The 55,385-nt window shown below is 64.5% G+C and carries 57 protein-coding genes and 2 riboswitches (1 of these 59 running past the window's edge); of the genes, 30 read left to right on the top strand and 27 right to left on the bottom strand.

Annotation, left to right across the window (positions count from 1 at the left end):
* The 3 genes from allB to bcp form a co-directional block, all read left to right on the top strand.
* On the top strand, positions 1-1,070 hold the 3' portion of the coding sequence (gene allB / locus QRN51_RS22310; RefSeq protein ID WP_284991927.1) for an allantoinase AllB. 292 nt of this gene lie to the left of the window's left edge; 1,070 of the gene's 1,362 nt are visible here — the last part of the coding sequence; its start codon lies beyond the left edge, outside the window; its stop codon occupies positions 1,068-1,070.
* A gap of 9 nt (positions 1,071-1,079) precedes the next feature.
* Complete coding sequence (locus QRN51_RS22305; protein WP_284991926.1) at positions 1,080-1,796, top strand: winged helix-turn-helix domain-containing protein; 717 nt, start codon at positions 1,080-1,082, stop codon at positions 1,794-1,796.
* A gap of 67 nt (positions 1,797-1,863) precedes the next feature.
* Positions 1,864-2,331 carry a thioredoxin-dependent thiol peroxidase gene (gene bcp, locus QRN51_RS22300; protein ID WP_284991925.1) on the top strand — a complete coding sequence of 156 codons (468 nt, stop codon included), beginning with the start codon at positions 1,864-1,866 and terminating at the stop codon, positions 2,329-2,331.
* Positions 2,332-2,615: 284 nt separating this feature from the next.
* Here bcp and QRN51_RS22295 read toward each other — a convergent pair whose 3' ends face one another.
* Positions 2,616-3,710, bottom strand: coding sequence for a pyridoxal-phosphate-dependent aminotransferase family protein (locus QRN51_RS22295; RefSeq protein WP_284991924.1), 1,095 nt, complete (start codon positions 3,708-3,710; stop codon positions 2,616-2,618).
* A 375-nt stretch (positions 3,711-4,085) separates the two neighbouring features.
* Between QRN51_RS22295 and uraD the strand changes: the two genes are divergently transcribed.
* Together uraD and uraH are read left to right on the top strand one after the other, a co-directional pair.
* Positions 4,086-4,616, top strand: coding sequence for a 2-oxo-4-hydroxy-4-carboxy-5-ureidoimidazoline decarboxylase (gene uraD / locus QRN51_RS22290; protein WP_284991923.1), 531 nt, complete (start codon positions 4,086-4,088; stop codon positions 4,614-4,616).
* Positions 4,613-4,954 (top strand): hydroxyisourate hydrolase, encoded by a 342-nt coding sequence (uraH, locus tag QRN51_RS22285; protein ID WP_265979873.1) that lies wholly within the window; start codon positions 4,613-4,615, stop codon positions 4,952-4,954. Before uraD ends, uraH begins: the two co-directional genes overlap by 4 nt.
* 53 nt (positions 4,955-5,007) lie before the next feature.
* Here the strand turns inward: uraH and QRN51_RS22280 are convergent, their stop codons facing one another.
* From QRN51_RS22280 to QRN51_RS22255, 6 genes are read right to left on the bottom strand one after another with little or no spacing between them, the layout of a single operon-like run.
* Positions 5,008-5,790 (bottom strand): 3-oxoacyl-ACP reductase, encoded by a 783-nt coding sequence (locus tag QRN51_RS22280; protein WP_171983479.1) that lies wholly within the window; start codon positions 5,788-5,790, stop codon positions 5,008-5,010.
* Positions 5,791-5,833: 43 nt separating this feature from the next.
* Positions 5,834-7,198, bottom strand: coding sequence for an aldehyde dehydrogenase family protein (locus QRN51_RS22275; protein ID WP_284991922.1), 1,365 nt, complete (start codon positions 7,196-7,198; stop codon positions 5,834-5,836).
* On the bottom strand, positions 7,195-7,995 hold the full coding sequence (locus QRN51_RS22270; RefSeq protein ID WP_284991921.1) for a gamma-glutamyl-gamma-aminobutyrate hydrolase family protein: 801 nt from the start codon (positions 7,993-7,995) through the stop codon (positions 7,195-7,197). The genes QRN51_RS22275 and QRN51_RS22270 overlap by 4 nt, the downstream gene beginning before the upstream one ends.
* 3 nt (positions 7,996-7,998) lie before the next feature.
* Positions 7,999-9,411 carry a glutamine synthetase family protein gene (locus tag QRN51_RS22265; protein WP_284991920.1) on the bottom strand — a complete coding sequence of 471 codons (1,413 nt, stop codon included), beginning with the start codon at positions 9,409-9,411 and terminating at the stop codon, positions 7,999-8,001.
* Complete coding sequence (locus QRN51_RS22260) at positions 9,408-10,142, bottom strand: FadR/GntR family transcriptional regulator (protein WP_284752949.1); 735 nt, start codon at positions 10,140-10,142, stop codon at positions 9,408-9,410. The genes QRN51_RS22265 and QRN51_RS22260 overlap by 4 nt, the downstream gene beginning before the upstream one ends.
* Positions 10,143-10,200: 58 nt before the next feature.
* Positions 10,201-11,745, bottom strand: a complete 1,545-nt coding sequence (locus tag QRN51_RS22255) for an amino acid permease (protein ID WP_284991919.1) — start codon at positions 11,743-11,745, stop codon at positions 10,201-10,203.
* 136 nt (positions 11,746-11,881) lie between these two features.
* Here QRN51_RS22255 and QRN51_RS22250 point away from each other — a divergent pair, with 136 nt between their 5' ends.
* The 3 genes from QRN51_RS22250 to purM all read left to right on the top strand — a co-directional run bounded on the left by QRN51_RS22250 (position 11,882) and on the right by purM (position 15,104).
* Positions 11,882-12,265, top strand: a complete 384-nt coding sequence (locus QRN51_RS22250) for a hypothetical protein (protein ID WP_284991918.1) — start codon at positions 11,882-11,884, stop codon at positions 12,263-12,265.
* A 62-nt stretch (positions 12,266-12,327) separates the two neighbouring features.
* Entirely contained in the window at positions 12,328-13,947 is a 1,620-nt protein-coding gene (gene purF, locus QRN51_RS22245; protein WP_284991916.1) for an amidophosphoribosyltransferase, read from the top strand.
* Entirely contained in the window at positions 13,944-15,104 is a 1,161-nt protein-coding gene (purM, locus tag QRN51_RS22240) for a phosphoribosylformylglycinamidine cyclo-ligase (protein WP_284991915.1), read from the top strand. The genes purF and purM overlap by 4 nt, the downstream gene beginning before the upstream one ends.
* A gap of 70 nt (positions 15,105-15,174) precedes the next feature.
* Here the strand turns inward: purM and QRN51_RS22235 are convergent, their stop codons facing one another.
* From QRN51_RS22235 to QRN51_RS22205, 7 genes are all read right to left on the bottom strand, one after another.
* A complete protein-coding gene (locus QRN51_RS22235) occupies positions 15,175-15,960 on the bottom strand; it encodes a VOC family protein (RefSeq protein ID WP_284991914.1) in 786 nt (261 codons plus the stop codon).
* Between the two features lie 29 nt (positions 15,961-15,989).
* Positions 15,990-16,970, bottom strand: coding sequence for a TIGR03086 family metal-binding protein (locus QRN51_RS22230; RefSeq protein WP_284991912.1), 981 nt, complete (start codon positions 16,968-16,970; stop codon positions 15,990-15,992).
* The gene (locus QRN51_RS22225; RefSeq protein ID WP_059389930.1) at positions 16,967-17,296 is read right to left on the bottom strand and encodes an ArsR/SmtB family transcription factor; all 330 of its coding nucleotides are present in this window, start codon (positions 17,294-17,296) and stop codon (positions 16,967-16,969) included. Before QRN51_RS22225 ends, QRN51_RS22230 begins: the two co-directional genes overlap by 4 nt.
* A 64-nt stretch (positions 17,297-17,360) precedes the next feature.
* On the bottom strand, positions 17,361-18,161 hold the full coding sequence (locus QRN51_RS22220; protein ID WP_284991911.1) for an amino acid ABC transporter ATP-binding protein: 801 nt from the start codon (positions 18,159-18,161) through the stop codon (positions 17,361-17,363).
* On the bottom strand, positions 18,158-19,114 hold the full coding sequence (locus QRN51_RS22215; RefSeq protein WP_284991910.1) for an amino acid ABC transporter permease: 957 nt from the start codon (positions 19,112-19,114) through the stop codon (positions 18,158-18,160). The genes QRN51_RS22220 and QRN51_RS22215 overlap by 4 nt, the downstream gene beginning before the upstream one ends.
* The gene (locus tag QRN51_RS22210; RefSeq protein ID WP_284991909.1) at positions 19,111-20,055 is read right to left on the bottom strand and encodes an ABC transporter substrate-binding protein; all 945 of its coding nucleotides are present in this window, start codon (positions 20,053-20,055) and stop codon (positions 19,111-19,113) included. The genes QRN51_RS22215 and QRN51_RS22210 overlap by 4 nt, the downstream gene beginning before the upstream one ends.
* Positions 20,042-21,076, bottom strand: a complete 1,035-nt coding sequence (locus tag QRN51_RS22205) for a succinylglutamate desuccinylase/aspartoacylase family protein (protein ID WP_284991908.1) — start codon at positions 21,074-21,076, stop codon at positions 20,042-20,044. Before QRN51_RS22205 ends, QRN51_RS22210 begins: the two co-directional genes overlap by 14 nt.
* Positions 21,077-21,188: 112 nt before the next feature.
* Between QRN51_RS22205 and QRN51_RS22200 the strand changes: the two genes are divergently transcribed.
* Positions 21,189-21,815 carry a GntR family transcriptional regulator gene (locus QRN51_RS22200; protein ID WP_284991907.1) on the top strand — a complete coding sequence of 209 codons (627 nt, stop codon included), beginning with the start codon at positions 21,189-21,191 and terminating at the stop codon, positions 21,813-21,815.
* 156 nt (positions 21,816-21,971) lie between these two features.
* Here the strand turns inward: QRN51_RS22200 and QRN51_RS22195 are convergent, their stop codons facing one another.
* On the bottom strand, positions 21,972-22,205 hold the full coding sequence (locus QRN51_RS22195; protein ID WP_028265518.1) for a DUF3073 domain-containing protein: 234 nt from the start codon (positions 22,203-22,205) through the stop codon (positions 21,972-21,974).
* Positions 22,206-22,426: 221 nt separating this feature from the next.
* Between QRN51_RS22195 and QRN51_RS22190 the strand changes: the two genes are divergently transcribed.
* Entirely contained in the window at positions 22,427-23,143 is a 717-nt protein-coding gene (locus tag QRN51_RS22190; protein ID WP_284991906.1) for a septum formation family protein, read from the top strand.
* Here the strand turns inward: QRN51_RS22190 and clpB are convergent, their stop codons facing one another.
* Positions 23,144-25,813 carry an ATP-dependent chaperone ClpB gene (gene clpB / locus QRN51_RS22185; protein ID WP_284991905.1) on the bottom strand — a complete coding sequence of 890 codons (2,670 nt, stop codon included), beginning with the start codon at positions 25,811-25,813 and terminating at the stop codon, positions 23,144-23,146.
* Positions 25,814-26,040: 227 nt separating this feature from the next.
* Between clpB and QRN51_RS22180 the strand changes: the two genes are divergently transcribed.
* The 9 genes from QRN51_RS22180 to QRN51_RS22140 all read left to right on the top strand — a co-directional run bounded on the left by QRN51_RS22180 (position 26,041) and on the right by QRN51_RS22140 (position 32,767).
* Complete coding sequence (locus QRN51_RS22180; RefSeq protein ID WP_284991904.1) at positions 26,041-26,379, top strand: YciI family protein; 339 nt, start codon at positions 26,041-26,043, stop codon at positions 26,377-26,379.
* A 106-nt stretch (positions 26,380-26,485) separates the two neighbouring features.
* Complete coding sequence (locus QRN51_RS22175) at positions 26,486-26,953, top strand: SRPBCC family protein (protein WP_284991903.1); 468 nt, start codon at positions 26,486-26,488, stop codon at positions 26,951-26,953.
* A 16-nt stretch (positions 26,954-26,969) separates the two neighbouring features.
* Positions 26,970-27,839, top strand: a complete 870-nt coding sequence (locus QRN51_RS22170) for a DUF4031 domain-containing protein (protein ID WP_284991902.1) — start codon at positions 26,970-26,972, stop codon at positions 27,837-27,839.
* Positions 27,836-28,615 (top strand): 2-phosphosulfolactate phosphatase, encoded by a 780-nt coding sequence (locus QRN51_RS22165; RefSeq protein WP_284991901.1) that lies wholly within the window; start codon positions 27,836-27,838, stop codon positions 28,613-28,615. Before QRN51_RS22170 ends, QRN51_RS22165 begins: the two co-directional genes overlap by 4 nt.
* A gap of 100 nt (positions 28,616-28,715) precedes the next feature.
* Positions 28,716-29,045: a PadR family transcriptional regulator gene (locus QRN51_RS22160; RefSeq protein ID WP_059389920.1), complete on the top strand. Its 330-nt coding sequence runs from the start codon at positions 28,716-28,718 to the stop codon at positions 29,043-29,045.
* 2 nt (positions 29,046-29,047) lie between these two features.
* Positions 29,048-29,428 (top strand): DUF1048 domain-containing protein, encoded by a 381-nt coding sequence (locus QRN51_RS22155; protein WP_284991900.1) that lies wholly within the window; start codon positions 29,048-29,050, stop codon positions 29,426-29,428.
* Positions 29,429-29,472: 44 nt separating this feature from the next.
* Positions 29,473-30,225, top strand: coding sequence for an ABC transporter ATP-binding protein (locus QRN51_RS22150; RefSeq protein WP_284991943.1), 753 nt, complete (start codon positions 29,473-29,475; stop codon positions 30,223-30,225).
* Positions 30,222-30,983, top strand: coding sequence for an ABC transporter permease (locus QRN51_RS22145; RefSeq protein ID WP_284991899.1), 762 nt, complete (start codon positions 30,222-30,224; stop codon positions 30,981-30,983). Before QRN51_RS22150 ends, QRN51_RS22145 begins: the two co-directional genes overlap by 4 nt.
* Before the next feature lie 41 nt (positions 30,984-31,024).
* Positions 31,025-32,767, top strand: a complete 1,743-nt coding sequence (locus tag QRN51_RS22140; protein ID WP_284991898.1) for a sialidase family protein — start codon at positions 31,025-31,027, stop codon at positions 32,765-32,767.
* 9 nt (positions 32,768-32,776) lie between these two features.
* On the opposite strand, the gene poxB is transcribed toward QRN51_RS22140, so the two are convergent.
* From poxB to QRN51_RS22105, 7 genes are all read right to left on the bottom strand, one after another.
* Complete coding sequence (gene poxB, locus QRN51_RS22135) at positions 32,777-34,513, bottom strand: ubiquinone-dependent pyruvate dehydrogenase (RefSeq protein WP_284991897.1); 1,737 nt, start codon at positions 34,511-34,513, stop codon at positions 32,777-32,779.
* Positions 34,514-34,622: 109 nt separating this feature from the next.
* Positions 34,623-35,024: a YccF domain-containing protein gene (locus QRN51_RS22130; RefSeq protein WP_059389916.1), complete on the bottom strand. Its 402-nt coding sequence runs from the start codon at positions 35,022-35,024 to the stop codon at positions 34,623-34,625.
* Positions 35,025-35,088: 64 nt separating this feature from the next.
* Positions 35,089-36,165: an ATP-dependent DNA ligase gene (locus QRN51_RS22125; RefSeq protein ID WP_284991896.1), complete on the bottom strand. Its 1,077-nt coding sequence runs from the start codon at positions 36,163-36,165 to the stop codon at positions 35,089-35,091.
* A 65-nt stretch (positions 36,166-36,230) separates the two neighbouring features.
* A complete protein-coding gene (locus QRN51_RS22120) occupies positions 36,231-36,707 on the bottom strand; it encodes a hypothetical protein (RefSeq protein ID WP_284991895.1) in 477 nt (158 codons plus the stop codon).
* A gap of 138 nt (positions 36,708-36,845) precedes the next feature.
* Positions 36,846-37,307: an SRPBCC family protein gene (locus tag QRN51_RS22115; protein ID WP_059389913.1), complete on the bottom strand. Its 462-nt coding sequence runs from the start codon at positions 37,305-37,307 to the stop codon at positions 36,846-36,848.
* Positions 37,304-37,654: an ArsR/SmtB family transcription factor gene (locus QRN51_RS22110; protein WP_059389912.1), complete on the bottom strand. Its 351-nt coding sequence runs from the start codon at positions 37,652-37,654 to the stop codon at positions 37,304-37,306. The genes QRN51_RS22115 and QRN51_RS22110 overlap by 4 nt, the downstream gene beginning before the upstream one ends.
* Before the next feature lie 288 nt (positions 37,655-37,942).
* Positions 37,943-38,539 (bottom strand): phosphoribosylanthranilate isomerase, encoded by a 597-nt coding sequence (locus tag QRN51_RS22105; protein ID WP_284991894.1) that lies wholly within the window; start codon positions 38,537-38,539, stop codon positions 37,943-37,945.
* A 133-nt stretch (positions 38,540-38,672) separates the two neighbouring features.
* Between QRN51_RS22105 and QRN51_RS22100 the strand changes: the two genes are divergently transcribed.
* From QRN51_RS22100 to QRN51_RS22080, 5 genes are all read left to right on the top strand, one after another.
* On the top strand, positions 38,673-39,323 hold the full coding sequence (locus QRN51_RS22100) for a HutD/Ves family protein (RefSeq protein ID WP_284991893.1): 651 nt from the start codon (positions 38,673-38,675) through the stop codon (positions 39,321-39,323).
* A 76-nt stretch (positions 39,324-39,399) separates the two neighbouring features.
* Positions 39,400-39,465, top strand: a riboswitch (guanidine-III (ykkC-III) riboswitch).
* Between the two features lie 9 nt (positions 39,466-39,474).
* Positions 39,475-39,789 carry a DMT family transporter gene (locus tag QRN51_RS22095; RefSeq protein ID WP_059389910.1) on the top strand — a complete coding sequence of 105 codons (315 nt, stop codon included), beginning with the start codon at positions 39,475-39,477 and terminating at the stop codon, positions 39,787-39,789.
* A 2-nt stretch (positions 39,790-39,791) separates the two neighbouring features.
* Positions 39,792-40,157, top strand: a complete 366-nt coding sequence (locus QRN51_RS22090) for a DMT family transporter (protein ID WP_059389909.1) — start codon at positions 39,792-39,794, stop codon at positions 40,155-40,157.
* Positions 40,158-40,226: 69 nt separating this feature from the next.
* Complete coding sequence (locus QRN51_RS22085) at positions 40,227-41,246, top strand: aldo/keto reductase (protein WP_284991892.1); 1,020 nt, start codon at positions 40,227-40,229, stop codon at positions 41,244-41,246.
* 36 nt (positions 41,247-41,282) lie between these two features.
* The gene (locus QRN51_RS22080) at positions 41,283-41,933 is read left to right on the top strand and encodes an MBL fold metallo-hydrolase (RefSeq protein ID WP_284991891.1); all 651 of its coding nucleotides are present in this window, start codon (positions 41,283-41,285) and stop codon (positions 41,931-41,933) included.
* A gap of 37 nt (positions 41,934-41,970) precedes the next feature.
* Here the strand turns inward: QRN51_RS22080 and QRN51_RS22075 are convergent, their stop codons facing one another.
* On the bottom strand, positions 41,971-43,704 hold the full coding sequence (locus tag QRN51_RS22075; RefSeq protein ID WP_284991890.1) for a DEAD/DEAH box helicase: 1,734 nt from the start codon (positions 43,702-43,704) through the stop codon (positions 41,971-41,973).
* A gap of 415 nt (positions 43,705-44,119) precedes the next feature.
* Between QRN51_RS22075 and QRN51_RS22070 the strand changes: the two genes are divergently transcribed.
* Positions 44,120-44,842 (top strand): SAM-dependent methyltransferase, encoded by a 723-nt coding sequence (locus QRN51_RS22070; RefSeq protein ID WP_284991889.1) that lies wholly within the window; start codon positions 44,120-44,122, stop codon positions 44,840-44,842.
* Here QRN51_RS22070 and QRN51_RS22065 read toward each other — a convergent pair.
* On the bottom strand, positions 44,839-46,323 hold the full coding sequence (locus tag QRN51_RS22065; RefSeq protein ID WP_284991888.1) for an MFS transporter: 1,485 nt from the start codon (positions 46,321-46,323) through the stop codon (positions 44,839-44,841). The genes QRN51_RS22070 and QRN51_RS22065 overlap by 4 nt on opposite strands.
* Positions 46,324-46,475: 152 nt before the next feature.
* Between QRN51_RS22065 and QRN51_RS22060 the strand changes: the two genes are divergently transcribed.
* Together QRN51_RS22060 and QRN51_RS22055 are read left to right on the top strand one after the other, a co-directional pair.
* Positions 46,476-47,741 carry an alkaline phosphatase family protein gene (locus tag QRN51_RS22060; RefSeq protein WP_284991887.1) on the top strand — a complete coding sequence of 422 codons (1,266 nt, stop codon included), beginning with the start codon at positions 46,476-46,478 and terminating at the stop codon, positions 47,739-47,741.
* Complete coding sequence (locus QRN51_RS22055) at positions 47,738-48,889, top strand: alkaline phosphatase family protein (protein ID WP_284991886.1); 1,152 nt, start codon at positions 47,738-47,740, stop codon at positions 48,887-48,889. The genes QRN51_RS22060 and QRN51_RS22055 overlap by 4 nt, the downstream gene beginning before the upstream one ends.
* On the opposite strand, the gene QRN51_RS22050 is transcribed toward QRN51_RS22055, so the two are convergent.
* Positions 48,886-49,914 (bottom strand): Lrp/AsnC family transcriptional regulator, encoded by a 1,029-nt coding sequence (locus tag QRN51_RS22050; RefSeq protein WP_284991885.1) that lies wholly within the window; start codon positions 49,912-49,914, stop codon positions 48,886-48,888. The genes QRN51_RS22055 and QRN51_RS22050 overlap by 4 nt on opposite strands.
* Positions 49,915-50,057: 143 nt before the next feature.
* Between QRN51_RS22050 and QRN51_RS22045 the strand changes: the two genes are divergently transcribed.
* Both QRN51_RS22045 and QRN51_RS22040 read left to right on the top strand, forming a co-directional pair.
* Entirely contained in the window at positions 50,058-51,278 is a 1,221-nt protein-coding gene (locus tag QRN51_RS22045; protein WP_284991884.1) for a M20 metallopeptidase family protein, read from the top strand.
* Between the two features lie 25 nt (positions 51,279-51,303).
* Entirely contained in the window at positions 51,304-52,596 is a 1,293-nt protein-coding gene (locus QRN51_RS22040) for an MFS transporter (protein ID WP_284991882.1), read from the top strand.
* A gap of 81 nt (positions 52,597-52,677) precedes the next feature.
* Here QRN51_RS22040 and QRN51_RS22035 read toward each other — a convergent pair whose 3' ends face one another.
* Positions 52,678-53,964, bottom strand: coding sequence for an MFS transporter (locus tag QRN51_RS22035; RefSeq protein WP_370872233.1), 1,287 nt, complete (start codon positions 53,962-53,964; stop codon positions 52,678-52,680).
* Positions 53,965-54,066: 102 nt separating this feature from the next.
* On the opposite strand from QRN51_RS22035, the gene trmB reads away from it, so the two are divergent.
* Positions 54,067-54,990, top strand: a complete 924-nt coding sequence (gene trmB, locus QRN51_RS22030; RefSeq protein ID WP_284991880.1) for a tRNA (guanosine(46)-N7)-methyltransferase TrmB — start codon at positions 54,067-54,069, stop codon at positions 54,988-54,990.
* Positions 54,991-55,076: 86 nt separating this feature from the next.
* Positions 55,077-55,175, top strand: a riboswitch (glycine riboswitch).
* Positions 55,176-55,385 lie beyond the last annotated feature (210 nt).

Raw genomic sequence — 55,385 nt, 5'->3', positions numbered from 1 at the left:
CCACCATCATCGACATGCCGCTGAACTCCATCCCGCCCACCACCAACGTGGAAGGCCTGAAGCTCAAGCGCGAAGTTGCCGAGGACCAGGCGTTCGTGGACGTCGGATTCTGGGGCGGCGCCATCCCGGGCAACAAGAAGGACCTCCGCCCGCTGCATGACGAGGGCATCTTCGGCTTCAAGTGCTTCCTGCTCCACTCCGGTGTGGACGAGTTCCCGCACCTGGACGCGGACGAGATGGAAGAGGACATGGCGGAGCTCAAGTCCTTCGACTCCCTCATGATCGTCCACGCCGAGGACTCCCACGCGATCGACCACGCACCCCACCCCGGCGGCGCACACTACTCCACATTCCTTGCCTCCCGCCCCCGCGGCGCCGAGAACAAGGCCATCGCCGAGGTGATCGAACGCGCCCGCTGGACCGGCGCGCGCGCCCACATCCTGCACCTCTCGTCGTCTGACGCGCTGCCCATGATCGCTTCGGCAAAGCGCGACGGCGTGCACCTCACCGTTGAGACCTGCCCGCACTACCTCACCCTCATGGCCGAGGAGATCCCCGACGGCGCCACCGCGTACAAGTGCTGCCCGCCCATCCGCGAGGCCTCCAACCGCGAGCTGCTCTGGCAGGGCCTACAGGACGGCACCATCGACTGCATCGTCTCGGACCACTCGCCCTCGACGCTTGACCTGAAGGACCTGGAAAACGGCGACTTCGCCGTGGCCTGGGGCGGGGTCTCCTCGTTGCAGCTGGGGCTCTCTCTGATCTGGACCGAAGCCCGGCACCGCGGCATCACCCTGGAGCAGGTGGTTTCCTGGATGTCCGAGAAGCCTGCCGCCTTGGCCCGCCTGCACAATAAAGGCCAGCTGGCGCTCGGGTACGACGCTGATTTCTCCATCTTCGCGCCCGACGACGCGTTCGTCGTCGACGTCAAGAAGCTCAAGCACAAGAACCCGATCACGCCGTACGACGGCAAGGCGCTCTCCGGCGTCGTACGCAAAACGTACCTGCGCGGCAGCGAGATCGACGGCCGGACGCCCAGCGGCAAGCTGATTCGCCGCGGCGGCGTGTAAGGCCAAGCCATGGCCGTCAACGTCCATGCCCCGTACGGGCAACTGCCCGCACGGCTCAACGCCTCGCGGCACCAGCCCGCCCCCCGGCCTTCCGCGCTTCGGCCCGGTCTGGTTCGGCCCGGGATGCACCCGCGCGGACTCGCCGTGTGGGTACAGCCCGGCGAAGGCCGCGAGATCGATCCCGAGGTTTGGGCCCGGGCCGCTGAAGCGGTCCTGGCCCGGGCCCGCAAACTTGCTCCGGGGGCGGAAGTCCTCCTTTGGCCCGCCGCCGGAGCTGCAACGTCCGGTGATTCTTCCGGCTCGTCCGACGGTGCGGCAGCGTCCGACGGCGGTTCGGCGTCGGAAGTGCCCGACGCCGAAAACCGCGCAACCGCTCCGTCGCCGGTCTCCCTGGCCGGACGACGCAGCACCGTGGCAGTAGACCTGGCCGCGAATACCATCCTCCTCGACGGTGTGCCTGTCAGCTTCACCGCGATGGAACACAGCCTCCTCCGCTACCTCGTGGAAAACCTGTCCCGCCCCATCCCACGTGAAGAATTGCAACGCTTTTTGGAGTCACTTGACTGTCCCGGCGCGGCATTTCGGTCGATCGACGTGTATGTTGGACGCGTCCGGCGCAAGCTGGGCTCAGCCCGCCATGTCATCGCCACGGTGCGTGGAGGCGGCTACCAGTTCGTGCCCGGACCAGGCTCCACCGTCCGCGGACCTGCGGAATACTGCATCTAGGCAGCCCGTTACACCATTAGATTGATCGCCGGCCACGGCGGTTGCCCGACAAGTCAAGGATCGCAACATGACCCAGAAACTCCTCGCCGGAACCCAGGCCCCCGATTTCGCGCTGCTTAACTCCGAAGGCCAGAAAGTTTCTCTGTCCGATTACCGCGGACGCAACGTCATCGTGTACTTCTACCCGGAAGCCGCCACCCCCGGCTGCACCACCGAAGCCTGCGACTTCCGCGACAGCCTTTCCAGCCTGCAGTCCTCCGGCTACGAAGTCCTGGGCATCTCCCCCGACGCCCCGGAAAAGATCGCACACTTCGCTGGCGACTTCTCCCTGACCTTCCCGCTCCTCTCCGACGAAGACCACGCAGTAGCGCTGGCCTACGGCGCCTGGGGCGAGAAGCTCGTGAACGGCGAAGTGGTAGACGGACTGGTCCGCTCCACCGTAGTGCTCGACGGCGAAGGCAAGGTCAAGCTCACCCAGTACCAAGTCAAGGCCCAGGGCCACGTAGCAGCCCTGAAGGCCGAACTCGGCCTGTAACGCCCGCTCACATATCGGGCTGTCCGGCGTGACGCCCGCTCACAAACAAGGCCGTCCGGGTCGACGCTCGCTCACCTATGACGACTCCCGGGTCGACGCTCGCTCACCTATGACGACTCCCGGGTCGACGCTCGCTCACCTATGAGGCCAAATAGAGAGTCCTCCTGCAGATCATGATCTGCAGGAGGACTCTCTATTTTCGGCCAGGAGTGAGCGGGCATTTCGGAATTGGCCTTCATATGTGAGCGGGCGTCACGGCATGAGCGTCGATATGTGAGCGAGGGTCAGGCCTTCGCGATCGCTTCTTCAAGCGCGCCAAGCACGAGCTTCACCGACGCCCTGTTGGCATTCGGACCCATCATGCCGATCCGCCAAACGGTCGACGTAAACGCACCCGCACCGGAGCCGATTTCCATACTGAAGTTCTCCAAAAGGTAGGCGCGGACGGCGGCCGAGTCCACGCCGTCGGGCACTTTGACCGTGGTGAGGCTCGGCAATCGCGAGCCCTCCGCGGCAAACAGCTCGAGCCCCATCGCTTCGAGGCCGTCGCGCAACTCGGCCCCGGCGGCACGGTGCCGCGCTTGAACAGCCGCGAGCCCCTCGGCCAAGATGCGGTCAAGTCCCGCCTCTAGCCCCGCGATCATGGTCACTGGCGCCGTGTGGTGATACGTTCGGCTGCCACTCGCCGCGCCAACATACCCACCCAGAAGGCCGATATCCAGGTACCACGAACGCGGCTCCCTGACGCGTCGCTCGAAAGCGCGCTCGGACACTGTGAACGGGGACAAGCCAGGGGGCGCTCCCAAACACTTCTGCGTCCCGGCATACCCGACGTCGATCCCCCAGTCGTCGGCCAGGAGTTCCAGTCCGCCGATGGACGTCACCGCGTCCACGATCAATAGCGCGTCACCTTTGCCGGCGCCAAGGGGCGCGACGTCGGACAGGACACCCGTGGAGGTTTCGGCATGGACAGCGGCAATCACCTTGGGATGGGGGTGCGCGGCGAGGACCCGCTCCGCATCCACCGGTTGGCCCCATTCATGGTCGACGCGGACCACCGTGGCACCGCACCGCCGGGCGACCTCACACATGCGCTCCCCGAAAAGCCCGTTGACGGCAATTACTGCCACGTCGCCGTCGGACACTGTATTAACAAAGGCAGCCTCCATGCCGCCGGAACCAGTGGCACTCAACGGCAGGGTGCGGGCATTCCGGGTCCCCCACACCGTCCGAAGCCCCGCGCATGTCCGGTCCAGTCGCTCGATGAACACGGGATCCAGGTGCCCGATCACCGGATACGCCAATGCGGCCGTCACTTCCGGATAGCAATTGCTGGGACCCGGCCCGAACAGATACCGGGAAGTCAGGACCTCTGGCATGACGGAACTCCTTTGGCTCGTTGCTGACATTGTCCACCAGGCGACGAAGGTGAGCGAGCGTTTCGGTAGAACCCACCGAAGGTGAGCGAGCGTTTCGGTAGAACCCACCGAAGGTGAGCGAGCGTTTCGGGAAACGGCGGCATAAGTGAGCGAGCGTCGCAGAGAGGCCAAAGCGGGAAGGAGGGAGGACCGGGGTGCGGTATTCTCTTGACACCACGGCTGTCATTGGATTCACTATTACGTATGCTGAAATAACAGTTCCATGATGTGGAAGGCCTGGAGTGCGGAGGCGCGCAGGTCCATCCGGCAGGAATCGCCGGAGTTCCGCATAGCCAACACCATGGATGCCAGCACTCGCACGAGGAATGAACAAGCATGCAGCTTGAAGTATTCAACAGTGTGGACCGTGCGGACGCCATCGACGTCCTCCGCCCATGCCTCGACATCCAGCGTTGGGTGGAGCACGTCGCAGATGCGCGTCCGTTCAGCGGCTTGGACTCCTTGCTCGATTTCGCCCGGGAAACCGCCGAGCCGTTCACGTCGGACGAAGTGGCGGCCGCGATGGCCCATCACCCGCGGATCGGCGAACGACCCAAGGCGCAGACCACCGAAGCCGCGATGTCCCGCTCCGAACAGGCGGGCGTCGACCCCGGCGATGACGGAGTCGTCACCGCTTTGGCCGAAGGCAACCGAGAGTACGAGGCCAAGTTCGGCCGCGTCTTCCTCATCCGGGCAGCAGGACGGACAGCCAACGACATCCTGGCCTCCCTCCACGAGCGCCTGACCCATACCGCGGAAGAAGAAGACCTGATCGTGGCCGGACAATTGCGCGAAATCGCCCTGCTGCGTCTTGCCGGCGTGATCAGCGAAGACAGCGGGAGCAGCGAAGGAGAGCCCAGCAAATGAGTGTTTCCCAGATCACCACCCACATCCTGGACACCGGTTCCGGGCGCCCGGCGGCCGGCGTCGCCGTCGTTCTCTCCGTGCGGGACGGCGACAACTGGCGCCACGTAGCTAGCGGCACCACGGACGCGGACGGCCGGATCAAGGACCTTGGCCCTGAGAGGGTCGACGGCGGCAGTTACCGCTTGAACTTCGCGACCGGTCCGTATTACAAGGCACAAGGCGTTGACACCTTTTTCCCGGAGGTGGACTTGAGCTTCACGGTGTCCGACGCCGGTGAGCACTACCACGTGCCGCTCCTGCTCAGCCCCTTCGCGTTCTCCACGTACCGGGGCAGCTAACCCATCGGTTCCCCACCCACCACTGGAGTGGGGAACCGACCTGGAAGCTTCCGCTAGTCGATCGGCGTGACGTAGGCTCCGGAGATTCCGCCGTCAACCATGAAGGTCGAAGCGGTAATGAACGAGGCGTCGTCGCTCGCCAGGAAGGCGACCGCAGCGGCCAGTTCCTCGGGCTCGGCGAAGCGGCCCAAGGGCACGTGGACCAAGCGCCGCGCGGCCCGCTCCGGATCGGAGGCGAAGAGTTCCTTCAGCAGCGGAGTGTTGACCGGTCCCGGGCACAGCGCGTTGATTCGCACCCCCTTGCGCGCGAATTCGACGCCGAGCTCACGGGTCATGGCCAGCACGCCGCCTTTGGACGCGCTGTAGGAGATCTGCGAGGTCGCCGCACCCATCACGGCCACGAAGGACGCGGTGTTGATGATCGAGCCCTTGCCCTGCTCCAACATGTAAGGCAGCGCGTATTTGCAGCAGTAGTAGACGCTCGTCAGGTTGACCTCCTGGACCCGGCGCCAGGCGTCGATTCCGGTGTCGAGGATGGATGCATCGTCCGGCGGCGAAATGCCCGCGTTGTTGAACGCGATATCGACGCTGCCGTAGTGGCTCTTGGCAGCGGCGAAGAGGTCGATGACTTCCTGCTCGTCTGTGACGTTGACCTTCACGAAGATGCCATCGACGGCGGCCGCGGCTGCTTCTCCGGCTGCCGGATCGATATCGGCGATGACCACGTTGGCACCCTCCGAGGCAAAACGCTTTGCCGTGGCCAGGCCGATCCCGCTGCCGCCGCCCGTGATAACGGCAGTGCGGTCCTTGAGTCGGTGTGAAATGAATTCGGTCATGGTGATCTCTCCTTGAATCATGGGGCTTCCAAAGTTGGTGGGTTCAGTGCGCGATGAAGACGTTCTTTACGTCGCTGAAGGAATCGAGGGCATCGGGACCCAGTTCGCGGCCCAGGCCCGATTGCTTGAAGCCGCCGAACGGCGTCGAATACCGGACTGAAGAGTGGGAGTTCACCGAGAGGTTTCCGGCTTCCACCCCGCGGGCCACGCGCAAGGCCCGGCCAATGTCTTGGGTCCATATCGATCCGGAGAGGCCGTATTCGGTGTCATTGGCAATCCGTACCGCGTCCGCCTCGTCGTTGAAAGGAACGACGACGACGACCGGTCCGAAGATCTCCTCACGCACCGCCGGGTCGTCGAAGGAATCGGGAGCCAGGACCGTGGGCGGGAACCAGAATCCCGGCCCCTCGGGCACGTCGCCTTGGAAGGCTATGGGCGCTCCCGACGGCACAAAGCCTGCGACGGTTTCCCTTTGCCGGGCGGAAATCAAGGGCCCCATGACGGTACTTTCATCCGCCGGGTCGCCGACTTTGACAGCCCGAACGGCGGGCTCGAGAAGCTCCAAGAAGCTGTCGTAGGCCGATTTTTCCACCAGGATCCGGGATCTGGCGCAGCAGTCCTGGCCGGCGTTGTCGAACGCGCCGCCGGGAGCGGCCGCAGCAGCGGCCTCAAGGTCGGCATCGGCGAACACGATGTTCGCGCTCTTGCCGCCCAACTCGAGCGTCACGCGCTTCACCTGGTCGGCACAACCGGCCATGATCCGCTTGCCGACCCCGGTGGACCCGGTAAAGACGACCTTTCGCACCGCAGGGTGGGTCACGAAGCGCGCCCCCACAACGGAGCCCTTCCCGGGGATGATAGTCAGCACGCCATCGGGCAGGCCGGCCTCGCGCGCCAGCTCACCCAGCCTCATCGCGGTGAGCGGCGTAAGTTCCGCGGGCTTGAGTACCACCGTGTTGCCCGCCGCGAGCGCCGGAGCGAAGCCCCACGCCGCGATCGGCATCGGAAAGTTCCACGGCACAATAATGCCGACAACGCCCAATGGCTCGTGGAACGTCACATCGAGGCCTCCGGCAACGGGGATCTGCCGCCCGAAATGCCGCTCGGGGGCCGCCGAGTAGTAGCTGATGACGTCGCGCGCATTGCCCGCTTCCCAGCGGGCGTTGCCGATCGTATGCCCCGCGTTGCGGACTTCCAGTTGCGCGAGGTTCTCCAGATCGGCGTCGACGGCGGCCGCGAACCGGCGCAGGAGCAGAGCACGGTCCGACGGCGACACGTTCCGCCAGGTCTCGAAGGCAGCGGCCGCGCGGGCAATCAGCGCGTCCGTTTCGGCGAGGGATGCCAGGTCAACAGTTTGAAGGAACTCTTCTGTGGCCGGATTGATGATGTCAAAAGTTGTGGCACTCACGCCCAGCTCTTTTCTGTCGCTGTGAATTCCGTCGATGGGTTGAGGCGCTCAGCGTAGAGTTCCCCGTCCCGGTACCTTCTGGCAGCCTCAATGAATCCTTCGAAGAGCCGCACGTCGGAACGATTTTGTTCAGGATGAAACTGAACACCCAACGCCCAACTTCCTTGGGTCGATTCGACGGCCTCGACCGTCCCGTCCGCCGCACGCGCGGTGACGCAAAGGCCTTCAGCAACCCGGTCAAGAATCTGGTGGTGATAGACCGGCGCCGATGCCTTTTCACCTAGTAGTTGCGCGCTGATGCTGCCCGGCCGAGTATCGAACTCAACCTCCCCGTAGACTCCGGGAGCAGGTTGGTAGTTCGCCTCGGGCAGCACGTCCGGCACGTGCTGGATGAGGTTTCCGCCCAGGGCCACGTTGAGGATTTGCGCGCCGCGGCAGATCGCGAAGAGCGGAATGCCCTTCTCCAAGGCCGCCAGCGTCAACGAGATATCGTGCTCGTCCCGCTCGGGCTGGCTGCGTGTGCTCGGGTGGGGCTCGGCGTCGTAATTTCCGGGGTCGACGTCGGCGCCTCCCACCACAATGAGGCCATCCACGAGGTCAAGGACGGAAGTGTCGGTGCCGATGGGCGGCAGCAGGAGAGGGGTGCCGCCTGCCGCCACCACGGCTTCCAAATACGTTGCCGGCAGTACCGCTGCCCGCGCGTCCCAAATCCCCCATTTCGCGTTTTGAAGATAAGTGGTCAACGCGATTCGAGGAGGCCGGCTTGAACCTGGAGCCTGCGTCTGATTCTGAGTCATCGCCTACAGCCTTTCGAAGCCGCGGCGGAGCTCCCAGTCCGTGATGGCGGACTCAAAAGCTGCCAGTTCGACGTCGGCGTAGTTCACGTAGTGCCGCACCACTTCCTCGCCGAAGACTTCCTTGGCGATCACGGAGTCGGCGAACAGATCCCGCGCTTCCCGCATCGTCGTCGGCACGGTGGGAGCGCCCGAGGTGTAGGCGTTGCCAAGGGTTGCGGGCTCGAGTTCGAGCTCGTTTTCGATTCCGTAGAGCCCGCCGGCAAGCATGGCCGACAGTGCCAAGTACGGGTTCACGTCGCCACCGGGCAGCCGGTTCTCCAGGCGCGCGCTTTGACCATGGCCCACGAGGCGCACCGAGCAGGTGCGGTTGTCGAGGCCCCAGGCCACCGCTGTCGGAGCGAACGAGCCTTTGACGAACCGCTTGTAGGAGTTGATGTTGGGAGCGTAGAACAGCGTGAATTCCCGCATCGTGGCCAGCACCCCGGCAATGAAGTGGTCGTAGGTCTTGGTGCGGGCGCCGGTGGCCTTGTCCCAGAAGACCAGTTCATCGTCGAGTCCACGAAGGGACAGGTGGATGTGGCAGGAATTGCCCTCGCGCTCGTTGGGCTTGGCCATGAAGGTAATGGATTGGCCCATGTCATGGGCGATGTCCTTGGCCGCGGTCTTGTAGACGGAATGGTTGTCCGCCGTGGTGACCACCTCGTCGTACTTGAAAGCGATCTCGTGTTGGCCGAAGTTGCATTCACCTTTGGCTGATTCCACGGTCATGCCCGCTGCGTACATCTCGTTCCGGATCCGGCGAAGCAGTGGTTCCACGCGACCCGATCCCAGGAGCGAGTAGTCCACGTTGTATTGGTTGGCAGGAGTGAGGTGCTTGTAGTCCAGGTCCCATGCCTGCTCGTAGGAGTCGTTGTAGACCACAAACTCAAGCTCGGTTCCGGCAAGTGCCTTCCAACCGCGTTCGGCAGCCTTGGCCGTCTGGCGCTTGAGCATGGCGCGGGGCGAAACAGAGACCGGAGTGCCGTCGGTCGTGGACAGATCGCACTGGATCAGCGCACTCCCCTCGCGGTAGGGAAGGACACGGATGGTGTCCAAATCCATGTCGAAGAGCATGTCACCATAGCCCTTTTCCCACGAGGAAATGTCATAGCCATCCACGGTGTTCATTTCGGTGTCAACGGCGAGGAGGTAGTTGCAGCCTTCCGTGCCGTGCTCCAGGACGGAATCCAGGAAGAATTGCGCGTGAAGGAGCTTGCCCTGAAGCCTGCCCTGCATGTCGGTGAAGCCGAGAATCACGGTGTCTATGGCGCCCTCGGCAATCCGCGCCTTGAGTTGCTCAACGGTGAGCATACGGTCATTGCGGGGGTGAACAGTGGTATCCGCGGTGTTCGAAATGTCGTTCATAGTGCTGCTCATTTCAGTAGTCCCTTGAGTAGTGCGGCAGTGGACTCGCAGTGCAATTCCATGACGCTTCGGGCCGCTGCAGGCTCGCCGTCGAGGATGGCCTGCACTATCAATCGATGCTCTTGGTTTGAATGTTCGATGTTCCGCTGCAGAAAGGGGATTTCCGCGAGGAACTCGTGGATCTTTGTCTGGATGGTGGTGCTGGCTTTATTGAGTTCGGACGACCCCGCAACAGCGGAGAAAGCCAGGTGGAGGCGGGCGTCGGCTTGCCTGTATTCCACCGGGGAACCCGCGTTTTCAACCTCGGCCAAGGAATCAATCAGGAGCTGACGCTGATCCTCGCTGAGCCGCATCGAGGCCGCCCGCTGGCAAGCCCCGGGTTCAATCACGGAACGGAAGATGAGGATGTCGCTGATTTCCCCCTGCCTGTCCTTGTTGTCGAGGCGCTCCGGCGGCCGGGCGTTGCCGACCGGTTCCACGATGGTTCCGCCGCCCCGCCCCCGGACGGTCGTCACGAAGCCCGCGGCTCGCAACGCGCTGATCGCTTCCCGCAGCGTGGCGCGGGAGACCTGCATGCGCTCGGCCAAGTCGCGCTCGGGCGGGAGGCGCTCACCGGTTTTGAAGATCCCCAACTGGATTGCCGATCCCAAATGCTCAACGCATGACTCGAACGCCATGTGTCCGCGCACGGGAAGCAAGACCGTCTCCAGGAGGGGGGATTCAATCGGTTCGGCGAACAACATGGTGGCCTTCCTTGGTGGGAGGCCGCCGGCGAGAACCGCCGGCGGCCCGCGTGTGTTGCTAGTTGAGCAGCTTATCGGCGTCGATCGTCAGGTGCTCCTGCTCGGCACTCGTCATGAATGTCCGGCGCCCCGTGGTGTACCAAAGCACGGTGGCAAGGAGGAACACGACGACGACGGCGATCGGCGCGTAGTTGAACGTGTCGATGGTGATGTCTGCGACGGGCGGAAGAACGAAGAGGATCACGATGATGGCGACCCACACAATCGCTACCCAGTTGATGACGGGACTCCATTTCCCCAGGTGCCACGGGCCCGGTACGAAGTTCTTGTTGAGCCTGCGGAGCAACACGGGGGTGATGTACGCGATGTAGAGGCCAATGACGGCCACGCTCGTCACGGCAAAATACGCGGTGGTGTTGAACAGGGCTGGTGAGGCGAGCACGATCGCGCAGCCAACGCAGAGCCAGATGGAATTTGTGGGGGTGCCGCTCCGGGCGTTGACTTTGGCCCAGATGCGGGAGCCTGGCAGTGCATTGTCGCGGGAGAAAGCGTAGGTCATGCGTGAGTTGGCGGTCACTGAGGCCATGCCACAGAAGAATTGTGCGCCCACCACGATGGCCAGCAGGAATTTCGCTACGCCGGGGTTGCCCAATGCATCCAGGAAAATCTGCGCCGGGGGCAAGCCTGTTGCCGTAGCGCCAAGAGTGGTCAGGCCTTCCTCTGAGCCGTCCGGGATCGCCGCGACGAGTGAGTAGAGCAGTATCCAGCCACCAATGATGGAGATGACGACGCTCATGACAATCCCCTTGGGAGCCGCAATGGCTGCGTTCTTGGTCTCCTCGGCAACGTGGGCCGAAGCATCGTAGCCGGTGTAGGTGTACTGCGACATGAGCAGGCCCATGAGGAAGACGTACGGCCCGAAAGTGAAGCCGGTTTCGTTGTGCCACGCGGTCATCGTCCAGTCAAAGGACTGGTGGCTCGTGGGCATGAGCCACAGCGCCGCCACAATGATCGCAACACCCACGATGTGCCACCAGGCCGAGACATTGGACAGGAAACTGACAATCTTGACGCCGAAACTGTTGAGCAGGGCGTGGATAACCATGAGGACGACGAACAGCGCGAACGTACCGCCCGGGGTCGGCTCAACGCCGAAAGTCAGCGCCGCGAAAGCCATCATTGTTGTGGCGCAGCCGAAGTCGATTGCGGCCGTGACGGCCACTTCACCGAGGAAATTGAACCACCCGACATACCAGGCCCAGGCCCGCTTGTTGCGTTTGGCGAGCCTGCCGGCCCAGAAATACAAGCCACCGGCGGTCGGGTACCGCGAACAAACCTCGGCCATGGAGAGCGCCACGCACAGGACCAGAACGCCAACCAGCGGCCAACCGACGTTGATGGCAGCCGGACCGCCGGACTTGAGCGCAATGCTGAAGGAGGTAATGCAGCCAGCCAAAATCGAAATGATGGAAAACGAGACTGCGAAGTTGGAGAAGCCGGACATGCCGCGATGTAGCTCTTGCTTGTAGCCAAGCTCGGCGAGGGCCGCAGCATCTGCGTCTTGCACAGCCTGCACCTTCGCTGCCGTAGAACGATCACTCATGATTATTCTCTTTCTAAACGGAAGGGGGGAACGGGCCGACACCGCTCGCATCGATAGTGACCCACTTCACATCAATCTGTCAATGGTCTGACTTCAGACCACAAATCAACCTCTTCGGAACGGTAAGCTGGAAGGCATGGTTTCTGAGGGCGCGAACGCCGACGGCACATCGCAAAACAGCACGTCACACAACAGCCCGGCACGCAACGCCGCGGCAGACAACGGCACTCCGGAACGCCGCGGGATCACGGTCCGCCGTGCACCGAAGTTCGTTCCGTTCATGGGACTGGGCGGGGTGCTCGGCATCATTGTTGCCGCGTTCGTGGCCTACGGCATCCCCGGCGACCAAAGTTTCGACACGGGGGCAGTCTTCGGTTTCTTCCTTGTGTCCTTCGCCGCGGGCGGCGTGCTGCTGGGCGCCATCGCGGCCCTCGTCCTCGACAAAGTCAGCGTGCGGCGTTCCCAGCGTGCCGTCGTCGAGTCCGTGCCCAACCCCACAGAGGACGACGCCGGGGCATAGGATCCGGGTCACAATGTCGCGTGAGGGAAAGTACCACGCCAACATCATGCGACAATTGACCAGTGGCACGTGGCGACGGAAAACTTTCTCATGATCTTCTCCCCGACGAAAAAGGACCTCAGGACGCTTGTGGCGTCTTCGGGGTCTGGGCGCCGGGCGAAGAAGTAGCAAAACTCACCTATTACGGGCTGTATGCGTTGCAGCACCGCGGACAAGAATCGGCTGGTATTGCTACCAGTGACGGCAAGCGCATCAATGTCTATAAGGACATGGGCCTCGTGTCCCAGGTCTTCGACGAGACAACCCTGAACACCCTCACCGGGCACCTCGCCGTCGGCCACTGTCGCTACTCCACCACCGGAGCAAGCCACTGGGCCAACGCACAGCCCACCCTGGGCGCAACCGCCACCGGCACCGTTGCCCTCGCGCACAACGGCAACCTGACCAACACGGCTGAGCTCCGGGAAATGATCCTCGAACTCAACGGCGGTCAGTTGACCGGCGAAATGAAGCAGGGCAACACCTCGGACACCGCCCTGGTCACTGCCCTCCTCGAAGGCGAAGAGGGCAAGACCCTGGAACAGACTGCGCTTGAGCTGCTTCCCAAGATCCGGGGCGGCTTCTGCTTCGTGTTCATGGACGAAGGCACCCTCTACGCGGCCCGCGATACCTTCGGCATCCGCCCCTTGTGCCTTGGCCGCCTCGAGCGCGGCTGGGTTGTCGCCTCGGAACAGTCCGCCTTGGCAACCGTCGGGGCCAGCTTCATCCGCGAGATCGAACCCGGCGAGTTCATCGCCATTGACGAAAACGGCGTCCGTTCCCAGCGTTTCGCGGAAGCGACGCCGGCCGGTTGCGTTTTCGAGTACGTCTACCTTGCGCGTCCCGACGCTTCGATTGCCGGGCGCTCCGTGTACGAGTCCCGCGTGGAGATGGGCCGCCAGCTGGCCCGCGAAAACACCCAGGTAGCGGACATCGTCATCCCGGTCCCCGAATCCGGAACCCCGGCAGCGGTCGGTTACGCCGAAGAATCCGGCATCCCGTTCGCGCACGGCTTCGTCAAGAACTCCTACGTGGGCCGCACGTTCATCCAGCCTTCGCAGACCCTGCGCCAGCTCGGCATCCGGCTCAAGCTCAACGCCCTCGAATCCGTGATCCGCGGCAAGCGCGTGGTGGTAGTGGATGACTCGATCGTCCGCGGCAACACCCAGCGCGCCATCGTCAGGATGCTCCGCGAGGCCGGAGCCGCAGCCGTCCACGTCAAGATCTCCTCCCCGCCCGTCCAGTGGCCCTGCTTCTACGGCATCGACTTCGCGTCCCGCGCTGAACTGATCGCCAACGGCGCCACCATCGAGGAAATCTCCCAGGCCATCGGAGCGGATTCGCTGGCTTACATTTCCGAAGACGGCATGATCGGCGCCACCCAGCAACCGCGCGAACGCCTCTGTACCGCCTGCTTCACCGGCCAGTACCCCATCGCACTTCCGGGTTCGGACAAACTGGGCAAGAACCTCCTGGAGCGCACCGACCTCGGCGGGCTGCCGACGTCGGGCATCTCCGCCGAAGCCGTAACCGCGGACTCGGACGACCCGGCCAACAAGCCCGGCGCCACGGGCTGCGATCCCGGACCCGACGCCGAGTTTGAGAACCTGCTGACCGACGCCGATAAGAAAGAGTCTGTATGACCTCCGCATCCTCCGCCGCTGAGAACACAACCGGCATCACCTACGCGTCCGCCGGCGTCGACGTCGAAGCGGGCGACCGCGCCGTCGAACTCATGAAGGACGCCGTCAAGGCGACCCACAACAGCTCCGTGCTCGGCGGCGTCGGCGGTTTCGCCGGCCTGTACGACGTCTCCAAGCTGCTCACGTACAAGCGGCCCCTGCTGGCCACGTCCACGGACGGCGTCGGCACCAAGGTGGCCATCGCCCAGGCCATGGACATCCACGACACCATCGGCTTCGACCTGGTGGGCATGGTGGTGGACGACATCGTCGTAGTCGGCGCAGAGCCGCTCTTCATGACCGACTACATCGCGTGCGGCAAGGTTGTCCCCGAGCGCATCGCGGACATCGTCCGCGGCATCGCCGCCGCTTGTTCCGTGGCGGGCACTGCCCTGGTGGGTGGCGAAACCGCTGAGCACCCGGGCCTGCTGGGTGAGCACGAGTACGACGTCGCCGGTGCAGCTACCGGTGTTGTCGAAGCCGACGCCCTGCTTGGCCCGGACCGCGTCTGCGCCGGCGACGTCGTGATCGGCATGGCTTCCTCGGGCTTGCACTCCAACGGCTACTCCCTGGTCCGTCGCGTTATCAACCACGCCGGCTGGGCCCTTGACCGCCAGGTCTCCGAACTCGGCCGCACGCTGGGCGAAGAACTGCTGGAGCCCACCCGCGTCTACGCCGCCGATTGCCTGGACCTCGCCCGCGCGTTCCCGGTCAGCGGCCTGGGTACTGCGCCCGGCGCCGTGCACGGCTTCAGCCACGTCACCGGCGGCGGCCTCGCAGCCAACCTGGCCCGCGTCCTGCCGCAGGGCCTCGTGGCCACGGTTGACCGCGCCACCTGGGAACTGCCGGCCATCTTCAAGCTGGTTTCCGAGCTCGGCAATGTTCCCCTTGCCGACCTCGAGCGCACGCTCAACCTCGGTGTCGGCATGGTGGCCATCGTGTCTCCCGAAATCGCCGACGCCGCCGTGGCCCGCCTCAACGAGCGCGGCTTGCCGTCGTGGGTCATGGGTACGGTGGCCGCGGACTCCGACTCGATCATCAAGAGCGGTCCGGACTACGTCCAGGGCGCCAAGGGCGTCGACGGCGGCGCCGTGCGCCTCGTGAACGCTTACGCCTAAGGGTTCTCCGCGCAAAAAGTGCCCACCCCATTGCCGATCCGGCAGTTGGGTGGGCACTTTTGTTTGAGGCCTAGTTGCTTTCGGCGGCCATGAGGCTGAAGGCTGCTCCGGCTGGATCACCGAGGACTGCCATGCGGCCGACGCCAGGGACGTCGAAGGCAGGCGCGAAGACCTGGGCGCCGAGCTCGACGGCCTTCGCCACGGACTCGTTCACGTCCGCAACATTGAAGTAGGTCATCCAGAACGGCGGCATTCCCTCGACGGGCTGCTTCATGGCGCCGCCTACGGACTTCCCGTCCACTACGAGCTGGGTGTATTCCTGCAGGTCTCCGGCCGCGGCCGTCTCGCTGGAGCATCCCGTCACGGATTCGTAGAAGGCGACGGCCTTGGGGACGTCGTTCGTCTGCAGTTCGTTCCAGACCACCGTGCCCGGTTCATTGACCAACCCGGTGCCGTGGTGGGTTCCGGCCTCCCAGAAGCCAATCTGTGCACCCGTGGGATCGGCTGCGAAGAACATCCGCCCGCTTCCGTTGGGGACGCTGTCCGGCGGGAAGAGAACGTTGCCGCCTGCCGCCGTGACGCGCTCAGCGGCGTCATCTACCGAATCGACGGCGAGGTAGTTGGCCCAGAAGGACGGTGCGCCGGCCGCAGCCATGTCCGGCATCTGCTGCATCATGCCCGCCACGTAGCGGTCCTGCAGCTTGGCCATGTAGTAGGTCATGCCGTTGCCGGCATCCATCGCGTCCAATTCCCAGCCGAACAGATCACTGTAAAAGGCCTTGGAGGCCTCGATGTCCGACGACGACAGGTCCACCCAACACGGGGTTCCCTGCTTGTAGCTATCAACCTGCGGCATTGCTATCCCTTCGTTGAGTAGCCTCGAGCTTATGCGTGAACAGTCCGGCCGGTGAAAGCGACCAGGCGCTCCAGGCTGGATGCCGTCTCGGCGACTTCCTTGGCCTGGGCGAAGCTGCCGCTTGCGCGGACCTGCTCGCTGATGGTGTTCTGCGCGAGGACCTCGACGTAGTCGGTGAGCTCATCCGCCACCGACACCTCGAAGCCCAGGGCCTTGGAGAAGTCCCAAGCGTGGACCAGGAACTCGAGGTTGAGGATGGAGGCGACCATCGTGGCCGGCAGTTCGGCGAAGCCCATGTCAATGGTGCCTTCGAGTCCGCGGCGATAGAAGGCTTCCAGCGTCGGCTGGGCGAGGTCGGCGATGCGCACCTCGGGCGACTTCCCGGCGTCGTCGGCTACTTCGGCGCCCAGGGCCTTGGCGATGTTGGCAATTGAGCCGGCAAGGTGGTCAAGCAACTGCGACACGTTGAAGTCGGCGCACGGAGTCTGGGTCTGCGCGTCGGCTTCGGTCACGTGCGCCAGCACGCGCTGCACGATGGCGAGCGTGGCGTCCGCGGAGGTGAGCTCATTGAGATCGGCAGGGGCAGCTGCCCATTCGTCGGCACCGGCGTCGCCCGTGGACGCCTCGGCGAGGAGACGGTCGAGGTAGTGGTTCCAGCCCTCGGAGTGGCCTGCCAGGGCTTCCGGAGTCGGAAGGCCTTCGTGCACCAAGCGCACGGAGGTGCCGCCACCGGCCGGCTCAAGGGTGATGGCTACCGTGGAGACGTTATCCGCCGGCGCTTCGGGCTGCTCCCAGCCCCAAGTGAAGACGACGCGCTTGCCCGGCTCGATTTCCGTGAACGTTCCCGCCGCGTGGTGACCCGGGGTGATGGTCCAGCGGTACTCGCCGCCAACCTTGAGGTCGACGCGGGCGGCAACGGTCTGCCAGCGGCGGAGGCGTGCGGGCTGCGTAATGAGTTCGAACGCCTGGTCGACGTTGAGGGGAAGAAGAACGGTCTTGTCGTAAATCATGATGATTCCTCTGTTGTTTGAAGGCGGTCGGTGGTGAAGTTTTGTGCGTCAGCGAGGAGCATGTCCAGCTCAGCGGTCCAGAACTGCTCAAAAAGCATCCGGAGTTCTCTCATGCCGTCGTTATCCAAGCGGTAGTAGCGGTTGCGTCCCTCTTTGCGGGCCGCAACGAGGCCTACCTGCTCCAGCAACAACAAGTGCTGCGAGACGGCGGATCTGCTCACCGTGAATTCGCCAGCCAGCTCCGTCACGGTGCGCTCGCCCGCCGCAAGCAGGTGCAACAGGCGCCGCCTGTTCGGCTCCGCGGCAACTTCCAGTCGGTCGAGCATGATTAATACGTTAGCCGTCACTAACGCATTCTGTCAATCGCTTCCGAGAGCGCACTATCAACAACTACAAGACCGCGGACAAAAACGCCCTGGTCCGTTCATGCTGCGGGTTGCCAATGACGGCTTCGGCGGGACCTTCCTCAATGATCCGGCCGCCATGCATGAACACCACTCGATCCGCCACGTCGCGGGCAAAGCCCATCTCGTGCGTCACAACAATCATGGTCATTCCCGTCCGGGCCAGGTCCTTCATCACCCTGAGGACCTCGCCCACCAACTCCGGATCCAGCGCCGACGTCGGCTCGTCAAACAGCATCAGCTTCGGCTGCATGCACAGGGCCCGGGCGATCGCCACCCGCTGCTGCTGCCCGCCCGAGAGGTGCCGCGGATAGGCCCCCGCCTTCTCCGACAGGCCCACCTTCTCCAGCAAATCCAACGCCCGACGGCGGACATCCGCCTTGCGGTGCTTGAGCACCCTGATCGGGGCTTCCATCAGGTTCTCCAGCACGGTCATGTGCGGGAAGAGGTTGAAGTGCTGGAAGACCATCCCGATATCGGTCCGGTCGGCGCAGATTTCGTTGTGGGACTGTTCATGGAGCTTGTCCCCCTTGATCCGGTAGCCCACGGCCCTGTCCCCCACCCACAGCAGGCCACCGTCGATCTTCTCCAGGTGGTTCACGCACCGCAGGAAGGTGCTTTTCCCGGAGCCGGAGGCGCCGATCAGGCAGACCACTTCGCCGCTCTGGACGTGGAGATCGATTCCCTTGAGGACCTCATTGTCGCCGAAACTCTTGCGCACGCCTTCCGCGCGTACCAGCGGAAGCGCCTCCGGCGCCTTGCGGCTTTCCTTCGTCTCGATAGTCATGACTGGCCTTCCTTTCCTGAGCCTTGTTTTCCTGAGCCTTGTGCGGAATGTACCCTGAAGAATTTCCGCAACCGCTCGGCGGCGGTCGGCGGGACGGAACGGGACGTTCCCCGGGCGAAGTGCCGTTCCAGGTAGCCTTGGCCCACCGTGAACACCGTGGTGACGATGATGTACCAGATACTGGCGACCAGGAGCAGCGGGACAACCTGCAGGTTCTTCGAGTAGATGATCTGGGCGGAGTACAGGAGCTCGGGGACCGCCAGGACACTGACCAGCGAGGTCATCTTGAGCATGCCGATGAACTCATTGCCCGTAGGCGGGATGATGACGCGCATGGCCTGCGGCAGGATCACCCTGATGAGGGTCTGGATGCGGGACATGCCGAGGGCACCCGCAGCTTCGCCTTGACCTTGATCGATGGACTGGATTCCTGCCCGGACGATCTCCGACATGTAGGCAGCCTCGTTGAGGCCCAGGCCAAGGATCGCCGCGGCGAGGGGTGTGATGATCTGGTTGGCGTCGAGGCTGACGCCGGGGATACCAAAGGTGATCTCCGGATACAGCGCCGACAAGTTGAACCAGAACAACAGCTGGACCAGGACGGGGGTGCCTCGGAAGATCGTCACATAGGCGCTTGCCGAGGCCTTGACCACGGGGTTAGCCGAAAGCTGCATGACCGCAAGCACCACGCCAAGCCCCACCCCGACAGCCATGCAGACAACCGTCAGGAACAGGGTGATGCCGATCCCGTTGACTATGGCAACGTCACGGAAATACAGGGCCACCTTGTCCCAGCCGAAACGGGGATTGCTCACCGCGGAAACAAGCAACAGGATCACGACGGCGCCTACCGCAGTGCCAGCCACCCATCGCCAGGGGTGCCTGGCCGAGACCACGGTGAACTGTCCGCGGTCCGTTGTTCCCATCTTCGGGACGGTGATCACGGTGCTCATTTCGCACCACTCGCGTCCACGGCATCAGCGCTGATGGTCACCGAGTCCGGGATTCCGTACTTCGCATTGATCGCCTTGTACGTGTCGCCAGCGATCAGCGCCCTGACCGCCGCGACGATCGCCTTGGTCAGGGGCGAGCCTTTGGGCATGGCGATACCTACCGGCGTCGGTTCGAAGTCCTGGTTGCCGGCGAGCTCGAAGGCACCGCCGGAAAGCTTGCTTGCGTAACCCATGCCAACAAGGCCTGAGAGGACGCTGTCCACGCGGCCGGAGATGAGTGCCAGGTTGGCTTCGTTCTGGGAGGGAAACAACTGGATGTCGATCGGCGCTTTGCCGGCGACGACGCACTGCTTCGAGAACGCCGGAAGGGTCTCGATCCCTTGCGTGGTCCCCTTTTCGCCACCCACCTTCGTGCCGCACAGCTTCATCGCGTCGAGGGCCAGCTTCTTGGGGTTGCCGGCCTTGACTGCAAGGCCGGAGCCGCTGCTCTGGTAGGAGGCGAAATCGGCATTCATCTTACGCTCGGCCGTGACATTGAAACCCGAGATGCCGACGTCGTACTTGTTGGAGCTCACGCCCGGGAGGATGGTATCGAAGGTCGCGGGAACCATCTTGACTTCGAGCCCCAGCGTCTCGCCGACTGCTTTCGCAAAGTCCGCGTCCCAGCCGACAACCGTCTTGCTGTCAGCCGCGTAGAACTCATAAGGCGCGAAGGTGGGGTCGGTGCCGACCACCAATGTCCCCTTGGCCTTGACGTCCGGGGGCAAGAGATTCGCGGCGGACTTGTTGAAGGGCGCCGCCGGAATCGCGGCGTCCTTGCCGGGAATCGAACTGGCGGCGGCTTCCTTGCCGGCGTCGAGTGACGCAGTGGTGCAGCCGCTGAGCCCGACGGCGGCGGCCAGCAGCAGGGCGGCTATGGAGATGTATCTAGGACGGTTCATGATTGCCTTTCGCATAGCTTGTTCCATGGTCAACGGCGATGTTGACCACGGTGGTGCCGATATTGACGAGGGCGGGATGCCGAATGATTGCGACCACCCCGTCCATGGGTGAAAAGAAGTCTTTTGGAGGACGCTCGAGTTCTTCCACTGAGTGAACGCGGGCCACGAGCTCTCCGGCCGCGACTTTCTGGCCAAGTCCGACCACCGGCTCGAGGATGCCTGCCATGGTGGAATGGACCGCGGACTGGGCCGTGAGTTCGACCCACTGGATCGGGTCTCCGATACCTGAGAGGCCGGCGTCCTTGAGCACGCCCCAGTGCCCAAGCAGCGAGCGAAGTCCCGTCCGGGCCCTTGCGAGGATCGGCAGGGATACGGTTCCCCTCCCGCCGAGCTCGGTCGAGATCATCGGCACGCCGGCCTGATCGGCCGCGCCGCTGATGGAGCCCGCCTTCAGCATGGGCTTCACCACGACGGAATAAGGGGCATTGAATGCGGCGACCGCCGCCACCTTCGCGGCCCATAGCTCCGGCGTCGGTCCTTGGTAGACGAACGCGGACGGCACATACTCCGACGCGATCCCCCCGGAATGGATGTCCATCACAAAGTCGGCCATGGGGATGAGTTCCTGGGCCACGATCGAGGCGATCTGCAGGGCCGGTCCGCCGTCGGCGCGGCCCGGGAGGGCACGGTTCAGATTGACCCGGTCCACGCTGGAAACACGTCTTCCTTCGCGGACAGCAGGGATGTTGAGGGCGGGCAGGATGATCAATCTCCCGGTCACCTCATCAGGGTTCAAGGTGCGGATGAGTTCCTGGAGAAGGATCTGTCCTTCATATTCGTCGCCATGCGTACCGGCGATCAGGAGGACCGTGGGGCCGTCCCCACCACTCAGGACCGCGATCGGCGAAGGGATGACAGCGGCGTCATTCTCATTGTCCGAATGTTCGATCTCCAGGTAACCCAGCTGCTTGCCGACGGCGGCAAAATCGATGCCGGGTATGCGTGGAATGCGCAGGCTCATAGGGCAACTTTCTTCAGGGTTGGTAGAATTGGATTCACTGTATACAGTGAATCCTGTGATGTAAAGCACGTAGGATTGAACGAGTTTTGATACGAAAAAGGGGATGAGGCGAATGGCCACGCAAGCTGCCAAGGGGATGAGGCCGCTGAGCGAGCACGTCTACGACAGGATCAGCAATGAGATCGTCAACGGAGTGGTCGAGCCTGGCGCTCCCCTGGTCCAGGAACAGCTGGCCGAAGAATACGGCGTGTCCCGGACGCCGGTCCGCGACGCCCTGAACCGCTTGGTCCACGAAGGACTCGCCACTTTGGTCCCGGGCTCGGGGTATTTCGCGACGACGCTGACCCGATCAGCCGTCGAGGAAGTCTACGAAGTACGCAAGGCCCTCGAGATCATGGCCATCAGGCAGTGTGGGGCAAAATACACCAACCTTCAGCTTGCGAGGCTGGAGCTGCTTATCGCCGAGGGTGCGGCAAGCGCCGACCCGGAGGAACTGTTCACCGCCACGCGGGCGTTCCATTTGGGCTTGGCGGCGCCTGCGCCCAACGGATTCTTGCTGAAAACCCTCGAATCCGTCTGGGACAACCCTGTTCAACGGCTCATCAGCCGCTCGTACCCCTTGGACGACGCCAAGCTTGAGCGCGTGGCGGACGCCCACCGGAAGATCCTGGCCGCAGCGCGCGCCAACGACCTCGAAACACTGATCCCCCTGCTGGATCTGTGCCACGATAAGGACTGACCGGCCAAAGGGCACGAAAAAGGCCCGTAGCGCACGCCAATCATGGCGCGCCCTACGGGCTCTATCGTTTTGGGAGGCACCCGGGGATGCCAAACGACCTCGTGTACGACGGCGGTACGCAACTCGATGCCGAAAGGCACCTGATTGTTGCTACAGCTATCCGATACGGCGGGTGTCTACCTCGTCGTCATCGTCTTCCAAGTCCTGTGCGTACTTGTCCTCGTAAGCCGAGTAGTCCGGCTCCGGCGGATCATCCGCGAATCGGCTCGTCGCACGACTTGATGGCCCAGTCAGCTCGCGCTGAAGGGCCGAATAGTCAGTGTTCGGGGAGTAGTACTTGATGTCCCGAGCCTGCTTGGTAGCTTTTGCCTTTTGACGGCCGCGCCCCATGGCGTGACCCCCTTTTGTACTTGGACCGGAGGTGGTCACCTTGGCGATCGGTGAGGCCCCGGAATGTTTGGTCAATTTGTCGTATGTCTAGATTACATGCTTTCTGGAGCAACTGCTTGCCACTTGCTTCGCGAAAGCGCCGTCACAGTTCCACCTGGCAGTATCTCCATTCATTGGCATGAAAAACTTGGGTAGAGTCGCCCTAATATGGGGCGGCAGGCATGAAAGGCGCGAACTCAGACATGGGCCAGGACAACATGATCCAGGGCAACAACGGTACGGGCGACAATGAGTCGCCGGTAGACCCTGGTTCCGGGACCTGGTATTCCGGGACTTCGGGCACGTTCCCCGATGCAGGCATGCCTGGCGAAACCGGGCCCGAGGGCCCTGCTCCCTCCGAGAAAGGCTCGTCCCTGCGGACTGCCCTGGACGCCATAACGCGGTATCGGCTCATCATTGGCGGCATCGTGCTGGCCGTGCTGATCCTGATCGGCGTAGTGATCTGGGTCCTCGTCGGGGCACTGGCCAACCGCCCGGCGGCCGCGCCCATCCCCGCGCCGGCCACGTCCACCAGCCGCGGTCCCCTCCCGGCGGATGTGGAGGCAAAGGATTACCAGCTGGGAGATTGCTTCGCCGATTTCGACTCCAACGCCATCAAGTCCAAGGTGGTGGACTGCACCACCGACCATTCGGCCCAGCTGGGCGCCATCTTCCGGTACAAGGCTGACGACACCTTCCCCGGCGCCACTGCCTTGCGTGACAAAGGCCGCGAAATCTGCCGTGATCTGGTGCTCAACGAGGCATCCACGAAGTACGCGCTCCTGCAACAGAACGTGTACCCGAGCGCCACGAGCTGGGACAACGGCGACCGCCGCGTGGACTGCTTCATCGTGGTGAACTCGGGAAACACGCTCAAGGAATCCGTGCTGCAGAAGTAGCTATTCCTTCCGCCTCACCGTCAGGCCGCTACCCGCCGGAGCACCGCCGTCGGGACCCGTCAAAGCCTCGAGACCCTCGATGGTGAGTTCGTCGACGTCGGCCGCGGTGTCCACCAGTACCGTGTCGCCGTCCGCGATCTGTCCGGCAAGGATTTCCCTGGCCAGGCGGTCACCGATCTCGCGTTGAACCAGCCTTCGCAGCGGACGGGCGCCGTAGGCGGGATCGTAACCGGACATCGCGAGCCAGGCACGGGCGCCGTCGCTGACCTCAAGGGTGAGCCGGCGGTCGTGCAGCCGCTTGGTCAGCTCGTCCACGTGCAATTCGACGATCCTGGCGAGCTCGTCGACGCTGAGCGGATCGAACAGCACAATCTCGTCGAGCCGGTTGAGGAATTCCGGCTTGAAGGAGGCGTTGACCACGGCCATGACCGCATTCCGCTTCGCGGTGGAGTCCAGCGTTGGATCCACAAGGAACTGGCTACCCGAGTTGGAGGTCAACACCAGGATGGTGTTCCGGAAGTCCACGGTGCGGCCCTGCCCGTCGGTGAGGCGGCCGTCGTCGAGCACTTGAAGGAGGATGTCGAACACTTCCGGGTGGGCCTTCTCCACCTCGTCGAGCAAGATCACGGAGTACGGGCGACGGCGGACCGCTTCGGTGAGCTGGCCGCCTTCCTCGTAGCCCACGTATCCGGGAGGGGCACCGACCAGCCGGGCCACGGAGTGCTTCTCGCCGTATTCGGACATGTCGATCCGCACCATGGCGCGTTCGTCGTCGAACAGGAAGTCGGCGAGTGCCTTGGCGAGCTCGGTCTTACCGACGCCGGTGGGGCCCAGGAACAGGAACGAACCCGTGGGGCGGTTGGGGTCGCTGATGCCCGCGCGGGCGCGGCGGACGGCGTCGGACACGGCGGCCACGGCCTTGGACTGGCCGATCAGCCGCTTTCCGATCTCCTCTTCCATGTGCAGCAGCTTCTGGGATTCCCCCTGGAGCATGCGGCCGGCGGGGATGCCCGTCCAGGCCGAAATAACCTCCGCGATATCGTCCGCCGTGACTTCGTCCGCGACCATCAGGGCGGGCTTCGCTTCACCGCGCGCTTCCCGGGCGGATTCTTCCTTGGCTGCTGCGCTGAGCTCGCGCTCCAACGCGGGCAGTTCGCCGTAGAGAATGCGCGAGGCAGCTTCAAGGTCGCCCTCGCGCTGGAACTTTTCGGCGGCGGACCGCAATTCGTCGATCTTTGCCTTGAGGTCGCCCACGCGGTTGAGCCCGGCCTTCTCGGCTTCCCAGCGGGCGTTCAGCGCCCCCAAGGCTTCCTTCTTGTCCGCTTTGTCCGCGCGGAGCGCGGCGAGGCGTTCGATGGAGGCCGCATCCGTCTCGCGCTCAAGTGCCAATTCCTCCATGGTGAGACGGTCCACGGCACGGCGGAGCTGGTCGATTTCCTCGGGAGCCGAGTCGATTTCCATGCGTAGCCGGGACGCCGCCTCATCCACGAGGTCGATGGCCTTGTCCGGCAATTGACGGCCCGAGATGTAGCGGTTGGAGAGCGTGGCGGCGGCTACCAGGGCGGAGTCCGCGATGGCTACCTTGTGGTGGGCCTCGTAGCGTTCCTTGAGGCCGCGGAGGATGCCGATGGTGTCCTCCACGCTTGGCTCGCCCACGTAGACCTGCTGGAAGCGGCGTTCCAAGGCAGGGTCCTTCTCAACGTTCTCGCGGTACTCGTCCAGGGTGGTGGCGCCGATGAGCCGCAGCTCGCCGCGGGCCAGCATGGGCTTGAGCATGTTCCCTGCGTCCATGGCGCTTTCACCGGTGGCACCGGCGCCCACCACAGTGTGGATTTCGTCGATGAACGTAACGATCTGCCCGTTGGAGTTCTTGATCTCCTCCAGCACGGCCTTGAGCCGTTCCTCGAATTCGCCGCGGTACTTCGCGCCGGCCACCATGGATGCGAGGTCCAGCGCGATGAGGGTCTTGCCCCGCAGGCTTTCCGGGACGTCACCTGCCACCATGCGCTGGGCGAGGCCTTCGACGACGGCGGTCTTGCCGACTCCGGGTTCGCCGATCAGCACGGGGTTGTTCTTGGTGCGGCGGCTCAGGACCTGGACCACTCGGCGAATTTCGCTGTCCCGCCCGATCACGGGATCCAGCTTGCCGGAGCGCGCGACGGCGGTGAGGTCCGTGCCGTATTTCTCAAGCGCCTGGAAGGTGTTTTCCGGGTCTTGCGAGGTAACTTTCCGGTCACCGCGGACACCCGGCAAGGCGGCGAGGAGCGCTTCGTGGGAGGCGCCGGCGTCGCGCAATAGCTTCCCCACGGCGTCGCTACCGGCAGAGAGCCCCAAGAGGAGGTGCTCAGTGGACACGAAGGAATCGCCGAGTTTCTCGGCCTCGTTCTGGGCGGCCTGGATGGCCTGCATCGAAGGGCGGGAAAGCTGCGCTTGCTGCACTGAACTGCCCGACGACGACGGCAGGGCCTTGATGGCCGAACTCGCCTGGACGCTCACGGCATCCGGGTCCGCTCCAGTGGCGCGCAAAAGCGCCACCGCGACGCCCTCGCGTTGATCCATGAGGGCTTTGAGCAAGTGGGCTGGCTCCAGCTGCGGATTTCCGGCGGTGGAGGCGTTCATGGCCGCCGCGGAAAGAGCCTCCTGGCTCTTGGTGGTGAATTTGACGTCCATGGAAGAGCTCCTCTCGGGAAAGATGACTATTTCTCAAAGTTGAGTCTACTATGCTCAACTTTGGCGAAGCGTCCCTCCTGCTCCATGTTTGCCGACGGCGAAACTGCTGTCCATAGCCTTCCCCGCTTACGGTGAAAAGTCCCTCGCCGTTTGCGTTCCCTGGCCCTAGGATCAGGTGTGACCGGGTGGAACACCCCCCCGGGCGCGCATGAGAAAAAGGACACGCAATGAAGAAGTTCGTAGTTCTCTACAATGCACCACAATCGGCGGAATCGATGATGGCTGACAGCTCCCCTGAGGCAGCAGCCGAAGGCATGAAGCTGTGGATGGACTGGGCCGCGAAGGCTGGCGCTGGGCTTGCCGATCTTGGCACACCCCTCGGTGGCGGCAAAGTGGTTGGGAACTCTGGAGTATCCGATGCAGAGACCAGCGTGGGCGGTTACAGCGTCCTCCAAGCCGAAGACATGGACGGAGCGCTGAAGCTCCTCGAAGGCCACCCGCATTTCCTCATGGCCCCCGAAGCCTCGATCACCGTCTACGAAGCGCTCGACGTCCCGGGCATGTAAGGCGGCACCCGCCGTCGAAATCGTGGGTCCGGGCCGCGCGCTGCGTGCCGGAACGCAGCACTCGGCCCGCGCCCACGATCCCGGCAAAGCGCCGTACGATATGCACATGGCACCCTTCACAGTCACTCGCAATGCGCTGATCCCCGCAGCACCCGCCGACGTCTTCCCCTTCGTCAACAACTTCCACGAGTGGACCAAGTGGTCTCCGTGGGAAGCCGTGGACCCCAAGCTGAACCGGAGCTATTCCGGCAACGAATCCGGCGTCGGAGCAAAGTATGCCTGGAGCGGCAACAACAAGGCCGGCACCGGAACCATGGAAATCGTCGGCTCGGAGGAGCCCGGCAGGATCGACATCCGCCTTGAGTTCTCCAAGCCGATGAAGGCAGTCAATCCTACGGGGTTCACGTTCGTGCCCGAAGGGGACGGCACCCGCGTCACCTGGACCATGACCGGCGAGAACAAAGGCCTCGGCAAGATCTTCGCTCTGTTCATGAACATGGAGAAGATGGTGGGCGGCGACTTCGAAAAGGGTTTGACCGCTCTCTCTGCGGTAGCCACCCGGAAAAACTCCTAGTCACCTGGCGCTGGCCATGGCCGTCTTCGTTGATCCGCCGCTGTGGCCCGCGCACGGGACCGTGTTTTCCCACCTCGTCTCGGACACCTCGCTCGAGGAACTGCATGCTTTCGCCGGGGCCGCGGGGATTCCCGGGCGTGCCTTCGATGGCGACCACTACGACGTCCCGGAACGCCGCTACCAGGACCTCCTGTCCGCGGGCGCCATCCCCGTGGAGGCCCGGATTTTGGTGCGGAAACTGATCGCGAGCGGCTTGCGGATCCCGGCCCGACAACGCAGCAAGGCGCTCACCGTACCCTTGCTGGAGCGCTGGAATTCGGCTCTTCCAGGACATGAGGAGCTGGGTTTTGAGCTCCTCGAACGCTGGGGCGAGGACCATCGGAAATACCACAGCCGCACGCATTTGCTGGCGGTCCTGGAAGCCTTGGATCTCCTCACCGAACCCGGGCCGCCCGCGCGCTCAGTGACGTTGGCCGCATGGTTCCATGACGCCGTCTACGAGGGAATCGCAGGGCAGGACGAAGAGCAATCGGCCCGGCTGGCCGAGGACCGCCTGGCTCTTGCGGGACTCCCGGAACCGACGATCCACGAAGTTGCCCGGCTGGTCAGGCTGACCTCAACCCACAGCCCCGAACCGGGAGACCGACTCGGCGCCCTCTTGTGCGACGCCGATCTCTCCATCCTCGGCGCGGAACCAACGGCTTACGCCCGCTACCTTGCTGCTGTCCGCGAGGACTACGCCCACGTCAGCGATGCCGACTTCGCTGCCGGCCGGGCCGCCGTCGTCCGCCATCTGCTCGCCTTGGATCCACTCTTCCACAGCGAACGCGCGCGGAGCCTGTGGCTGGATGCCGCCCGCCGCAACCTGGAGGCCGAACTGTCATGACCATGGCGGGAACGGTGCACCGGCAGCTTCCGTTCACCGTGAGGTTTGAATGGGGGCTCGACGGCGCCCGTGCGGTTGCGTCCGGAGCGGACCTCGCCGTCGTGGTTGACGTCCTCACCTTCACCACATGCGTCAGCGTCGCCGTCGACCGCGGTGCCATCGTATTCCCGTACCTGTGGAAGGACTCCGGGGCCGAGGACTTCGCCGCCCACCACGACGCCCAGCTGGCTGGTCCGCGGGGTGGAGGCGGACTGAGCCTCTCGCCGTCGAGCCTGCGGGACGCGCGGTCGTTGAGCCGCGTCGTGCTGCCATCGCCCAACGGCTCTTCGATCGCTTATGAGCTCGCCCAGGAATTCCCGCTCATCGCGGCCGTGTCACTGCGGAACGCAGCCGCCACCGCCGAGTGGGTGGCCGCCGAACTCCCTCCGGATTTAGTGGTGGCGGTGATCGCGGCCGGTGAACTGTGGCCAGGCGGCTCCCTCCGGCCCGCCCTGGAGGATCAGATCGGGGCCGGCGCCTTCATTGCCGGACTCGCTGCCGCCGGGCGGGGCGGCTTCACGCCGGAAGACGGCAGGGAAGGTTTCTCGCCGGAGGCTGATGCGGCGATGGCTGTTTTCAACGCCGTCGAGCCGCGGCTCCATCACGCGTTGCGGGATTGCTCCAGCGGCCGGGAGTTGATCGGTACAGGGCACGCGGACGACGTCGAGATTGCCGCCGATCTTGACGCCGGGACCGCCGTGGCCCTCTTGAGGGACGGCGCGTTCCAGCAGCCCTGAGTGCACTTCGGTGCGGTTTCCGAAGGGGCTTGCGCTTCCACTACTTAGCGGTACTATGTACCAGTAGCTAGTAACACTGAGTAGTGAAAGGAGGTGCCCGATGGGCAGGCAAATGACGGAGATGCTCAAAGGGACCCTCGAGGGCATCGTTCTCGCCCTCCTGACCGGGAATCCCGCGTACGGGTACGAAATCACGACGCTGCTCCGAGGCCAGGGCTTCACCGAGATCGCCGAGGGCACCGTGTATGCGCTGCTCGTCAGAATCGAGCAAAAAGGCCTTGTCGACGTCGAGAAACGGCCGTCCGAGAAGGGCCCGCCGCGCAAGGTCTATTCGCTCAACGAGCAGGGCGAAAAGGAATTGGACGAATTCTGGAATACGTGGAGTTTCCTGTCCGAGCGACTGGAACAGCTCCGAAAGGGAGGAAAGTGAACATGGCCGCAGGGTGGATCGAGCAGCTTACGGGATCGCTCGAACAGAAGAAGCAATACCGGCAAAACAAGGCACGCGTGGAGCAGCTTCCCGCGGAATATCGCGCGGCGGCGACCGCGCTGGAACGGTACCTGATGTACTTCGGTGCCATCACCAAGGGCGATGTGCTGCTGCGGATGCTCGGGGACCTCACCGATCTCTTCGAACAGAGCGCCGCGGACGGGACGCCGATCCGCGACATCGTTGGTGACGACCCCGTGGAGTTCGCCGAAACGTTCATGCGCAACTACACGGTCGGTCAGTGGATCAACAAGGAGCGCGAACGCCTGGTCAAGGCGATCGACGCCGCTGCCGGAGACGATGGGAAGGAGCGGGAATCGTGAGCAATGCATCCACCACCCGCGAACCCGCGATCCGCGTGCAGGGCATGGAAAAGTCCTACAAAGAGCTGCACGTGCTGCGCGGCGTGGACTTCGACGTGGCACCGGGCACCATCTTCGCCCTTCTCGGCTCCAACGGAGCAGGAAAGACCACGATGGTGAAAATCCTGTCGACGCTGCTCAGTCCGGACGCCGGCACGGCGACCGTCAACGGATTCGACGTCGTGGCCCACCCGCTGCGGGTCCGGGAATCCATCAGCCTCACCGGACAATTCGCAGCGGTCGATGAAATCCTCTCGGGCAGGGAAAACCTGGTGCTGGTTGCCAAGTTGCGGCACCTGAAGGACCCCGGGCAAGCAGCGGATGATCTTCTGGCGCGCTTCAACTTGTCCGAGGCAGCATCTCGGAAGGTGTCCGCGTATTCCGGAGGCATGCGCCGTCGCCTTGACATCGCCATGAGCCTGATCGGGCAGCCCGAGGTGATCTTCCTCGATGAGCCGACCACCGGGCTCGACCCCGAAGCACGCATCGAGGTGTGGCAGGTAATCCAGGAGCTCGCGAAACGGGGCACCACCGTCCTGCTCACCACGCAATATCTCGACGAGGCAGAACAACTCGCGGACAGCATCGCCATCCTTCATCAAGGGCGCATCATCGCGAACGGGACTCTCGCCGAGCTCAAGCAACTACTCCCACCGGCGAAGGTCGAGTACGTCGAAAAACAGCCCAGCCTGGAGGACATCTTCCTCGCACTGGTGGGGAACGAGGGCAAGGTCGCGTCAAGTAAGGAGCAGTCATGAGCACACATTTCTTCGGAGACACGGCCGTCTTGCTGGGCCGCTCCATGCGTCACATCTTCCGCAGCGCGGACACCATCATCACCACCGCGATCACGCCGATCGCCCTCATGCTGCTTTTCGTCTACGTGTTCGGCGGCGCCATCAGGACAGGCACGGAGAACTACGTCAATTACCTGCTGCCGGGAATCATGCTGATCGCGATCGCCTCGGGCATCGCGTACACCGCTGTTCGCTTGTTCACCGACATGAAGAGCGGCATTTTCGAGCGGTTCCACTCCATGCCGATCGCACGATCATCGGTCCTGTGGGCACATGTGCTGACCTCCATGGTGGCGAACGGGCTCTCGCTCGTGATCATCATGCTGGTGGCCCTCCTGATGGGATTCCGCACCTCCGCAAGCCTGCTGGCATGGCTCGCGATCGTTGGAATCCTGGCGCTGTTCACCCTGGCACTCACCTGGCTCGCGATCATTGCAGGCCTGACAGCGAAGTCAGTGGACGGTGCCGGCGGGTTCTCCTACCCGCTCATCTTCCTGCCGTTCATCAGTTCGGCCTTCGTCCCGACGGCCACCATGCCGGGTCCCGTGCGCGCCTTCGCCGAGAACCAACCGGTCACTTCGATCGTCAACACGATCCAGGATCTGTTTGAACAACGGCCGATCGGAAACGACATATGGGTCGCCCTCGCATGGTGCCTCGGCATCCTGATTATCGCGTACTTCTTCGCCACGGCCGCCTACCGGCGCAGGATCAGCTAAGGGTCGTTCTAGCCGAAGGCGTCGTCTCGTATCATGGAGGTGTGACCTCCTACCTCCAGCGCCGTGGTGCCGCACTCCCCCAAGCCCGTCCCGACGTCGAGCACGTCCTGGCGGTGCGCGGCACGGGAGGCTACCGGCAGTACCGCATACCGGCGCTGGCCGTCTCGACGGCGGGGACAGTGCTCGCCGCCTATGACGGCCGGCCGAACTTGGACGACCTGCCCAATCCGATCGATCTCCTGCTGCGGCGCAGCACGGACAATGGCCGCAGCTGGGAGGAACAGCGCGTGGTCCGCAGCGGCTCGGGGCTCAATGGCTACGGCGATCCGAGCCTCTTGGTGGACGCAGTGACCGGGCGGATCTTCATGTTCCATGCCGCGGGGACGCATGCCGGTTTCTTCGAAGCGGTAGGCGGCCTGGAACCCGATGACGACGTGCAGCACTGCGATGTCAGCTTTTCCGACGACGACGGCGTCACCTGGCAGCATCGGCGACTCACCGGACAGCTCAAGCGGGGCGGTGTTCCGGGCGCTCGTGCCGGCGACCGCGGCATCACGGGGATTTTCGCCGCAGCCGGTCAGGGAATCCAGATGCACAGCGGTCCGTTCGCCGGGCGACTGGTCCAGCAGTTCGTGGTGCTCGTCGACGGCGAAATCATGGCGGCTTCCGCATACAGCGACGACCACGGCGAGAACTGGACGCTCGGATCGCTGATCGGAAAGGGTCCGGACGGAGTCGGCCCCAACGAAAACAAAGTAGCTTGCCTCGACGACGGCCGCCTCCTGCTGCACTCGCGCGCCACGCCCCGGCGGCTCGCGGCAATCTCCCATGACGGCGGCGAGACGTGGAGCCAGCTGGAACCGATCGGGGACCTCCCCGACCCGAGCGACAACGGCTCGCTTGTCCGCTTCGACGGCCTGCCGAATGTGGCATCCCTGGCCACCCCGGCCACGAGCAGCTGGCTGCTCGCGAGCAACAACCAGGACACTTCCCTGCGCCGCAATACGGTCCTCAGCCTGTCCACGGACAACGGGGCCAGCTGGCCCGCCAAGCTGGTCCTCTGCGAGGGAAGCTCGGCCTACTCGACTGCGGCGCGGCTTCCGGACGGCAACATCGGCGTCTTGTACGAGCGGCAGGGATACCGCGAGATCGTCTTCGTTTCCGTGCCGGTGGAGCAGCTGACGGAGCAGCTTTCGGGCCCGGCGGGTGCGCCGGGTGCGCCGGGTGCGCCTGGTGCGGCGGGTGCGCCGGGAACCCAGCCCGACCACCTCGAGTTTCACATGGAACTGCGCTCCATCACTCCCGGCCGGCCCCCTGTGTGGCAGAACGCCGGTGAATTCCATGTCCTCCCCTGTGACAACGATCGTGACTGGGACGTTCAGACGTGGAAGGAAATCGGCCAAGGATACTCAGCGGAGCAGGCGCAGATCCTCGGAACCCGCGAAGCCCAGGACCTCAACTACGGGCCCATCATTCCGGGCTACAAAGCCGGGGACATCCTCGCGTTCACCGGACGCGCCCGCAACCTCGGCACCCAGGCCGCATCCGGCGTCGTACTCCTGGGACCGCACGCGAACCCGGCGGACTTCCCGCCCGCCGATCTGGCATCCGGCGCTGAAGCACTGTATTTCACGCCGGTGTACACGGTCACCGAGGAGGATCTGGCGCGGGACTCGCTTGAGCTGACTTTTGCGGTGGCGCACGACGGCGGCGCGCGGGTGATCGAGCGCAGCTTCAGTTTCGATCTGCGCACCGGAGCCGTGACGGCTGGCCCCGCCCGGTAACGATTCCGGCTAGAAAATCTGGCGGATATTGGTCTTCGCGAGGTCGATGAGCTGGTCGCCGCGGCCGGAGAGTACCGTCCGGATCGCGTAGAGCGTGAAGCCCTTGACCTGCTCGGCGCTGATCGCCGGCGGAATGGACAGTTCCTGCCGGGCCGTGCGGACGTCGATGAGGGCCGGACCGTCGTGCGCGAAGGCTTCAGCCAGCCCCGCCTTCAACCCGGAGGAGTTGTCCACCCGGATTCCGCGGATGCCCAGCGATTCTGCCAGTTTGGCGAAGTCCGGATTCTCGAGCTCAGTGCCGAAATTGACGAATCCGGCGGCCTTCATTTCGAGCTCCACGAAGTTCAGCGAGGAGTTGTTGAAAACCACCACTTTGACCGGGAGCTTGTTCTGCACCAAGGTGATCAGCTCGCCGAGAAGCATGGTCAGGCCGCCGTCCCCCGCGAGGGCCACCACCTGGCGCCCGGGATACGCGGCCGCCGCACCGATTCCGTGCGACAGTGCATTGGCCATGGTTCCGTGGTTGAACGAGCCGAGCAGCCGGCGTCGGCCATTCATGCTCAGGTACCGGGCCGCCCACACGGTGGGGGATCCGACGTCGCACGTGAAAACCGTATCCGGGCCGGCCAACTCATCCACGAGCCTGCCCACGAACTGCGGGTGGATCGGCTGGCCGTCCTTCGCCGGCGAAGCCAGGTCATCGAGTTTGGCGCGCGACTTGGCGTAATGCTTGAGCGAGGTACTCAGGTGTGTGCGCTTTACCTTGCGCTCGATCAAGGGCAGAAGCGAGGCTGCAGTGTCCCTGACCGTGCCCACCAGGCCAAGATCGATCCGGGACCGCCGGCCGAGTTGCTCGCCCCTGATATCCACCTGGATGATCTTTGCGTTCTCCGGGTAGAACTGTTGGTACGGAAAATCGGTGCCCAACATGAGCAAGGCTTCGCAGCTCTCCATCGCGCGATAGCCGGAACTGAAGCCCAAAAGGCCGGTCATGCCGACGTCGAACGGGTTGTCGTATTCGATGTGCTCCTTGCCGCGCATGGCGTGGACGATCGGCGCGGCAAGTGCGTCCGCCAGGCCCATGACCTCGGCGTGCGCACCCGCGGTGCCGGCACCGGCCAGGATGGTGACTTTGCCGGCCGCGTTGAGGATGTCCGCTGCCTCGGCGAGCTCCCGGGGGTTGGGCCGGATCTCCGGCCGGGCGGCCCGGATCACGGAGGTCCGGTCACTCTGCGCCTCCGCGAGGGCCACGTCACCGGGAATCACGACGACGGCGACGCCCCGCTTCTCGACGGCCGTCCGCATGGCGATTTCCAAGACCCTGGGCATCTGGGAAGGATGCGCGACGTGCTCGACATAAACGCTGCACTCCCGGAACAACTCCTGGGGATGCGTCTCCTGGAAGTACTGGCTGCCGATCTCTTCGCTGGGAATGTGGGCGGCGATGGCCAGCACCGGAACCCTGGACTTGTTGGCATCGTAGAGGCCGTTGATCAGGTGAAGGTTGCCCGGGCCGCAGGATCCGGCGCACACCGCGAGTTCATCCGTGAGGCCCGCCTCGGCGGCGGCCGCTAGCGCCGCGGCTTCCTCGTGCCGGACGTGCACCCAACGGATGCTCTCCTCTTCCCGCAGCGCGTCCGTGAAACCGTTCAGCGAATCCCCGGGGATCCCGTAGACGCGTTGGACATTGTTGGCTTTGAGGGTGGAGACGATGTTCTTGGCAACAGTGTTCCTGGCGGCGGACATGGACTGTTCCTTTCGAGGGGAGGCAGTGCAGACACCGCCTACGCTACTCCGGAACACTCCATGGCGCCCGCTGCCCGACGCCGGGGTTCGGGTGGCCGGCGTCGCCGTGCTAGCGGTAGGTGCTGACGAACGGTCGGTTGCTCGGCACGATCTGCTTGCCCAGCGGCATGAGCGATACCGGAATGAGCTTCAGGTTGGCTATGGCCAGCGGGATCCCAACGATGGTGATGGCCATGGCGAAGGCCGTGACCACGTGCCCGATCGCGATCCAAATGCCCGCGACCAGCAACCAGATGACATTGCCTAGGAGCGTAAAGACGCCCCCGCTCCCGGGCTTGTCCACCACCATGCGGCCAAACGGCCACAGCGTGTACGAGGCAATCCGGAACGACGCGATGCCCCACGGGATGGTGACGATCAACAAGCAGCAGACGATTCCGGCCATGAAATATCCCAAGGCCAGAACGAAGCCGCCGAAGACGAGCCAGATGATGTTGAGCAGCGTTTTCATATCTCCCATTGTCCCTTGCGGGCGATGGCCTGGGCCTAGGGGTTCGCCCTGAAATCTCCCTGATTTATGGTTTCCCGGTGTCCAGGACCGCTGACAAATCGAACTTCACGGGTTCCTCAAGCTGCTCATAGGTGCACGACTCCGGATCCCTGTCCGGCCGCCACCGCACGAACTGCGTTGTGTGCCTGAACCGTTCCCCTTCCATATGGTCGTAAGCCACTTCCACCACGAGTTCTGGCCGCAGGGGCGTGAACGACAGGTCCTTCCCTGCGCTCCAGCGGCTCCCTTCGGCGTTGCGGGGTGTCCGGCTGCCTTCCTCCTGCTCGGCCCATGCCCAGGGATGCCCCTCGAACCCGGTCACGAGGGGTTGGAGTTCGTCGAACAGCTCCTTGCGCCGCTGCATCGAGAAGGATCCCACCACGCCCACGTTGGAAAGCCGGCCGCCGTCGTCATAAAGCCCCAACAATAGCGAACCAATAAGATCGTCACCCGTCTTATGAACCCGGTAGCCGGCCACGACGCAGTCGGCGGTCCGCTGGTGTTTGACCTTGAACATCACGCGCTTGTCCGGTTGGTAGGTACCATCCAGCGGCTTGGCGAGCAGGCCATCCAGGCCTGCGCCCTCGAACTGGTTGAACCACTGCTCCGCAGTTCCCTTGTCCCGGGTTGCCGCAGTGAGGTGGATGGGAGCGGCGGCGTCTGCGAGCGCTTGTTCAAGCGCTGCCCGCCGTTCGGCGAAGGGCCGTCCCGTGAAGTCCTCATCGCCAAGGGCGAGCAGGTCGAAGGCCACGAATTTCGCCGGCGTCTGCTCGGACAACAGCTTGACCCTGCTGGCTGCCGGATGGATGCGTTGCTGGAGGGCTTCAAAGTCCAAGCGGTCACCGGACGTGCCGACCAGGATGATCTCGCCGTCGAGGACGCAGCGTTCAGGCAGGTTTGCCTTCAACGCCTCGATGAGCTCCGGGAAGTACCGGTTCATCGGCTTCTCGTTGCGACTACCGATTTCGACGTCGTCACCGTCACGAAAAACGATGGAGCGGAAACCATCCCATTTGGGTTCGTAGCTCATGGCGCCATCCGGGACGGCACCAACCGCCTTGGCAAGCATGGGTGCGACAGGAGGCATGACTGGCAGCTGCATGAAGCCATTCTTGCCGCGGCAACGGGACTGCGCTAGCTGTTTATTCGCTTAAGTGGATAAAACCGCTACTTGCAGTTGGCGCTCAGCCAAGTGGTAACGGGAGCCATCGCCTTTTCGAACTTGCCGTTTGAGTAGACGGTCTGGTCTTTCAAGCCGGCAATCGCAGTGTCCTTGAGGTTGGTGAAATCAGCCTTGAGCGCGTCCGGGACACGATCCGCCGTTGCGGCGAGCTCGGCCTTGTATTGCTCCAGCTCGGCGGTCTTGCCTTGCGCCGCCGACATTGGCAACAACGACGCTCCCGTAGCTTCTTTGGAGATGGTGGAGCACATTTCGGCCGCCGACGCGAAGCCCCCGAATGGCCCCGATGATGGAGTCGGGCTTGCACTTGCGGATGCCGGGTCGCCCGTGGAAGAGGACGACGGCGTGCCCGCCGCTGCGGATCCCCCTCCTGGTGTGGAGCATCCGGACAGCGCCAGTGCGGCGAAGAGGGCGACTGTCAGGTATCGGATAGGGCCGTTAAGAAGTTTGGAAGAAATTTTCAAAGGTCGCATTCTGCTTGATCGTCGGTCTCCGGAACCGTTCGGTCTCCAGAGCAATGGCATTCTGTCCCCGCCGTGGAGTGTAGCCCGGATGGGCACCGACCTTCCAAGTTGACTTCGGCCCTCTTTTGGACCGCTTCCCTATTCCCGCACCAGCAACGTGTCCAGTTTGGTGAACGAGGTGCCCCATCCCTCGCGGGTCATGTCCACCCATTCGTCGGAGTCAAAGGGGCCCTGGGTGAGATGAAGCCGGGTGCGGCCGCCATCCAGTACCTCGAACTCAAGGCGCATTTCCAGCAAGAGCGTGATTCCGGCGTCGGGCTCTGCTTTCTGGGTGGCGACCAGCAGGGCGGGCGGGTCGTATGCGGTGATGACCGCGTCGATGGGTGATTCCTTGGCGACCCCGTTCTCGTCCCAGGTCATGACGAGCTGCCAGGCTCCGCCCACACGAGGGTCGACGACGATCCGCTCGCGCGGCGAATCCACTCCGACAGGCCCGAACCATGCGGCGAGCTGCTCGGGGTCCACAAAGGCGTCGAAGACGAGCTCGCGTGGCGCATCGAAATCGCGGGTCATGGTAAGGATGTGCTGTTCGGTGTTCATGGTTTGACTCCTGGATCCTCTGAATCGTGCTGAATCTTGCGTAGGTGGGCGTCGAGGCGGGTGAAACTGGCGTCCCAGAAGCGCCTGTATTTGTCCATCCACTCGGTGGCTTCGCGCAGTGGTTCCACTTCAAGCTTGGAAGACCTCCACTGCGCACTCCGGCTCCGGCTGATCAGCCCTGCTTTTTCCAGGACTTTGAGATGCCGGGAGACGGCGGGAAGGCTGATGTCGAACGGTTCGGCAAGCTCGTTCACGGTGGCGTCACCCTCCGAAAGCCGGGCCAAAATGGCCCTTCGTGTGGGGTCGGCAAGTGCCGAGAAGATGAGACTGAGCCGATCTGTGGACATTTCTTGCGCCTTCATATTTAACACCTCGGTTAATTAGCCGATGCGTTAAATATGCGACGACGGACGGCGGCTGTCAAGGGCTTCTTGCGACGCTCGCTCACTTTTGGGGGCAAAACCGCAGACGCCCGCTCACATCATCTGAGCGAGCGTTGGGGGGAAAGGCGTTAAAGGTGAGCGAGCGCTGGGGGGAAAGGCGTTAAAGGTGAGCGAGCGTTGGGGGGAAGGGCGTCAAAGGTGAGCGAGCGTTGGGGGGAAAGGCGTCAAAGGTGAGCGAGCGTTGGGGGGACGTCAGGCTTTGGCGGCTTGGACGAAGGCGCGCACGAGGTCGAGGTCCTTGACTCCGCGGGAGGACTCCACGCCGCTGGACACGTCGACGCCCCAGGCCTCGGCTTCGAGCGCCGCGGCTCCGACGTTGGACGGGGTCAATCCTCCGGCCAACAACCAGTGGCGCGCACCAAGGCCCAGGTTCCGGACCGAGGCATAGTCCCATGCCTCGCCCGATCCCGGCACGGCGGCGTCGATCAGGAGAAGTTCCTCGCCCCACTCTTCGAACTCGTGCGGGGCGGCACCCATGGTGACGGCCCGGATAAGCCGCATGCCGGCGTCGTGCACGGTCTTAACGTCTTCCGGCGCGCGGCTTCCGTGGAGCTGGACCCACTCAAGGCCGGCTTCGAGCGCGGTTGCGACGGCATCGGCGGCTGTCTCGTGGCGGAAGACCCCGACGGCGGCGACACCTTCCGGTACATGGGCCAGTAGATCCCGGGCACGGCCGGGCGATACCTCGCGCGGGCTCTTCGTCAGCACGAAACCTACGGCGTCCGCGCCTGACTCGACAGCGGCCTGCACGGATTCGGGCGTGCTCAAACCACACACTTTGACGAACATGCCGCGCCTCCAACCGTTTCCCTCCCTACGACGTTAGCAAGGGCCTCCGGGATTGTTGAACCGCACCAAGATTGCACCGATGTTACGCGAGCGTTCAGCCGGCCAACCGCGGGCCCGGGCTAGGCTGGAGCGCATGGAGATCATCCGCTTTGCCGAGCTCAAACCCGAACCGTGGCGCAACGGAGGCGGGGTGACCCGCGAACTCGCCAGTCATCCGAAAGTGGCATCGGCGCAGGACGGAGCATGGGACTGGCGGGTCAGCATCGCCGACGTCGGATCGGCCGGCGATTTCTCGACGTTCCCCGGCATGGAGCGCGTCATCACCGTGATCGACGGCGAATTGCTGCTGCTCACGGTGGACGGCGAAGAGCACCCCTTGGAAAAGTACCGGCCTTTCCGGTTTTCCGGCGAGGCGGCTTCGGCCAGCGCACTCCCGACCGGCGACATCCGGGACCTCAATGTGATCGCCAGGGCCGGCGAATTCAAGGGCTACACGTCCATCATCGAGCTCTCCAAGAAGCGCGCACACCCGGTGTTCCAAGGTCAGTTGGCAGTCCTTTTGGAGGGCAAGGCTTCTGTTAGTCCCGGCGCGGAGCCCGCGGAATCGGCTGTGTCCGGGGACGGCCCGGATGGTGGAACTGCCGCCGCGCCTGCAGAGCCCCAGTCTGTGGAACTCGCGCGCTACGACGCGGTAGTAGGTTCCGATACCCGCAGCCCGGAAATCCTGGGCCGTGGCTTCCTCGCTGTCATCTCCATCGACCGCGTGGAGCATGCGCACTCCTAGTCCCAGCGGCGACATGTCCCTTGGTGAGGCTCGCCACCAAAGCTGGCCGCGCGCCGTCGGGATTTGCTAGCCTCGAAGGAAGGCCCGCAGAGGGACCTCCGGACGACGGTTCAGTACCCGGCACGCGACAAGACTGGCCAAAGGATCTGTCATGTCGTGGTTAATCCTCATTCTGTCCGGCGCTCTAGAGGCCGTCTGGGCCGCAGCTCTCCACCGCTCCAAGGGCTTCCGCAAGCCGCTGCCCTCAGCCGTCTTCCTCGTCACCGTGGTTGCGAGTACCGCGGGCCTGGCCTTCGCGATGCAATCCATCCCCACCGGAACCGCGTATGCGGTGTGGGTGGGAGTCGGCGTCGTCCTCACGGCGGCATACGCGATGATCACCAAAGTTGAGCGCCCGACGGCGGCCCGGCTGCTCCTGCTCGCCGGAATCGGTGTGTGCGTGGTCGGCTTGAAAGTGGTGGCGTAGCCATGACCGCCAAGTTCGCATGGGCCATTCTGCTGGCCTCCGCCGTGCTCGAAGCTGTATGGGCGACGGCTCTCGGGCTGTCCGACGGCTTCAGCGAAGCCCTCCCCACCGTGGTCTTCGCCGTCACGGCAAGCCTCAGCATGATCGGACTCGGCATCGCAGTAAAACGGATTCCCCTGGGCACGGCGTACGCCGTCTGGGTCGGGATCGGGGCAGCACTGACCGTTGGCTGGGCGATGGCCACCGGCGTCGAACCGGCCAGCCCGCTCAAGCTGCTGTTCATTGCGGGAATCGTGGGTTGCGCGGCCGGGTTGAAGGCCCTTCCCACGGAGAAGCGTGAAGAAGTGAGCGAGCCCGCCCAACGATAAGCGCGGAATACTCCCCCGCGCCACGGGGTTGCCAGCAGTGAGACGAACACTCGGCGAAGGAGAAGCACCATGAGCCCGGAAACCACGAACGTACAACTCGGTGACGGCCTGACCGTGAGCCCCCTCGGTTTCGGCGGGATGGCCTTGACCCCCGTGTACGGCGAGGTGGATCCCGCCGAATCCCTCAAGACGCTGCATCACGCCGTGGATGCAGGCATCAGCTTCATTGACACCGCCGACATTTACGGCGCGGGCGACAACGAAGAACTGATCGCGAAGCTGCTGAGGGACCGACGCGACGAGGTTCAGTTGGCCACCAAGTTCGGCATCGTGGGCAACCCGCGCGAGGGCTACACCGATGTCCGGGGAGATACCGCGTACGTGGCCCAGGCGGCGGAAGCGAGCCTCCGCCGCCTGGGCACCGACGTCATCGACCTCTACTACATGCACCGCCGCGACCTCCGCGTTCCGATTGTGGAAACCGTGGAGGCCATGGCAGAGCTTGTCCGGGCTGGCAAAGTCCGGCACCTTGGCCTGTCGGAAGTGACAGCCGAGGAGCTGAGGGAAGCCAACGCCGTCCACCCGATCGCAGCCGTGCAGAGCGAGTGGTCGATCTGGAGCCGGGACGTTGAGCGCAACGTCGTCCCGACCGGGGCAGAGCTGGGTGTGGGCTTCGTACCCTATTCGCCGCTTGGCCGGGGATTCCTCACCGGCACCGTCAGCGCCGAGCAACTCGGCGAGAACGATTTCCGGCACCGCATCCCCCGTTTTGCGGACGGCGCACTCGACGCCAACCAGGCAGTTGTTGCCGCAGTGCGGGCCGTGGCCGCCGAGCTGTCCGAGAGCACCGGCCGGGAGGCAACTCCCGCCCAGGTGGCTCTGGCCTGGCTTTACGCCCAGGGCCGCCGCCTCCAGCTCAGCGTGGTCCCCATCCCCGGAACGCGCAAAGCGCACCGGATCGATGAGAACCTGGGCGCCTTGTCGCTCGAGTTGAGTGCCGCCCAACTGGACGTGCTCGACGGCGCCGCGGACGCCGTCGTCGGCTCACGGTCCGCGGATCCCACCTGGGTTTCGCAGGGCCGCGAGTAGTCGGTGAGCCGCAGGCGGCTTCCGTAGAGTGGACGAATGGACTCACTCATTCATTCACTGCGTGACATCACCATCCGGCGAATCTCGGTCAGCGAGATGAACAACAACGTGTACCTGCTCACCGCCAAGGCAAGCGGCGCGCAACTCCTGATCGACGCCGCGGACGACCTTCCGGCGATCCAAGCAATGCTTGCGGAGTCGGTCGCCGACGCCGCATCGCCGCCGAAACTTGCCCTCATCGCCACCACCCACCAGCATTGGGACCACGTCCGCGCGCTGCCCGGGTTAGTGGAAGCTACGGGCGCGAAGACCTCGGCCGGAGTGGACGACGCCGACGCGCTCCCAGTGCCCGTGGACGTGCAGTTGCGCCATGGGGACGTGGGAAACTTCGACGGTTTCGACATCACCGCTGTGCACCTGCGCGGCCACACCCCGGGTTCGATCGCCTACGTGTACCTGGACCCCGAAGGGCCAGCGCACATTTTCAGCGGCGACTCGTTGTTCCCCGGAGGAGTTGGCAACACGCAGAACGATGCCGCCCGCTTCACGTCGCTGTTGAACGATGTGAGCGAACGGCTGTTCGAGGCCTACCCGGACGACACCGTGGTGCATCCGGGCCATGGAGATCCGACCACGCTCGGTGCAGAGCGTCCACACCTTGCGGAATGGCGCGAGCGCGGGTGGTAGTCCCTACGGGGACGGGAGCCCCTAGACCCCGCGCGGCTTAGCGGCCGCGGCGCTCGTTCGACGCCGGAGCCGACGCACGGCGCGGGCCGCTGCGGGCCGGACGACCGGCACCTGAATTGCCTGAGCCCGAGCCGTAGGAGCCACCGGAGTTGCCACCCGTGTTCGAGGACCAGACAGCTTTGTTGCCACCGGTGCGCGTTGAAGTTGCGGATTCGGTGCGCGGAGCCGACGCCGAGCGGTTGCCTGCGGCTGCACGCTGGCCGGTTGCCGGGCGTCCGCTGCGACCACCCTGCGCACCTTGGCCACGAGCAGCAGGAACGTCGTTGCGGTGAGCGGAAGCTGCGTTGCCGCGTCCACGCGTGCTGCGGGCGACGTCGTCGTTCGCTGCTGCGCGGCGCTCAGCGCGGTTGATGTCGGTGCGCACGGGCTCGGCCGCAACCTTGCCACGGCCACCGCGACCACCACGGCCACCCGCAGTGGGTGCAGCCTGGGTGGTGCGGCGGTTGCGCTTGCGCTGGGCGTTGGCACCGGTGGAGGTGCCGCCGCCCGGCTGCTGGGTCTTCGCTGCGAGCAGTGCCGCACGAGTGCGGGGATCAACCTTGTCGGCGACCTGGCCCACGAGCTCGGCAATCAGGGGAGAGTTGGCCGTGACACGTTCGAACGAGACGTCGACGCCGGCAGCCTTCATGAGCTTCTTGACGTCGGACTGTTGCTCGGGGAGCGTCAGCGTGACCACGGTGCCGTCGGAACCTGCGCGGGCCGTACGGCCAGAGCGGTGCAGGTAAGCCTTGTGCTCTGTGGGCGGGTCGACGTGGATGACGAGTTCGACGTCGTCGACGTGCACGCCGCGGGCCGCGACGTCGGTGGCCACCAGGACCCGGACCTCACCGCTGGAGAACTCGGCGAGGTTGCGGTCACGGGCATTCTGCGACAGGTTGCCGTGAAGGTCGACGGCGGGGATGCCGCAATCGGTCAGGGTCTTGGCAAGCTTGCGGGCGTGGTGCTTGGTCCGCATGAAGAGGACGCGGCGGCCGGCGCCGGAGGCCAGCTCCACGATCAGCTGCTTCTTGACGGTCTGGTCGTTGACCACCAGGACGTGGTGCTCCATGGTGGTGACGGCGGCCTGGGGGTCGTCCACGGAGTGGGTCAGCGGGTTGGACAGGTAACGGTTGACCAGTTTGTCAACACCGTTGTCCAACGTCGCAGAGAAGAGCAGGCGCTGGCCCTGGGTGGGGGTCATGTCCATGAGCTTCTTGACCACCGGGAGGAAGCCGAGGTCTGCCATATGGTCGGCCTCGTCCAGGACCGTGATCTCGACGGCTTCGAGGGTCAGGATGCGCTGGCGGATGAGGTCCTCGAGGCGGCCCGGGCAGGCGATGACGATGTCGACGCCGGCGCGCAGCGCCTTTTCCTGGCGTGCCTGGGAGATGCCGCCGTAGATGACCGTGGTGTTCAGGCCCATGGCCTTGGCCATCGGTTCGATGGTGGCGTTGATCTGGGTGGCCAGCTCACGGGTCGGCGCGAGGACCAGTCCCATGGGGCGGCCGGGCTTGCGGAAGTGCTTGGCTTCGCGCTCGGCGAGACGTGCCACAAGCGGGATAGCGAAAGCGATGGTCTTACCGGAGCCGGTGCGGCCACGGCCCAGGACGTCGCGGCCTGCGAGCGTATCCGGGAGGGTCTTGACCTGGATGGGGAAAGCTTCTTCAATGCCATCTGCAGCGAGGGACTCGGCGATGGCCTTGGGCGTGCCAAGGGCAGCAAAAGTAGTCATGTGTTTCAAGGGTCTTTCTGGCGGTGTCCAACGGACATCGTCCCCCGACGCCGGTTGGGCCAAGGGTTCGCCGAGGAAAAAGTCAGTGATCGACCGGTAGGCAATAAGCCGTGGCCGGGACCAGAGAAAACGCGTTCATCGACGCAGGATGTGCCTCTCACATGAAAAAAGCCCACTTCCCAACTTTGGAACCAAGCCAAATTCGGGGACTAAGCGGGCATCACTGCACATCAAGTAGATCTATTCTAGCATCCGCGGGCCGCGGGCCTTTCCACAGGGCAGGTTCACGCAGGCGGTGTTCCCCCAAGTAGCTCGCAGTTGTTGTCGTTTTGAGTGCTTATAACGACAACAACTGCGAGTCAGTTGGGTGGGGACAGGCGTTGCCTCGCGGCGCACGTCAGGGCAGGCTTGAGCCATGACGCACCAGCACGACGGCGGAGCCCACCTTCACAGCGAAATCCACGACAGCGGAGCCCACCTTCACAGCAACCCTGACCAGGACGCCGACCCGGCGCAGTTTTGGGACGAGGTCTACCGGGAGAAGGCGAAGAGGTGGAGCGGGAATCCCAATCCGCAGCTCATCGCGGAAGCCAAGGGACTGGCTCCCGGCACCGCCCTGGATCTCGGCTGCGGGGAGGGTGCGGACGCCATCTGGCTCGCCCAGCATGGCTGGACGGTGACCGCGGTGGACGTCTCCGCCGTCGCGCTTGAACGGGCAGAAGCCCATGCCGTCGACGTCGGGCTACCGGACCGGATCACGTGGCTGCAACGGAATTTCGGCTCGTGGCACCCGGAAGCGGGCTTCGATCTGGTGTCCTCCCAATTCCTGCATTCTCCGCTTCTTCCGTGGCGCGATTTCCTGGCCTCGGCTGCGGCGGCCGTGGCTCCCGGCGGCGCTTTGTTGGTTGTCGGGCATCATCCGGATGGCCTGACTCCGTGGAGCGGGCACAAGGACATGAAAGACAAGTTCTTCACTCCCGAGGACTTGGTCGAGGCGCTCACAAACGGTCCGGGGACGTGGCGGATCAACGTTGCCGATTCCCGCGAACGCGCGGTGACGGGCCCTGACGGCCAACACGCCACCACCATCGACAGCGTGCTCCGGGCCACCCGGACATCCGGGGCTCACACGTCCTAGGCCCGCACGTCGTCCGCTTCGGCTGCGCGGTGCGCCTCGGCGTCCACCGCATGTTCAGCACCAGAAGGCCGCCGGGCCGCGACCCGTGGCGCAATGACGAGCCCGACGACGGCGATGGCCGACGTCAGGACGAACACCCCCGCGAAGGAACCCGCCGTCGTCGTCAGCGCGCTGAAGACGAGACCCGTCACGGCGAGCGAGAGGGCGCCGCCGAGGGAATCGGAGATGGACATCGCAGAACTGTTGAAGCCTTGATCCTCGGGCTTGGAGAGCGCCAGGGTCATGACACTCAACCGCGGGTACATCAGGCCCATCCCGGCGCCCGCGAACAGCCAGCCCGCAATCGCCACTCCGGCGGGCCACGCGAGCACCGTGGTCACGAGGACGATGACCACCGAACCGAGCACCAGCGCAGACCCGATCTTGACTGCAAGGGCGTTGCCGAGCCGGGAACCCATGCGGCCCTGGACCGCGGACGCCGCTGCCCAGGCAATCGCCGATCCCGTCAGCGCAAGTCCGGCGAATGCCGGGGAGAACGAGTACCGCTCCGTGAGGAGGTACGGCACGTAAACCTCGGTACCGAAGAAGGCTGCTGAGGCAACTCCGCGCATGAGGATGACGCTTGGCAATCCGCGGTGCGCGCCGAGCGTGCCGCGCGGGACCAGCGGCCGCACTGCCAGCATGGCGATGACGAGCGCGACGGCGGCAATCACCCATCCGACGCCGGGCAGCTGTCCGGAGAGGTTCAGGCCGAGAACCGCAAGGGCGGCGAGCGCGGCCCACCCCATGCGGCCGAAGGCCCAGGGAACATCGGCGCCTCCAGGCTTCGCCTCTCCGGCGCCCGCCTTGGGGGAGCCTGGCTCCGAGGAGCCCGCCTCCCGCGCGTCCGGCGTGGACCGCACCCCCCGCATGGCGGGAAGGATCATTGCCAAGGCCGGAACCACCAAACCCACGACCCCGAGGAACACCCAGTGCCAACTGCTCAACTCGGCAACCACGCCGGCGGCGAAGGGACCGATCATCGAGGGAATGACCCAGGCCGCCGAGAACGCGGCAAAGACTTGGGCATGCAACCTGGCGGGGTAGACCCGGGCGATCACCACATACAGCGCCACGGTCATGGCGCCTCCGCCGAGGCCTTGGACCAGCCTGCCGACCACGAGCATCTGCATTGAAAGCGCGGTACCGGCGATGAGCAGCCCGGCCGCGAACAGCGCAACGGATGCGTACAGCGGGGCGGCCGGCCCACGCCTGTCCGCCCAGTTTCCTGCGGCCACCATGCCGATCACGCCCGTGGCGAGCGGACCGGCGAAGGCCAACGCATAGAGTCCGGCACCGTCCAGATCGCGGCTCACGAGCGGCATGATGGTAGTGACGGCCATGGATTCGAACGCTGCCAGGAAGACCAACGCACAGGCACCCGCCGTCGCCAGGAGATAGGGGCGTTGCAATATGCCGGCTGTTGCGTCGTGGCTTGTCATCATCCCAGCCTAGAAGCCCAAACGAGTTTGGGGCCACCTTCAAAATCCATTCAAGTGATTAATATTCACCTGAAATTAACTCTGGGCAAACTCTGTACTAAATAGCCGACTATCGGTTGTTCCCGTAATCATTCCGTGATGCACTGCTTGGCGTGAACTTCACAAGACGCAACTTCCTGTCCGTTGCCGGATCTGCCACGGCTGCGACGCTTGTCAGCGGCGCCACTGTGAGGACCGTGCCCGCCGCAACCGCACTCCCACAGCCCGGTTCCTCAGGCATCGACCACATCATCGTGGTGATGATGGAAAACCGCTCGTTCGACCATTTCCTTGGCTGGATGCCTGGCGCGGACGGAAAACAGGCCGGACTGACGTTCGTTGACCGCTACGGCATTCCGCATACAACCCACCACCTGACGGATTTCCAGGGCTGTGGGCATCCGGACCCTGACCATTCCTACGAGGGCGGCAGGATCCAGTTCAACAACGGCAAGAACGACGGCTGGCTGCGGGCAGGCGAGAACGATGAATTCGCCGTGGGATACTACGATTCGAGCGACCTCGACTTCTGGCGCCAAGCGGGTCCCGACTGGACCGTCTGCGACCGCTATTTCGCAGCCACCCTCGCCGAAACGTATCCGAACCGCTTCTACCAGCACTCTGCTGCCACGGACAGGCTCCATAACTCGACCGTCACCAGCACCCTGCCCACGATCTGGGACCGCTTGGCAGCCGCCGGCGTTCAGGGAAAGTACTACTACGGCGACGTTCCCTTTACCGCCCTCTGGGGAACAAAGTACCTCGGCATCTCCAGGCCCTACGCCGAGTTCCTCAGCGACTGCAGTTCCGGCAAGCTGCCCTCGGTGTCCTTCGTGGATCCGCGCTTCACGGATGAGTCCAGCGGAACCTCCGGCGACGACCACCCGCACGCCGACATCCGCTCGGGCGAGCTCTTCCTGGCGGAGGTCTACAACGCCGTGACCAAAAGCCCCAACTGGGCGAACACCATGCTGGTGGTCAACTACGACGAATGGGGCGGGTTCTACGACCACGTGCCACCGGAAACGGCACCGGACAGCAATCCGGATACCGCCCGGCGCGGCTTCCGCGTCCCGTCCATGGTCATTTCTCCGCGCGCCCGCAGGCAATACGTGGCGCATGATACCTACGACCACACCTCAATCCTGAAGGCCATCGAGTGGCGCTGGGGGCTTCAAGCCCTGACGCCTCGAGACAATGCCGCGCGCAACATCGCCGAAGTGCTTGATTTCCAATCAGCACCCAATTTGACCGCTCCCACGTACCTCGTGCCGCCTTATGCCGCCGGACCGGCCTGCTCGCCTGTCGGGCCGCCGGCGGAGGAAGAGTGGGCCGGCCTGAAACAGAAAGCACTTGCGGACGGATGGACCCTGCCATGACCTTCAAGAACTTCGCCATTTCCAAGATGCGGCTCGGATTCGCTGCGCTGCTGGTCGTCCTGCTGGGCGCCTCCTGCATCGCCTTCGGATTGCAGCAGACCGAGGCACAAGCGAGCGAACCCCAAACCGTCCAGAGCTCCGGGTACCTCCCGGGAGCCAAGCACGTGTTCGTGATCAACCTCGAGAACAAGGGGTACGACACCACATGGGGACCGGGTTCGGCGGCACCGTACCTTTCCACCACACTGCGCAACCAAGGCGTCCTGCTGAACCAGTATTTCGGCACGGCACACAACTCGCAGCCGAACTACGTCGCCCAGATTTCCGGTCAAGGACCCAACCCGCAGATGCAGGCCGATTGCCAGACGTACTCCCCGTTCGCGAAGACCGGAACAGCAGATCCCGGCCAGGCCGTTGGGGACGGCTGCGTTTTCCCCGCCGATGTGCCCACGGTGGCGGGCCAGTTGACGGCAGCCGGGAAGACCTGGAAGGGCTACATGGAGGACATGGGCACGCCGTGCCGCCACCCGGCCCTCGGCGCACCCGATGACACCCAGAAAGCAAGGGTCGGGGACCAGTACGCGGCCCGCCACAACCCCTTTGTCTACTTCGCGGGGATCACGGGATCGCCGGACTGTGCGAAGAACAACGTGGACCTCGGAGCCCTGAAGACCGATCTCGCTTCGGTCTCCACCACGCCCAACCTGTCCATGATCACGCCGAACCTTTGCCATGACGGACACGACTCCCCCTGCGTTGACGGACAGCCCGGCGGCCTGACCAGCGCCGATGCCTGGCTAAAGCAGTACGTTCCGCTGATCACCTCGTCTCCCGCCTTCCGCCAGGACGGCGTCCTGGTGATCACCTTCGACGAATCCGACAGCCCCCAATCAGACGCTTCCGCGTGTTGCGGCGAGGGCCCCGGGCCCAACTCCCCGCTTCCCGGGATTGTCGGACAGGGCGGCGGCCGGGTGGGCGCTTTGGTCATCTCCCCCTTCACCAAGGGCGGCACCTGGTCCACCACGCCGTACAACCACTACAGTCTGCTGGCCAGCATTGAAGACACCTTCGGCCTCCCGTATCTCGGCTACGCAGGCACCCCTGGGCTGAACCGCTTCGGACTAGACGTCTACAACGCCGGCCTCTAAGCCAAGCCGACGGCGGCGGTCGGCACGACGGCGCCGGTCGCCGTCGAGTCCGGGTTCAGCATCCAGCCGACCCGCTTGGCCGTGCTGAGCATCACGACGCTTTCGACGAGTTCGATCCCGGGAATGCGTTGCTGGATGGCGAGTTCCATCTCCATGACCTCGGCCAGCGAGCGCAGCCACATGATGATCACAAAGTTGGTGCTGCCGGTGGTGGAGGCCGTGAACCTGACGTTCCTCACGGCCCGCAACTCGGCGGCCGCGGCCTCGTGCTGGCCTGCTGGGACATTCGCGAACCACTGGCACGTCATGGGATAGCCGGAGAATTGCTGGGCGATTTCGCAACGGAAGGACAGCATCCGGCTCGCGAGCACCCGGCCGAGCTGCCGTTGCACCGTTGCAGGGTGCCGCCCCAGTGCGCGTGCGATTTCCGCGGCCGAAGCCCGTCCGTCCCGGGCGAGGAAGGGAAAGAGCTCCATATGGCTCGCCGGCAACGGGGTGACCTGCGCGTAAGGGGCGGACGGATTGAGCGCTTCCGGCCCGGCGAGGGCGCGCAGGGCCTGCTGCTCCGCCCGGCTCAGGACGTTGAGCCGCCACGCATAGCCGCTCGTGTGGATCCGGGTGCAGAGCGAGGTCCGGTATTTGGTGAGCCCCCGGATTTCCTTGAGCTGGGGCAATAGCCGGCTGCTGAACTCACCGAGGTCCTGGGTGATCACGGTCAGCATGAGGTCACGGTTGCTGGCGGCCTCCTCGACCGTGATGATCTCCGGAATTGCCGCGAGCGCGGCCGTTACCTCTGGCCTGAGGTGCATTTCGCAGTCCACGTCCAACAGGGCAAGGCAGGCATGCTTGGGGTCGCCCATGAGGTGCGCCGTGGTCCAAGCGGCTCCGGATTCCCGCAGGCGGTCCCATCGGGAGGCCAACGTGGTGGCATGGACGCCCAGGACCTCCGCGGCGTCGGACCAACTGATCCGCGGCGAGATCTGGAGGGCATTGATCAGCCGGAGGTCCTCCTCACTGAGTTCCATCAGCGATCCTCTCCTCGTCGATGCGTGATTCTTGTTAATTCTGGCATGTTCCTGAATTTTTACAGGGCTTTGGAAGATTGTGAGGCTAGTCACTCCACAATGGCTATGGATACCTACCAATCGTTCAGGAAACAGGAGAACAGATGTCGATCGCCGCAGACGCCCAAGAGATGCAGGGAGAAATCGCCCGGTTCCGCCACGAGCTCCACCAGGAACCGGAAATCGGCCTGGACCTCCCGCGCACCCAGGAAAAGGTGCTCAAGGCGCTCGACGGACTCCCGTACGAAATCACCCTTGGCGAGAGCACGACGTCGGTCACCGCAGTCCTGCGGGGCGGGGCGGCGCACGCCTCAGCGCAGAAGCCGGCTGTGTTGCTCCGTGCCGACATGGACGGACTCCCCGTCCAGGAGCGCACCGGCGTCGAGTTCTCCTCGAAGATCGACGGCGCCATGCACGCCTGCGGCCACGACCTCCACACGTCCATGCTCGCCGGAGCCGCAACCCTCTTGGCCGAGCGGCGCGATCAATTGGCCGGCGACGTCGTCCTCATGTTCCAGCCCGGCGAGGAAGGCTTCGACGGCGCGGGCCACATGATCCGCGAAGGCGTCCTGGACGCCGCAGGCCGCCGTGTTGACGCCGCCTACGGCATGCACGTCTTCTCCTCACTGGAACCTCACGGCCAGTTCTGCACCAAAGCTGGCGTGATGATGAGCGCCTCGGACGGACTCTTCGTCACGGTCCTGGGCGCCGGCGGCCATGGCTCGGCGCCGCATTCGGCCAAGGACCCCGTGACCGCGGCCGCGGAAATGGTGACGGCGCTGCAGGTCATGATCACCCGGCAGTTCAACATGTTCGATCCCGTAGTCCTGACCGTGGGCGTGCTTCAGGCAGGTACCAAGCGCAACGTCATCCCCGAATCCGCGCGTTTCGAAGCCACCATCCGCACATTCTCGGAAGCCTCCCGCAAGCGGATGATGACTGCGATTCCGCAGCTCCTCAAGGGCATTGCCTCCGCGCACGGCCTTGACGTGGACGTCGACTACCGCGGCGAATACCCCATGACCGTCACTGACGAGGACGAGACGCACACCGCAGAGGGTGTCATATCTGGAATGTTCGGCGATTCCCGGCTCTCCCGCTGGGCCACGCCGATCAGTGGCTCGGAGGATTTCTCCAGGGTCCTGGCCGAAGTTCCGGGAACCTTCGTGGGCCTCAGCGCCGTGCCGCGGGGCGTGGACCACACCACCTCACCGTTCAACCACTCTCCCTACGCCACGTTCGACGACGGCGTCCTGTCCGATGGTGCGGCGCTCTACGCAGAGCTCGCGGTCTCCCGTATCGCCACCCTCGCCGCCGGCAACTAACCACCCCCAGACCTTGGAGCAAGACATGACCGCAACCGTAGGCGCTTCAGCCACAGCCCAGGTTCACAAGTCCCATCTGCGAACCCTCATCGGCACCGGCATCGGCAACGCCGTCGAATGGTACGACTGGGCCATTTACGCCACGTTCTCGCCCTTCATCGCCAGCGCGCTCTTCAGCAGCGCCGACCCCACGTCCGCGGTCCTCTCCACCTTGGCGATCTTCGCCGTCGGATTCGTGGCCCGGCCGTTCGGCGGCTTCGTCTTCGGCTGGATCGGCGACCGGATCGGCCGCAAGACGTCCATGACCATCGCCGTCGGCCTCGCGGCTGTCGGCAGCCTGTTGATCGGTATCGCCCCGACATTCCAGGCCGTTGGGGCCCTGGCATCCGTCATGCTCCTGGTGGCCCGCCTCATCCAGGGCCTCGCCCACGGTGGCGAGCTGCCGTCGTCGCAAACGTATTTGTCCGAAATGGCGCCCAAGGAAAAGCGCGGCTTCTGGGCGACCCTCATCTACACCTCCGGCACCGCGGGCATCCTCGCCGGGACCCTGCTGGGCGCCATCCTGACCGGTGTGCTGAGCAAGGCCGACATGAACGCCTGGGGCTGGCGCATCCCGTTCCTGGTGGGAGGTGCCCTGGGCATCTACGCCTTGGTCATGCGAGCCAAAATGAAGGAGACCGAGGCGTTCCAAGCCGAAGCTCCGAAGGAAAAGCGCGAGCCCATGTGGCCGCAGATCGTCAAATACCGCAAGCAGGCCCTGCAGGTTATCGGGCTGACCGTCGGCCTCACCGTTGTCTACTACATCTGGGGCGTCGTGGCGCCGAGCTACGCGGCCAGCAGCCTCAAGATGGATCGTGGCGCAGCCTTGTGGTCCGGCGTCATCGGCAACGTCGCGTTCATCGCGTCGCTGCCGTTCTGGGGCAAGCTGTCCGACCGCATCGGCCGCAAGCCCGTGCTGATCGTGAGTTCCGCCGGGGCGGCGTTGCTGCACTTCCCCATGACGTGGCTCCTGAAGGACTCCCCTTGGCAGCTTGCCGTTTCGATGTCCGTGATGTTGTTTTTCATTGCCGGCAGCGCCTCGATTGTCCCGGCCGTGTACGCCGAACTGTTCCCGACCAAGATCCGCACCGTCGGCGTCGGCGTCCCGTACTCCATCTGCGTTGCGGTCTTCGGCGGGACGGCCCCGTACCTGCAGACGTGGCTCGGCAGCATCGGCCAGGCCAACATGTTCAACGTCTACGCCGTGATCCTGTTGGCCATCGGTATCGCGTTCGCCTTCATGATCCCGGAAACCAAGGGCAAGGACCTGACGCACTAACCTCCCCCTTTCGGACCCAACTGACTCGCAGTTAACGTCGTTTTGAGCCCTGAAAACGACAACAACTGCGAGTCAGTCGGGCTAGCCGACGTAGCGGTTCCGACCGGCGCGGAACCCGAAGAAGGCCGCCAGGGACCCCACCACGAGGAACAGGATGCCGGCTGCGGCGAAGCCACCGGTCGCTTGGTGCAACTGGCCGACCATCAGCGTTCCCGTGGAGCCCAAGCCATAGCCGACGCCCTGCATCATGCCCGAAAGGTGCGCGGCGGTGTGCGAATCGCGGGTACGCAGCATGATCATGGTCAACGCCACGGCCGTGAGGCTCCCCTGGCCAAGGCCCAACAGTCCGGTCCACACCCAGATCAGGTCCGTGGGGCCGAAAATGCTCAAGGCGAAGCCACCCCCGGTCATGAGCGCCACCACGGTGTTGATGACGCGCTGGTCCTTGAACCGGGCCGCTAGCCCCGGAGCAACGAACGAACCAAGCATCTGCAGGACAATCGACACCGACACGATCAAGCCGGCCGTACCGCCGTCGATCCCGCGGTCACGCAGGATCGGCGCCAACCAGGCGAACACGCTGAAGGACATCATCGCCTGCAACGCCATGAAGATGGTGACCTGCCAGGCGACGGCGGAACGCCAGACGTTCGCACCGCCGTCGGCCGCGTTGTGGCGGACGGGGTGCTGGCGGATCGCCAGCGGTAGGAAAAGCAAAAGTACGACGGCGGCGGGCAGCGCCCAGAACCACAGCGCCGAGGTCCAGTGCCCGGCCGCCGTGAAGACGGGGTAGGTGAAACCGGCACCAAGCGCGGCAGACGCGCAAATCGCCGTCGTATACAGACCGCCCATGAGTCCGAGCCGATGCGGGAAGTCGCGCTTGACCACGCCGGGCAGCAGCACGTTGCACAGGGCGATCGCGGCGCCGCACGCCGCGGTTCCGGTGAGCAGTGCGGGCAAGTGCCCCGCTCCGGCGAGGTCCACGGGTCGGATCAGCAGCCCCGCTGTCAGCACGGCCATCGCGCCGAGCAGCACCCTCTCGGCACCGAAACGGCGGGCCAGGATGGGCGCCAGCGGAGCGAAGACACCCAGCAAGGTCACCGGCACGGTGGTGAGGACAACCACCGCCCAGCCCGGCAGACCGGCGTCGGCGGTGACTTCCGGAAGGACAGCCGAAAAGCTCGAGAAGACCGTCCGCAGGTTCAGCCCGATGAGCACCAGGCAGATCCCCAGGAAGACGAGTCCGCCGCGCGTCTTGACCTGGGTGGGCTCGGCGGCGGGGAGCTCGTCGATCTCGGCGTCGACAAGTATCTCGGCGACGCCGGAGTGTGGCTTGGTGTTCTTGGGGGCGCTTGAAGCGGGGGTCACCAACCCATTCTGGCAGTCACCCCCGTGGGCGGGCGCCTCGTGACGGGAGCGTGCGCAGGTTCCGCCGCGGGCGTTTGGTCCTGCAACGGTATTCTGGAGGGGATGAGTGAAACCCCAGAATCCCCTGAAACACCGCAGTCTTCGCGCCCCGTGACCCCAGGGAGCCAGGCCTCCTTCGGCACCTACGGCGGCCGGCCGGTCAGTTTCGTGCGCCGCGGGACGCGCCTCCAGGGCCGCCGCCAGGCAGCGTGGGAAGAGCACTCGGACCGCTGGGCCATCCAGGTTCCGCGGCATGTCGCCAACACCTCGGTGCACCCGGACTACGTGTTCGACGCCGAAGCGGAGTTCGGGCGCAAGGCACCGCTGATCGTTGAAATCGGTTCGGGACTCGGCGACGCCGTATGCCACGCTGCGGAGGAGAACCCGGACAAGGACTTCCTCGCCGTGGAGGTCTACACCCCGGGCCTGGCCAACACCATGATCAAGATCAACAGCCGCGGGCTCAGCAACGTCCGGGTGGTCGAAGCCAACGCGCCCGAGGTCCTGGCTACCATGCTTCCTGCCGGTTCGGTGAGCGAGCTCTGGGTCTTCTTCCCCGACCCCTGGCACAAGTCCCGGCACCACAAACGCCGCCTCATCCAGCCCGCGTTCGCCGAACTCGCTGCGCGGTCCCTCAAGAAGGGTGGCCTGTGGCGGATCGCCACCGACTGGTCCAACTACGCCGTCCACGTCCGCGAGGTCCTGGCCGGCTCAACCGAGTTTGAAAACCTGCACGACGGCGAGCGGGCCGGCGCGGACAGCCCCCTCACCCAAGTGTGGGAATCCGGAGTCGAATCCATGGTGGGCGGGGCCCCCGTCAAGGAAGGCCGGGCACCGGTCAGCACCGAGCACACCGGCCCCAACGAGGGAGTGGACCACGTAGGCGGATGGGCTCCGCGCTTCGATGGCCGCATCCGCACCAGCTTCGAAAACAAGGCCCACGAGGCCGGGCGCATGATCTTCGACCTTAGTTACCGCAGGATTTAGCTTCACGAATGCTCACGTGCCCTTTGCGTGCCGCACAGGCACCGGATACCATGTGAGACGTGTCACCGGAAGGCGGCACACGCTTATGATCTGCGGCGGGAGAGCCCTGCCGGTACGTTTCAGCAGGCGCCGTAGGAGCAAATCCTCCCCAGGAATCTCTCAGGCCCATGTACCGCCGCGGCAAGGCAACTCTGGAAAGCAGCCCGGGCAACCGGACTCACCGTCGGTGCAAGCGTCCAGCCGCAAGGCAGGGACGCGGAAACTCTCAGGTCCAATACAGAGCGGGGAGGAACCGAATCATCGTGGTGCGTCCGCGCCACCTGAATTATGGAGTTCCTCATGACCCTGGCACCTGAAGGCCGTAAGCTGCTGCGCGTTGAACAGCGCAACAAAGC

The sequence above is a fragment of the Arthrobacter sp. efr-133-TYG-120 genome (genome assembly GCF_030209785.1).
GTDB lineage: Bacteria > Actinomycetota > Actinomycetes > Actinomycetales > Micrococcaceae > Arthrobacter.
Note: the sequence above shows the minus strand (reverse complement) of the source record. Positions and strands in the feature narration are given on the sequence as shown.

Bases quoted from the DNA above. Each gene is read 5' to 3' on its own strand.
- QRN51_RS22085 (WP_284991892.1), top strand. From the start codon at position 40,227: ATGAGCCCGGAAACCACGAACGTACAACTCGGTGACGGCCTGACCGTG.
- QRN51_RS22150 (WP_284991943.1), top strand. From the start codon at position 29,473: ATGGAAAAGTCCTACAAAGAGCTGCACGTGCTGCGCGGCGTGGACTTC.
- QRN51_RS22145 (WP_284991899.1), top strand. From the start codon at position 30,222: ATGAGCACACATTTCTTCGGAGACACGGCCGTCTTGCTGGGCCGCTCC.
- QRN51_RS22235 (WP_284991914.1), bottom strand. From the start codon at position 15,960: ATGCCGCAGGTTGATAGCTACAAGCAGGGAACCCCGTGTTGGGTGGAC.
- purM (WP_284991915.1), top strand. From the start codon at position 13,944: ATGACCTCCGCATCCTCCGCCGCTGAGAACACAACCGGCATCACCTAC.
- QRN51_RS22250 (WP_284991918.1), top strand. From the start codon at position 11,882: ATGGTTTCTGAGGGCGCGAACGCCGACGGCACATCGCAAAACAGCACG.
- QRN51_RS22050 (WP_284991885.1), bottom strand. From the start codon at position 49,914: ATGGAACTCAGTGAGGAGGACCTCCGGCTGATCAATGCCCTCCAGATC.
- QRN51_RS22080 (WP_284991891.1), top strand. From the start codon at position 41,283: ATGGACTCACTCATTCATTCACTGCGTGACATCACCATCCGGCGAATC.
- QRN51_RS22070 (WP_284991889.1), top strand. From the start codon at position 44,120: ATGACGCACCAGCACGACGGCGGAGCCCACCTTCACAGCGAAATCCAC.
- QRN51_RS22115 (WP_059389913.1), bottom strand. From the start codon at position 37,307: ATGAACACCGAACAGCACATCCTTACCATGACCCGCGATTTCGATGCG.
- bcp (WP_284991925.1), top strand. From the start codon at position 1,864: ATGACCCAGAAACTCCTCGCCGGAACCCAGGCCCCCGATTTCGCGCTG.
- QRN51_RS22055 (WP_284991886.1), top strand. From the start codon at position 47,738: ATGACCTTCAAGAACTTCGCCATTTCCAAGATGCGGCTCGGATTCGCT.
- QRN51_RS22065 (WP_284991888.1), bottom strand. From the start codon at position 46,323: ATGACAAGCCACGACGCAACAGCCGGCATATTGCAACGCCCCTATCTC.
- QRN51_RS22305 (WP_284991926.1), top strand. From the start codon at position 1,080: ATGGCCGTCAACGTCCATGCCCCGTACGGGCAACTGCCCGCACGGCTC.
- QRN51_RS22045 (WP_284991884.1), top strand. From the start codon at position 50,058: ATGTCGATCGCCGCAGACGCCCAAGAGATGCAGGGAGAAATCGCCCGG.
- QRN51_RS22125 (WP_284991896.1), bottom strand. From the start codon at position 36,165: ATGCAGCTGCCAGTCATGCCTCCTGTCGCACCCATGCTTGCCAAGGCG.
- QRN51_RS22165 (WP_284991901.1), top strand. From the start codon at position 27,836: ATGACCATGGCGGGAACGGTGCACCGGCAGCTTCCGTTCACCGTGAGG.
- QRN51_RS22255 (WP_284991919.1), bottom strand. From the start codon at position 11,745: ATGAGTGATCGTTCTACGGCAGCGAAGGTGCAGGCTGTGCAAGACGCA.
- QRN51_RS22210 (WP_284991909.1), bottom strand. From the start codon at position 20,055: ATGAACCGTCCTAGATACATCTCCATAGCCGCCCTGCTGCTGGCCGCC.
- QRN51_RS22265 (WP_284991920.1), bottom strand. From the start codon at position 9,411: ATGAGCAGCACTATGAACGACATTTCGAACACCGCGGATACCACTGTT.
- QRN51_RS22095 (WP_059389910.1), top strand. From the start codon at position 39,475: ATGTCGTGGTTAATCCTCATTCTGTCCGGCGCTCTAGAGGCCGTCTGG.
- QRN51_RS22270 (WP_284991921.1), bottom strand. From the start codon at position 7,995: ATGACTCAGAATCAGACGCAGGCTCCAGGTTCAAGCCGGCCTCCTCGA.
- QRN51_RS22155 (WP_284991900.1), top strand. From the start codon at position 29,048: ATGGCCGCAGGGTGGATCGAGCAGCTTACGGGATCGCTCGAACAGAAG.
- QRN51_RS22090 (WP_059389909.1), top strand. From the start codon at position 39,792: ATGACCGCCAAGTTCGCATGGGCCATTCTGCTGGCCTCCGCCGTGCTC.
- QRN51_RS22205 (WP_284991908.1), bottom strand. From the start codon at position 21,076: ATGAGCCTGCGCATTCCACGCATACCCGGCATCGATTTTGCCGCCGTC.
- QRN51_RS22040 (WP_284991882.1), top strand. From the start codon at position 51,304: ATGACCGCAACCGTAGGCGCTTCAGCCACAGCCCAGGTTCACAAGTCC.
- QRN51_RS22220 (WP_284991911.1), bottom strand. From the start codon at position 18,161: ATGACTATCGAGACGAAGGAAAGCCGCAAGGCGCCGGAGGCGCTTCCG.
- QRN51_RS22225 (WP_059389930.1), bottom strand. From the start codon at position 17,296: ATGCTCGACCGACTGGAAGTTGCCGCGGAGCCGAACAGGCGGCGCCTG.
- uraD (WP_284991923.1), top strand. From the start codon at position 4,086: ATGCAGCTTGAAGTATTCAACAGTGTGGACCGTGCGGACGCCATCGAC.
- QRN51_RS22110 (WP_059389912.1), bottom strand. From the start codon at position 37,654: ATGTCCACAGATCGGCTCAGTCTCATCTTCTCGGCACTTGCCGACCCC.
- QRN51_RS22295 (WP_284991924.1), bottom strand. From the start codon at position 3,710: ATGCCAGAGGTCCTGACTTCCCGGTATCTGTTCGGGCCGGGTCCCAGC.
- QRN51_RS22170 (WP_284991902.1), top strand. From the start codon at position 26,970: ATGGCCGTCTTCGTTGATCCGCCGCTGTGGCCCGCGCACGGGACCGTG.
- QRN51_RS22130 (WP_059389916.1), bottom strand. From the start codon at position 35,024: ATGAAAACGCTGCTCAACATCATCTGGCTCGTCTTCGGCGGCTTCGTT.
- QRN51_RS22105 (WP_284991894.1), bottom strand. From the start codon at position 38,539: ATGTTCGTCAAAGTGTGTGGTTTGAGCACGCCCGAATCCGTGCAGGCC.
- uraH (WP_265979873.1), top strand. From the start codon at position 4,613: ATGAGTGTTTCCCAGATCACCACCCACATCCTGGACACCGGTTCCGGG.
- QRN51_RS22215 (WP_284991910.1), bottom strand. From the start codon at position 19,114: ATGAGCACCGTGATCACCGTCCCGAAGATGGGAACAACGGACCGCGGA.
- clpB (WP_284991905.1), bottom strand. From the start codon at position 25,813: ATGGACGTCAAATTCACCACCAAGAGCCAGGAGGCTCTTTCCGCGGCG.
- trmB (WP_284991880.1), top strand. From the start codon at position 54,067: ATGAGTGAAACCCCAGAATCCCCTGAAACACCGCAGTCTTCGCGCCCC.
- QRN51_RS22195 (WP_028265518.1), bottom strand. From the start codon at position 22,205: ATGGGGCGCGGCCGTCAAAAGGCAAAAGCTACCAAGCAGGCTCGGGAC.
- QRN51_RS22160 (WP_059389920.1), top strand. From the start codon at position 28,716: ATGGGCAGGCAAATGACGGAGATGCTCAAAGGGACCCTCGAGGGCATC.
- QRN51_RS22280 (WP_171983479.1), bottom strand. From the start codon at position 5,790: ATGACCGAATTCATTTCACACCGACTCAAGGACCGCACTGCCGTTATC.
- QRN51_RS22180 (WP_284991904.1), top strand. From the start codon at position 26,041: ATGAAGAAGTTCGTAGTTCTCTACAATGCACCACAATCGGCGGAATCG.
- QRN51_RS22260 (WP_284752949.1), bottom strand. From the start codon at position 10,142: ATGTTGTTCGCCGAACCGATTGAATCCCCCCTCCTGGAGACGGTCTTG.
- QRN51_RS22200 (WP_284991907.1), top strand. From the start codon at position 21,189: ATGGCCACGCAAGCTGCCAAGGGGATGAGGCCGCTGAGCGAGCACGTC.
- QRN51_RS22230 (WP_284991912.1), bottom strand. From the start codon at position 16,970: ATGATTTACGACAAGACCGTTCTTCTTCCCCTCAACGTCGACCAGGCG.
- QRN51_RS22075 (WP_284991890.1), bottom strand. From the start codon at position 43,704: ATGACTACTTTTGCTGCCCTTGGCACGCCCAAGGCCATCGCCGAGTCC.
- poxB (WP_284991897.1), bottom strand. From the start codon at position 34,513: ATGTCCGCCGCCAGGAACACTGTTGCCAAGAACATCGTCTCCACCCTC.
- QRN51_RS22175 (WP_284991903.1), top strand. From the start codon at position 26,486: ATGGCACCCTTCACAGTCACTCGCAATGCGCTGATCCCCGCAGCACCC.
- QRN51_RS22190 (WP_284991906.1), top strand. From the start codon at position 22,427: ATGAAAGGCGCGAACTCAGACATGGGCCAGGACAACATGATCCAGGGC.
- QRN51_RS22100 (WP_284991893.1), top strand. From the start codon at position 38,673: ATGGAGATCATCCGCTTTGCCGAGCTCAAACCCGAACCGTGGCGCAAC.